39 protein-coding genes, 1 tRNA gene and 1 riboswitch (1 of these 41 only partly in view) are annotated in these 42,230 nt (G+C 40.4%); of the genes, 20 read left to right on the top strand and 20 right to left on the bottom strand.

The features are described from left to right. Window positions 1-53: 53 nt before the first annotated feature. Window positions 54-506, bottom strand: coding sequence for a hypothetical protein (locus VK159_RS23465; RefSeq protein ID WP_324232612.1), 453 nt, complete (start codon window positions 504-506; stop codon window positions 54-56). Window positions 507-565: 59 nt separating this feature from the next. Between VK159_RS23465 and VK159_RS23460 the strand changes: the two genes are divergently transcribed. Then, window positions 566-1,108, top strand: coding sequence for a hypothetical protein (locus tag VK159_RS23460; RefSeq protein ID WP_324232611.1), 543 nt, complete (start codon window positions 566-568; stop codon window positions 1,106-1,108). Between the two features lie 70 nt (window positions 1,109-1,178). On the opposite strand, the gene VK159_RS23455 is transcribed toward VK159_RS23460, so the two are convergent. The 5 genes from VK159_RS23455 to thrS all read right to left on the bottom strand — a co-directional run bounded on the left by VK159_RS23455 (window position 1,179) and on the right by thrS (window position 6,256). Then, a complete protein-coding gene (locus tag VK159_RS23455) occupies window positions 1,179-2,609 on the bottom strand; it encodes an arginine decarboxylase (RefSeq protein WP_324232610.1) in 1,431 nt (476 codons plus the stop codon). A 167-nt stretch (window positions 2,610-2,776) separates the two neighbouring features. After that, complete coding sequence (gene rplT, locus VK159_RS23450; RefSeq protein WP_182801309.1) at window positions 2,777-3,121, bottom strand: 50S ribosomal protein L20; 345 nt, start codon at window positions 3,119-3,121, stop codon at window positions 2,777-2,779. A gap of 43 nt (window positions 3,122-3,164) precedes the next feature. Continuing rightward, window positions 3,165-3,362, bottom strand: coding sequence for a 50S ribosomal protein L35 (gene rpmI / locus VK159_RS23445; RefSeq protein ID WP_324232609.1), 198 nt, complete (start codon window positions 3,360-3,362; stop codon window positions 3,165-3,167). A gap of 300 nt (window positions 3,363-3,662) precedes the next feature. Then, window positions 3,663-4,241 carry a translation initiation factor IF-3 gene (gene infC / locus VK159_RS23440; RefSeq protein ID WP_182801311.1) on the bottom strand — a complete coding sequence of 193 codons (579 nt, stop codon included), beginning with the start codon at window positions 4,239-4,241 and terminating at the stop codon, window positions 3,663-3,665. 83 nt (window positions 4,242-4,324) lie between these two features. Then, window positions 4,325-6,256: a threonine--tRNA ligase gene (gene thrS / locus VK159_RS23435; RefSeq protein WP_324232608.1), complete on the bottom strand. Its 1,932-nt coding sequence runs from the start codon at window positions 6,254-6,256 to the stop codon at window positions 4,325-4,327. 128 nt (window positions 6,257-6,384) lie between these two features. On the opposite strand from thrS, the gene VK159_RS23430 reads away from it, so the two are divergent. Beyond that, complete coding sequence (locus VK159_RS23430; protein WP_324232607.1) at window positions 6,385-7,428, top strand: hypothetical protein; 1,044 nt, start codon at window positions 6,385-6,387, stop codon at window positions 7,426-7,428. A gap of 149 nt (window positions 7,429-7,577) precedes the next feature. Then, window positions 7,578-8,123 carry a hypothetical protein gene (locus VK159_RS23425; protein ID WP_324232606.1) on the top strand — a complete coding sequence of 182 codons (546 nt, stop codon included), beginning with the start codon at window positions 7,578-7,580 and terminating at the stop codon, window positions 8,121-8,123. Window positions 8,124-8,288: 165 nt separating this feature from the next. On the opposite strand, the gene VK159_RS23420 is transcribed toward VK159_RS23425, so the two are convergent. Both VK159_RS23420 and VK159_RS23415 read right to left on the bottom strand, forming a co-directional pair. Next, the gene (locus VK159_RS23420) at window positions 8,289-8,708 is read right to left on the bottom strand and encodes a hypothetical protein (protein ID WP_324232605.1); all 420 of its coding nucleotides are present in this window, start codon (window positions 8,706-8,708) and stop codon (window positions 8,289-8,291) included. Window positions 8,709-8,776: 68 nt separating this feature from the next. After that, window positions 8,777-9,643 (bottom strand): alpha/beta hydrolase, encoded by an 867-nt coding sequence (locus tag VK159_RS23415; protein WP_324232604.1) that lies wholly within the window; start codon window positions 9,641-9,643, stop codon window positions 8,777-8,779. 367 nt (window positions 9,644-10,010) lie between these two features. On the opposite strand from VK159_RS23415, the gene VK159_RS23410 reads away from it, so the two are divergent. From VK159_RS23410 to VK159_RS23395, 4 genes are all read left to right on the top strand, one after another. Continuing rightward, entirely contained in the window at window positions 10,011-10,430 is a 420-nt protein-coding gene (locus tag VK159_RS23410; RefSeq protein WP_324232603.1) for a hypothetical protein, read from the top strand. Between the two features lie 129 nt (window positions 10,431-10,559). Continuing rightward, window positions 10,560-11,645, top strand: a complete 1,086-nt coding sequence (locus VK159_RS23405; protein WP_324232602.1) for an efflux RND transporter periplasmic adaptor subunit — start codon at window positions 10,560-10,562, stop codon at window positions 11,643-11,645. Window positions 11,646-11,671: 26 nt separating this feature from the next. After that, window positions 11,672-14,917: an efflux RND transporter permease subunit gene (locus VK159_RS23400; RefSeq protein WP_324232601.1), complete on the top strand. Its 3,246-nt coding sequence runs from the start codon at window positions 11,672-11,674 to the stop codon at window positions 14,915-14,917. Then, window positions 14,895-16,322 (top strand): efflux transporter outer membrane subunit, encoded by a 1,428-nt coding sequence (locus tag VK159_RS23395; RefSeq protein WP_324232600.1) that lies wholly within the window; start codon window positions 14,895-14,897, stop codon window positions 16,320-16,322. The genes VK159_RS23400 and VK159_RS23395 overlap by 23 nt, the downstream gene beginning before the upstream one ends. A 69-nt stretch (window positions 16,323-16,391) precedes the next feature. Here VK159_RS23395 and VK159_RS23390 read toward each other — a convergent pair whose 3' ends face one another. From VK159_RS23390 to VK159_RS23380, 3 genes are all read right to left on the bottom strand, one after another. After that, entirely contained in the window at window positions 16,392-17,438 is a 1,047-nt protein-coding gene (locus VK159_RS23390; RefSeq protein WP_324232599.1) for a porin, read from the bottom strand. A gap of 88 nt (window positions 17,439-17,526) precedes the next feature. Continuing rightward, window positions 17,527-17,652, bottom strand: coding sequence for a hypothetical protein (locus tag VK159_RS23385; protein WP_324232598.1), 126 nt, complete (start codon window positions 17,650-17,652; stop codon window positions 17,527-17,529). Continuing rightward, window positions 17,642-19,618: a KUP/HAK/KT family potassium transporter gene (locus VK159_RS23380; protein WP_324232597.1), complete on the bottom strand. Its 1,977-nt coding sequence runs from the start codon at window positions 19,616-19,618 to the stop codon at window positions 17,642-17,644. Before VK159_RS23380 ends, VK159_RS23385 begins: the two co-directional genes overlap by 11 nt. 150 nt (window positions 19,619-19,768) lie before the next feature. Here VK159_RS23380 and VK159_RS23375 point away from each other — a divergent pair, with 150 nt between their 5' ends. From VK159_RS23375 to VK159_RS23365, 3 genes are all read left to right on the top strand, one after another. Further along, complete coding sequence (locus VK159_RS23375) at window positions 19,769-20,845, top strand: sensor histidine kinase (protein ID WP_324232596.1); 1,077 nt, start codon at window positions 19,769-19,771, stop codon at window positions 20,843-20,845. After that, entirely contained in the window at window positions 20,842-21,531 is a 690-nt protein-coding gene (locus tag VK159_RS23370; protein WP_324232595.1) for a response regulator, read from the top strand. Before VK159_RS23375 ends, VK159_RS23370 begins: the two co-directional genes overlap by 4 nt. Window positions 21,532-21,760: 229 nt before the next feature. Then, a complete protein-coding gene (locus VK159_RS23365; protein WP_324232594.1) occupies window positions 21,761-22,213 on the top strand; it encodes an Hsp20/alpha crystallin family protein in 453 nt (150 codons plus the stop codon). Window positions 22,214-22,450: 237 nt separating this feature from the next. Here the strand turns inward: VK159_RS23365 and VK159_RS23360 are convergent, their stop codons facing one another. Continuing rightward, a complete protein-coding gene (locus VK159_RS23360; RefSeq protein ID WP_324232593.1) occupies window positions 22,451-22,915 on the bottom strand; it encodes a hypothetical protein in 465 nt (154 codons plus the stop codon). A gap of 169 nt (window positions 22,916-23,084) precedes the next feature. Here VK159_RS23360 and VK159_RS23355 point away from each other — a divergent pair, with 169 nt between their 5' ends. Further along, complete coding sequence (locus tag VK159_RS23355; RefSeq protein WP_324232592.1) at window positions 23,085-24,182, top strand: D-TA family PLP-dependent enzyme; 1,098 nt, start codon at window positions 23,085-23,087, stop codon at window positions 24,180-24,182. 6 nt (window positions 24,183-24,188) lie between these two features. On the opposite strand, the gene eat is transcribed toward VK159_RS23355, so the two are convergent. After that, window positions 24,189-25,490: an ethanolamine permease gene (gene eat / locus VK159_RS23350; protein ID WP_324232591.1), complete on the bottom strand. Its 1,302-nt coding sequence runs from the start codon at window positions 25,488-25,490 to the stop codon at window positions 24,189-24,191. 148 nt (window positions 25,491-25,638) lie between these two features. Between eat and VK159_RS23345 the strand changes: the two genes are divergently transcribed. The 5 genes from VK159_RS23345 (at window position 25,639) to VK159_RS23325 (ending at window position 32,255) form a co-directional block, all read left to right on the top strand. Then, window positions 25,639-26,904, top strand: coding sequence for a divalent metal cation transporter (locus tag VK159_RS23345; protein ID WP_324232590.1), 1,266 nt, complete (start codon window positions 25,639-25,641; stop codon window positions 26,902-26,904). 112 nt (window positions 26,905-27,016) lie between these two features. Beyond that, a riboswitch (cobalamin riboswitch) is annotated at window positions 27,017-27,286 on the top strand. Between the two features lie 113 nt (window positions 27,287-27,399). Next, on the top strand, window positions 27,400-28,371 hold the full coding sequence (locus VK159_RS23340; RefSeq protein ID WP_324232589.1) for a ribonucleoside-diphosphate reductase small subunit: 972 nt from the start codon (window positions 27,400-27,402) through the stop codon (window positions 28,369-28,371). Between the two features lie 97 nt (window positions 28,372-28,468). Next, the gene (locus VK159_RS23335; protein WP_324232588.1) at window positions 28,469-30,865 is read left to right on the top strand and encodes a ribonucleoside-diphosphate reductase subunit alpha; all 2,397 of its coding nucleotides are present in this window, start codon (window positions 28,469-28,471) and stop codon (window positions 30,863-30,865) included. Between the two features lie 134 nt (window positions 30,866-30,999). Beyond that, window positions 31,000-31,488, top strand: a complete 489-nt coding sequence (locus VK159_RS23330; RefSeq protein WP_324232587.1) for a hypothetical protein — start codon at window positions 31,000-31,002, stop codon at window positions 31,486-31,488. Window positions 31,489-31,595: 107 nt separating this feature from the next. After that, complete coding sequence (locus VK159_RS23325; RefSeq protein ID WP_324232586.1) at window positions 31,596-32,255, top strand: hypothetical protein; 660 nt, start codon at window positions 31,596-31,598, stop codon at window positions 32,253-32,255. 121 nt (window positions 32,256-32,376) lie between these two features. Here VK159_RS23325 and VK159_RS23320 read toward each other — a convergent pair whose 3' ends face one another. From VK159_RS23320 to VK159_RS23310, 3 genes are all read right to left on the bottom strand, one after another. Beyond that, complete coding sequence (locus VK159_RS23320; protein WP_324232585.1) at window positions 32,377-32,769, bottom strand: GreA/GreB family elongation factor; 393 nt, start codon at window positions 32,767-32,769, stop codon at window positions 32,377-32,379. Window positions 32,770-33,057: 288 nt separating this feature from the next. Further along, on the bottom strand, window positions 33,058-35,421 hold the full coding sequence (locus VK159_RS23315) for a TonB-dependent receptor (RefSeq protein ID WP_324232584.1): 2,364 nt from the start codon (window positions 35,419-35,421) through the stop codon (window positions 33,058-33,060). A gap of 229 nt (window positions 35,422-35,650) precedes the next feature. Continuing rightward, on the bottom strand, window positions 35,651-36,229 hold the full coding sequence (locus VK159_RS23310) for a DUF3347 domain-containing protein (protein ID WP_324232583.1): 579 nt from the start codon (window positions 36,227-36,229) through the stop codon (window positions 35,651-35,653). A gap of 180 nt (window positions 36,230-36,409) precedes the next feature. Between VK159_RS23310 and VK159_RS23305 the strand changes: the two genes are divergently transcribed. Beyond that, complete coding sequence (locus VK159_RS23305) at window positions 36,410-38,389, top strand: ABC-F family ATP-binding cassette domain-containing protein (protein WP_324232582.1); 1,980 nt, start codon at window positions 36,410-36,412, stop codon at window positions 38,387-38,389. Between the two features lie 95 nt (window positions 38,390-38,484). Further along, a complete protein-coding gene (locus VK159_RS23300; RefSeq protein WP_324232581.1) occupies window positions 38,485-38,877 on the top strand; it encodes a hypothetical protein in 393 nt (130 codons plus the stop codon). Between the two features lie 73 nt (window positions 38,878-38,950). Here the strand turns inward: VK159_RS23300 and VK159_RS23295 are convergent, their stop codons facing one another. From VK159_RS23295 to VK159_RS23280, 4 genes are all read right to left on the bottom strand, one after another. Then, a complete protein-coding gene (locus VK159_RS23295) occupies window positions 38,951-39,325 on the bottom strand; it encodes a hypothetical protein (RefSeq protein ID WP_324232580.1) in 375 nt (124 codons plus the stop codon). 262 nt (window positions 39,326-39,587) lie between these two features. Continuing rightward, a complete protein-coding gene (locus VK159_RS23290) occupies window positions 39,588-40,010 on the bottom strand; it encodes a hypothetical protein (protein ID WP_324232579.1) in 423 nt (140 codons plus the stop codon). Window positions 40,011-40,387: 377 nt separating this feature from the next. Further along, window positions 40,388-40,660, bottom strand: a complete 273-nt coding sequence (locus VK159_RS23285) for a GIY-YIG nuclease family protein (protein WP_324232578.1) — start codon at window positions 40,658-40,660, stop codon at window positions 40,388-40,390. Window positions 40,661-40,678: 18 nt separating this feature from the next. After that, window positions 40,679-40,752 (bottom strand) — tRNA-Arg (locus tag VK159_RS23280). Between the two features lie 153 nt (window positions 40,753-40,905). Between VK159_RS23280 and ung the strand changes: the two genes are divergently transcribed. Both ung and VK159_RS23270 read left to right on the top strand, forming a co-directional pair. Then, window positions 40,906-41,583 carry a uracil-DNA glycosylase gene (ung, locus tag VK159_RS23275; RefSeq protein ID WP_324232577.1) on the top strand — a complete coding sequence of 226 codons (678 nt, stop codon included), beginning with the start codon at window positions 40,906-40,908 and terminating at the stop codon, window positions 41,581-41,583. Further along, window positions 41,580-42,230, top strand: partial view of a lysophospholipid acyltransferase family protein gene (locus VK159_RS23270; RefSeq protein ID WP_324232576.1) — the 5' portion only. The gene runs 93 nt beyond the window's last position; 651 of the gene's 744 nt are visible here — the first part of the coding sequence; its start codon is at window positions 41,580-41,582; its stop codon lies off the right edge, out of view. Before ung ends, VK159_RS23270 begins: the two co-directional genes overlap by 4 nt.

Raw genomic sequence — 42,230 nt, 5'->3', positions numbered from 1 at the left:
TAAAAGAAGCCGGTGAATATTCACCGGCTTCTTTTATTCGAATGATGGGGTTGTTATTGACAATCTGTCTTTCTTCTTGTATCGATCAGGTATTGCACTTTCCAAACTCCATTTATCCGTACAAGCTGAAATGAGTTTACTCCACAATGACTGAAGGTTCCTTTTAAATAAAATTCATACGGTGTCCAAACACTTGCCAATGCTCCATCAATATGCACTGCACCAAAAGTGATACGCTCATCAGCATCGCCTTTATTTGATTTGCCCACAAAGGATGCAAACTGATTGATATTGTCTGTACGTATGGTTGTTGCGCCTTCTTTTGTGCGGCTGATGGTTTGCAATACAGCCCAATCAGAGAACACATTTTTTAATGCAACTGAGTCTGCATTTTTCATGGCTGCAAATAAATTGTTAACAACAGTCTTTACAGAATCTTCTGTGCTTTGTGCAGAAGCATTTACACCCATGAGTATTGTTAAATAAAGCGTAAGAACACATTTCATACCTGTTGTTTTAAGCATTTGGCAAATAGTTTGAAATACAAGTATAAAACATACCTACTATGCTAAACTTAAAATTCTACAAATGGTCATTAGCCCTGATGATGATCGTAGCAACTACTTCAGCATCGGCTCAGATATTTCCGAGAGGAGGAGATATTTTCGGCAACCGTACAAACCGCCCGGTTGTAAGACAGGATGGTAGCCGCCAATGGCCCGACGGAACAATTCAATACCCGGATGGTACAACACGTTACCCCGATGGCGCTGTGCGTTATCCTGATGGCCGTATGAGCTATCCACGTAATCAACGTAACAGCAGCTACGGAAATAACAACAATTGCAACCACGGCAATTTGCCTCCGGGCCAGGCCAAGAAGATATATGGTGGACATGCAAAGGATTATGCAAAAGGAAGGGGCAAGGGAAATAAGAACGGCAATTGCAATCATCGTCACGATGATGACAGGGATTGGGACGACAGAAATGTAAGAACATATCCTCAGCAATACCCGCAGTATCCAAGTTATCCGCAGAGATATCCGAATAACACACCGCAAAACGGTGGCAAAAGACCAAGTCGTACGAGCAACCCTAACTTGTAAGTAGCAGAAGTTGAAATAAAAAGCCTCCTGATGTATTCATCGGGAGGCTTTTGCTTTATGTGTTGTTCGATCAATAACCAAGTATCTTCAGCATACTCTGTGCTGTTTGTTCTTTGGCATATACCCAATCTACCAGCTTTCCATTCTTATCGTGCCCGACAATGATGTGCTTGGGTGAAGGGATCATACAGTGCTTAATACCACCGTAACCGCTGATCTGATCCTGGTAAGCACCTGTATGGAAGAAGCCAACATACAAAGGCTCTGTGCTGTCTCCGTTTAATTTTGGAAGGAACACTTCATTGATATGCTCTTCTGAATCATAATAATCATGACTGTCGCAGGTAATGCCACCGAGCACCACACGTTGGTAATCGTTATCCCATTTGTTGATAGGTAACATCAGGAATTTTTCACCTATACCCCATGTATCAGGTAAGGTGGTAATGAACGATGAATCGATCATATACCAGTTCTCTCTATCATTCTGTGTTTTTTGTGCAAGCACAGAATAAATATGAGCCATGCTCTCTCCCACGGTGAAACTTCCAAACTCCGTATAAATATTTGGCATTGGAACACCGGCTTTCTTACAGGTCTTTTTAATGGTCGCTACTATTTCATTGATCATGAACTGGTAGTCGTATTCAAAACCGAGAGAGTGTTTAATCGGAAACCCACCACCGATATTAATTGAATCCAATTCAGGACATATCTTCTTCAACTGGCAATAAAGGTTCACTACTTTATTCAACTCACTCCAGTAATATATATCATCTTTAATTCCCTTGTTCAAAAAGATATGCAACATCTTCAACTGGAAACGATCTTCGTTTCCCTCGATCTTGTCAACATAAAACTCAAGAATATCTCTTGCACGAATTCCAAGACGGGATGTATAGAAAGGAAAATTTGGTTCTTCTTCTGCAGCCACACGAATACCTACTTTAAAAGGCACTTTCACTGTTTTCTTATATTGCTGTAACTCTTCTTTATTATCAAGAACAGGTGTTACATTTTTGAAACCAGTATTGAGCAATTTTGCAATACGTGTGATGTAACTTTTCTGCTTATACCCGTTGCAAATGATCTGTATATCCTTATTGATCTTTTTCTTTTGATAGAGCTTGTTGATAATTTCAATATCGTAAGCAAACGAAGTTTCCAAATGAACTTCATTCTTCAATGTTTCTTCCACCACAAAAGAGAAGTGACTGCTCTTGGTACAATAGCAATAAAAATATTTGCCCTCGTACCTGTGCTTTTTAAAAGCAGTGTCAAACATCTTCTTGGCTTTTTTGATCTGCATCCCGATCTTGGGCAGATAGGTAAGCTTCATGGGTGTACCATACTTATCGATCAGGGCTTTCAGATCAAGATGGTTAAACTGCAGGTAACCGTTTTGTAAATGAAAATCTTCTTGCGGGAAGTTGAATGTTTGATGCACCAGGTCGGTGTACGTTTGGTTGGTCAGTTGAAAATTTCGTGGGTCGTTTGTCACCTTTAATTTTTGCACAAACTTATCGTAAAAATAAATGCAGGGGCATGAAGATTTTTTTGCCGCCACGAAGACAAGGAGAAGAAGCCGTTAGCCACCAGCCGTTAGTAGTTAGCAAAAACAAATAGCCCCAACATTTCTGTCGGGGCTATATAAAAATCACGTGATGATTATTTTACTGATGCAACCAGTTGCTTAAAGCTTTCCGGTTCATTCATCGCCAAATCAGCAAGGATCTTACGGTCAAGATCAATGTTTTTTGCTTTCAGCTTGTTGATGAATACAGAATAAGTCAATCCTTCTTCTCTTACTGCTGCGTTGATACGGGCAATCCAAAGCGCACGGTATTCACGCTTTTTCAGTTTACGACCAACATAACTGTAGGTCATACCCTTTTCAACTACGTTTTTGGCAACTGTATAAACGTTTTTACGTTTGCCATAGAAGCCTTTGGCTTGCTTGAGAATTCTTTTGCGGCGTTGCTTCGATGCAACTGCGTTTACTGAACGTGGCATATCTTAATGTTTTTAAATTATAAATTGGGTTTACAGCTGCATCTTATTTAAGACGCAATAAACGTTTTACAAAGTGTACATGAGATTGTGCTACTTCTCCGTCCAGACGCATGTTACGCTTACGTTTCTTTGATTTCTTTGTGAGGATGTGACGTTTGAAACTCTTTTGATGCATGATCTTACCAGTGCCGGTTACTTTAAACCTTTTTTTGGCACTTGAGTTCGTTTTTACCTTTGGCATTTGAATGCTCTTTAAGAATGATACCCTGCTGGCGGCTCTGCACAGGCAGAACACTTAGGGGGCCGTTTGGGCAATACCGGCTGTTTCCAGCCTCCCGATTTGGGAGCGCAAATGTAGGCAATAACTCCGGAAAAGATTGGATTGGGGGTAGTTTTTTTATGCCTTTTCGCAAAGATGGCCACGGAGCAAAGTCGCCAAGGCAGCTTGTTACTTATCCTTTGGCAATTGGGTTTTGGTTTTTCACACAATTCCTTGTGCCTCAAATAAAAAAACCGCCTCTTAGGAAGGCGGTTTCTGCTATTATTCAGCGTTTTCTTTCTTCTTTTTCGCCGTTCTTGGCGCAATGATCATCAACATCCGCTTTCCTTCCAATTTAGGAAACCCTTCCACCTGACCTGCATCTTTCAGGCGCTCAGCAAATTTCAGCAACACGAGTTCTCCCCTTTCTTTAAACTGGATGGCACGACCTTTAAATTGAACATAAGCCTTTACCTTATTACCTTCTTTCAGGAAGTTTTCAGCGTGTTTGGCTTTAAAATCAAAATCGTGATCGTCCGTATTTGGTGTAAAACGAATTTCTTTCAGTTCAGCCGACTTACTTTTCGACTTCATTTCCTTTTCCTTCTTCTTCTTCTCGTAAAGGAACTTATTGTAGTCGATTGCTTTACAAACTGGCGGTACCGCTTGCGGAGAGATCTCCACCAGGTCTAAACCAAGGTCTTGTGCAATTTGTAAAGCTTTCTGAGTTGGGTAAACGCCCACCTCAATGTTGTCACCAACCAGGCGTACTTCCGGTACACGGATCATGTGGTTGATGCGATGTTCTGGCTCTTTACGGGGAATAAAACGTCCCCTCGGAGGTCTTTGTGGAAATGCCATATTAATTCTGCTTCCATACCCCTTTCAGGAAGCAACTGTTCATTTGTGTTTATAATTCTCTTCAGGGGCAGAAGAGAAATTAATTATTCTGATTTTCTTTCTTTGATCTCAAGTGTTGCAGCAGCGATGAATTCATCTGCATCAAACACGCCTGCATCACCTTTACCTTGTTTACGAACCGCTACTTTTCCCTCGTTCACTTCTTTCTCACCCACTACCAGCATATAAGGAACTCTCGCAAGCTCTGTATCCCTGATCTTCTTACCTATTTTTTCGCTGCGGTCGTCAATCTCAGCACGAATATCTGCTTTTTTCAGTTTATTCAACAGGGTTTTTGCATAATCCATGAACTTATCACTGATCGGCAGAATTTTCACCTGCAATGGTGCCAGCCATAACGGGAACTTACCGGCATAATGCTCTAATAAGAAACCGATGAAACGTTCATGGGTACCAAGCGGCGCACGGTGAATGATCAACGGCACTTCCGGTTGGTTATTCTGATTCGTAAACGAAAGTTTGAACTTGTTACCGCTGTTGAAATCCACCTGGTTGGTTGCAAGAGTAAACTCACGGCCAATAATACTCCAGATCTGTACATCAATCTTCGGGCCGTAGAAAGCCGCCTCATCCTGCACTTCAATAAACGGAATATTTGATTCGATGAGCACCCTGCGTACCATCGCTTCGGTCTCCTGCCACAGTTCCGGTTCGTTCACATATTTCTGACCAAGCTTGGCAGGATCATGTAAACTCAAACGCATCACATATTTGTCAACACCGAATATTTTGAAATACTTCAGGTACATATCATTCACCGCACGGAACTCATCAGCAAACTGATCACGGTTACAATAAATATGTGCATCGTTCATGTGCAGGCAACGTACACGCATCAAACCAAACAACTCCCCACTCTGTTCATAACGGTAACAGGTACCGTATTCTGCAATACGATATGGAAGATCTTTATAGCTCTTTGGTTCAGCATCAAATATTTTATGATGATGCGGACAGTTCATTGCCTTGAGATAATATTTCTCTCCATCCATTTCCATTGGAGGAAACATACTATCTGCATAATACGGCAAGTGACCACTGGTGAGGTACATGCTTTCTTTTGCAATATGCGGCGTAACCACACGCTTGTAGCCTGCAGCTCCTTCAGTTTCCTTTGCCAGCTTTTCCAACTCTTCAATAATGATGGTACCATTGGGCATCCATAAAGGCAAACCCTGACCCACATCATCATCCATTGTATAAATACCTAACTCTTTACCGAGTTTGCGGTGATCTCTTTTCTTTGCTTCTTCCAGCATCGCCAGGTATTCATCCAATTCCTTTTGTGAGGGGAAGGTTACACCATACACACGGGTAAGCTGTTTGTTCTTTTCATCACCTTTCCAATAAGCTCCTGCAATAGAAGTTAATTTAATTGCTTTGATAAAACCGGTGTGGGGAATATGTGGCCCACGACAGAGATCAGTAAACTCACCTTGTGAATACAAGGTAATGCCACCGTCTTCGAGGTTCTGCAACAGATCAAGTTTATATTCATCGCCTTTCTCCGAGAAATAAGCAACTGCATCCTGTTTGGAAATTTCTTTGCGCTGGTAAGGACTGTTCTTCTTAGCCAGTTCGTTCATCTTCTTTTCCAGTATCGCCAGATCTTCCTCGTTCATCTTGCGGTCGCCGAGATCCATATCGTAATAAAAACCTTTCTCCAAAGCCGGACCTACCCAGAATTTCACACCGGGGAATAAAGATTCCACAGCCTCTGCCATTAGGTGAGCACTGCTATGCCAGAACGTGTTCTTTCCTTCAGCATCATCCCACGTCAGCAGTTTCAAAGAAGAATCATCGTTAATGGGGCGTGTGAGATCCCACACCTGTCCGTTAACATTTGCGGCCAACACTTTTCTTGCTAATCCTTCGCTGATTGATTTGGCGATGTCGAGGGCTGATGCACCTTGCTCATACTCCCTTACTGCGCCATCGGGAAAACTGATCTTCATGAACTTCGTTTGATTTTTTAGGTGGACAAAGGTAACGAATCATTGCTGAAGGAAAATTAACAAAGCCTTTCGCCAACCCTTTTTTTTCAAATGTGTAATTTGCAGGAGTATTGAACAGAACTTACATCATGAAGAAGACTCTTTTACTGGCTTTCCTTTTTTGTTCGTCCATAACCTTTGCGCAAAAGTACAGCGGACAATGGAGCGGCAGCTTTGATGCCAAAGGCGATCCCGGTGGCTCACGCACCGAATATTTCCTTGAGCTTGAAGTAAACGGGAACAAAGTGGAAGGCACATCAACCACCTATTTTATTATTGAAGGGAAACGTTTTTATACCATCTGTGCCATTGAAGGCAATCTCGATCCACGCAGCAAAACCATTGTTGCCAAAGAAACAAAACGGGTAAAGGCCAATACACCGCAATGGTTTAAAGATTGTTTCCAGGTACATACGCTCACTTATTTTAAGAAAGGCGATACCGAAGAACTGGAAGGAAGCTGGAAAGGCGCACGTGATGAAGATAAATGTGGGATGGGTACAACCGTTCTTTCACGCAAGCAGTTGGTGAAAAACATCATCACTACACCACCTGCGCAAAATAACAATACGGTACGGACCAATCCCAAGCCGGCTCCAACCCAACAAAAACCAACAACAAAACCAACCACTCCGCCAAAAGAAAAACCGGAAGTTGTAAAAACACAACCGAAAAAAGAAACACCTGTTACAACAGGTCCGGCCATTACGAAAGTGGACAATCAAACAGAAACAAAAACAAACGCTGAAGTAAAAGCAAATATTCCTGCACCTAAACTGCCGAATGGTTTAGAGAAACGTGAAAGCAAAGTATTTGAAACTATTCCGATTGAAGAAGAAGATATTACGGTGAATTTATATGATAATGCAGAAATCGATGGTGATATTATTACTGTGTTATTCAACGGTGAAGTAGTTGTTTCACAAAAAACACTGAGCGATAAACCCATTGTTGTAAAACTGAAAGCAATACGTGGAAGAGATAACACACTTACCATGTACGCTGAGAACCAGGGACGCATACCTCCCAACACAGCCATCATGCGTGTGCAAAACGGTGAACAATACCACAAAGTGTTTTTAAGTGCAGATGATAAGAAGAACGGTAGTGTGGTGTTTCGGTTTAAGAGTTGATAGATGTCTGTTCTCCTGAAAGGAGACTGCACATCGTTTAATAATATTTTAAAAGCCATTGCCAATGCAGTGGCTTTTTGTTAGTTCGTGTATATATTTACTTTTATCAAAGCAAACCAACCCCGTTTCTAAATAACAAAACAACCTGTATGAAAGCAAAAGACCTTTTTATTATCATCCTAAAAGTATTTGGTATCTATCTCATTAAAGATGTTTTAACAGCTATCCCTCCTGTACTAAATAGTTTTTTTCAAATGTTTGAGGTATCAGGTGCAATGGCCTTCTTTTCTCTTATTATTTCTTTGCTATACCTTGGAATATATGTAGGAATTGTTTATCTGCTTTTATTCAAAACAAGTCTTCTTGTTTCCAAACTCAAATTAGCATCCGAATTGAGCGATGAGCCTCTGGTTGTTAATTTGCATAGATCTTCAGTTTATACTATTGCCATCATTATTACTGGCCTTCTAGTTTTGACATTTTCTATTCCCGACCTTGTTAAACAGATCTATTTCTTTTATGAATTCAATGATTCAAGAAAAAGATTATTTGCGCCATCTCCTTTCGATTATAGCAGAATGATCATAGCTATTACTGAAGTGATTATTGGATTATTATTCTTAGGCAACCAGAGAACTTTAGTAAACTACATTGAATCTAAAAGGAGGAGAGCCAAAGAAGAATCAGATGAATAATATATAAAAGCTGATTGGTTTGTTTTTGACGAGAATCAACCGGAGGTGACTGCACATCTTTATTGAGAAACAACGCTAAAATAATTAGAGAGCCTCTGCGAATGCAGAGGCTCTCTAATTATTCACACGCTTCTCAAGCTTTGAAGAGAAGTAAAAAATTACCTATTACTCCTCCTCCTTCACAAGAGGAACAGTTGAAGACTGCTCACTAAAATGCTCCCTCACTTTCACGATCATTTGCGGCTCGGTCATTTGTTCTGAACTGTCGATGGAAAACTCTTTCTGTTTAAACTGTGCATCGTCTTTCAAATGATTTTGAAATTGCTCCTGTGCATTGCCCGGACCAAAAATGTAAATCTCTTCATAGGCCTGTAATAGTGCCGCAATTGATTTATAATATTTCAAAAGATCCGTTTGCTTGGCCTGTTTTCTCGAGTCCTTATCACCGGACCGGTCGTGGATTTCTGCTTCTATTTTGTCCTGGATTATATAATCGCCTTCTTCATAATCCGGTGCCGGACGTATCACCACCGCTTTCGTACTGTCGAGATAAACTCCGGCCACTCTTTTCTGTTGCTGCTTCATGTAGTTTTTTATTTTAAAATACTGTTGTTAAGAATACTGATTGCTCACTGCGTTTTGTAAAAGAAAACTTATTTAATACTTTCCTCATTCTCCGGAAACGTTTCTTTTTGTGTAACGCTCTGAGCAGTTAAGAAATCAAGCAAATACTGATTGAATTCATCGGGCTGTTCGAGATTTGATACATGACCTGCATTGTCGATCACATGCATTGTTGACCCTTCGATCATTTGATGCATAAAATCTGATTGCGCAAGTGGCGTTACTGTATCTTCCCTTCCGCAAATGATCATAGTTGGAATACTGATGGCACCTAACGTAGAACAGGTTTCAGTCCGCTCAGCAAGAGCAGTTAACCCAGCCGTAATAATATGCTGAGAATTTTCAAACACAACTTTGCGTAGTTCTTCCACCAATTCTTTTTTATTACTCAAGCTGTCTCTATGAAAAACATTTTCAATAAAGCCATCGTTGAAATTTTTCACTCCGTTCGCAGAAATATCATCAATCGTTTTATAGCGCTTTTCTTTTACTGCAGGCGTATCGGCAATACATTGTGTATCGCAAAGGATCAATGCTTCAAAGCGTTCCGGAAAACGTTTATGTGCATTGAGTGCAATAAAACCACCCATAGATAACCCACAAACAATTGCTTTTTCAATTTTCAAACTGTCCATGAACTGCAGCAGATCTTCTGCAAACAGATCAATGCTGAGGATCGACGATTCATCTTCTGAATCTCCAAACCCACGAATATCGCAAGCAATCACACGATTGGTTGTTTGTAAAAATTCAAGCTGCTTCCTCCACATTGCTTTGCTGAAGGGATAGCCATGTAAGAAGATGACCGGTGTGTCACCTTCACCCAAATCATCATACGATAAATTAAAGTTGCTTACCGGAATACTTAGATCGTATCCTTTCATTTCTGTTTGCATGGCGTTCGTTTTTAAACTGTTTCGTTGTTGCTTCTGTCAGTCGCAAACACAAGCGTATTCAATCCTTTCACTTTAAGCTTACCACTTGTAAACATACTGATTGATAGCCCCTGACCTCTTACATGTTTTGTAAAAAGAGTTGCAGAATTCACACGTTGATATTGCAGGGTATTGAGTTATTGCCCAAAATATACCAATGAAAAACCAGCTGTTTACCGAACAGTTGTTATTTTTAAACAGTCGGTTGATTGTTTCAACCGTTCTGCTAAAAATCCACAACTTTTTTAAGATATAGCAATCTGTTTGTACTTTCGTCCACTGAATGCAGGGAAAAAGCAGAAACATAAAATTCACCAACCAACTCTATTTGTCAGTTAAGGCAGCTTTTAAATACAGCCTGTTCCTGATTTTTGTGTTTGCGTTTTCGTTGCAACAGTTTTCAGCATTTGCTTATACGCAGCTGGCAGAAAACACAAAACAAGAAAACGGTTCCCGGCTTCATTCGCAGCAAATCTTTTCTAACCCACAGATTTCTTATCATCTCCCCATCCAGCCTAACCCTTTAGAGTGGGAAATGGAATTTCTTGAAGAGGAAGATGACTACAATAACAGAAAGACCTCGGCTGATGATTGCAGGAATCATTTTAGCAAGACGCATTCATCAGATGAATTAGAATATACGACCGGTTTAAAAAGCCGGTACTTGCAACTGACATCCTCTGTCAGCAATCGCCCCTCTATTCCTTTTTTTATTCTCTATCATTCCTGGAAGAGCCACCTCTCTTAATTTTTCGGTAACAATCTAACGTTTGCAGTATATGGACCATTCCATATAGCCATCATTGCATTAGAGCATTCATACAAAGCTTAATGGATGTTCTGTTTTATTTATTCACCACCTTAAATCGATATTTTAATGAAGAGGATATTTATTCTCGCCATTGTGGCAACCGCATTTATTTTTTCATCCTGCAAACACAAAACAGAAGAAAAAGAAGCAGACACAAAATTCTTAGTAACCAGTCCCGTTGAACAGGATACGATCGTTTATAAAGAATACGTTGGACAGGTACAGTCTGCCAGTCATATTGAAATAAGATCGCAGGAGAAAGGTTACCTCGAAAAAATCTTTGTAGATGAAGGACAGTTTGTAAAGAAAGGAACGCTGCTATTCAAGATCATGCCCGTTATTTACCAGGCCGAGGTAGCAAAAGCAAAAGCCGAAATGGAGTTTGCTGAAATTGAATACAAAAATACTAAAAGTCTTTCCGACAATAATGTTGTATCGCCCAACGAACTGGCGCTTGCAAAAGCAAAGCTCGACAAAGCAAAAGCCGAGCTTTCATTAGCGCAGGCTCATTTAGGCTTTACAGAAATACGTGCACCATTCGATGGTATCATGGATCGTTTTCAGAAACGTTTAGGAAGCCTGATTGATGAGGGTGAATTGCTCACCACGCTTTCAGATAACAGCAGAATGTGGGTGTACTTTAACGTACCTGAAGCCGAATACCTCGACTATATCCGGAAAGCAAAAACGAAAAACGCACAAAGGGTGCTGTTGCAAATGGCCAACAAAGAGTTGTTTGATGTACCCGGTGTTGTTGAAACCATTGAAGCCGATTTCAATAATGAAACAGGCAATATCGCTTTCAGGGCAACATTCCAAAATCCAAAAGGAATTCTTCGTCACGGAGAAACAGGGAATATCATGATGCCGGTTACGCTGAAGAACGCCGTACTCATTCCGCAAAAAGCAACCTTCGATGTGCTCGATAAAAAGTTTGTGTACATCGTTGATGAAAATAATGTGCTGAAGGCAAAACAAATCACCATTGCACAGGAACTGCCACACTTATATATTGTTGCAACAGGTCTTAGTGCAAAAGACAAAATTCTTGCAGAAGGTTTAGGCAAGGTGAAGAACAACGAGAAGATCACCTATGAGTTTGTTCCTTTTGCAAAAGAATTAGCTGAGTTAAACAATTTACACGCCGAGTAAGGCAGGAACCAAAAAACAAAAGCACAATGTTTAATAAGTTTATTAAAAGACCGGTTCTTGCTATTGCCTTATCCATCGTGATCGTTTTCATGGGACTATTGGCAATAAACACATCACCGGTGGCACAGTTTCCTGAAATAGCTCCACCAAGGGTAAACATCTTTATTGAATTCCCCGGTTCCAATGCAGATGTATTGGTGAAATCAACACTTACCATCCTTGAACGTGCCATCAATGGCGTGCAGGGCATGCAATATATTTTGAGTGATGCTACCAGTGCAAGTGAAGCAACGATTGAAGTGATCTTTGAACCAGGCACCGATCCCACACTTGCTGCGGTACGTGTAAAATCAAGAGTTGACCAGGTGATGACCAACTTACCTCCGTTGGTGCAACGTGAAGGTGTGATCATCTCGCCGTTGCAACCAAGTATGTTGATGTACCTGAACCTTTACAGTAAGGAAAAAAATGTTGATGAAAAATTTTTATTCAACTATGCAAATACTTACATCTTACCTGAACTGCAACGGATAAAAGGGATGGGCTTTGCACAGGCAATCGGCAGCCGATCATTTGCTATACGTGTTTGGTTAAATCCTGAACGGATGAGAGCCTACAGCATTTCTGCTGATGAAGTATTGAAAGCAATTGATGAGCAAAGTGTATTGGCAAGGCCGGGAAGAGTTGGTCTCAGTTCCGGAAAAACCGCACAATCGCAGGAATACGTGTTTACATATAAAGGATGGTACAATACACCGGAGCAATACCAGGATATTATTATCAAGGCAAATGCTAATGGTGAACTACTGAAGCTGAAAGATATTGCTGAAGTGGAAGTAGGAAGTGAGTTTGTTGATATCTACTCAAACAAAGATGGCCATCCTTCCGCATCGCTTGTACTGAAACAAAATCCCGGCAGTAATGCCAGTATCGTGATCGATGAAGTAAAAGCAAAACTGCAGGAGTTGAAAAAAGATTTTCCACCGGGTATTGATTACGAGATCAATTACGATGTATCAAAATTTGTGGATGCATCCATTGAAAAAGTATTGCACACATTGGTGGAAGCGTTTATTCTTGTGGCCATTGTTGTATTTATTTTCCTTGGCGATTGGCGCTCTACATTCATTCCCATTCTTGCTGTACCTGTATCGCTTATTGGTGCATTTACATTGATGAAATTCTTTGGGTTAAGTATTAACCTCATTACGTTATTTGCATTGGTGCTCGCCATTGGTGTGGTGGTGGATGATGCTATTGTGGTGGTGGAAGCTGTGCATGTGAAGATGGAAGAAGAAAACCTCTCTCCTTTTGCTGCGGTGAAGAAAGTAATCCGGGAGATCAGTGGCGCCATCATTGCCATCACATTAGTTATGATCTCGGTATTTGTACCGGTTGCATTTATGAGCGGACCTGTTGGTGTACTCTACCGTCAATTTTCATTAACGATGGCCAGCGCCATTTTTATTTCCGGTTTTGTGGCGCTTACGCTTACGCCGGTGTTATGTGCCATCTTACTCAAGAACACGCATGGCAAACCAAAAAGGAAAACACCAATCAGTATGTTTCTCGATTGGTTTAACAGAAGCTTCGAACGTGTTACAGGTAAGTACACCAAATTCCTGACGCTGATCGTAAACAGAAGAGTGGTTACGTTCGGAGTTTTAATTGCATTTGCGTTTGGTATTGCCGGCGTCAATAAAGTGTTACCTGCAGGATTTATTCCCAGTGAAGACCAGGGACAGATCTATGCCATCATTCAAACTCCTCCCGGTACTACACTTGAACGTACCAATGAAATATCCAGAAAGCTTCAGTTCATTGCAAGGAAAATTGAAGGTGTTGCATCGGTTACTTCATTGGCAGGTTATGAAATTCTTACCGAAGGTCGTGGATCAAATGCAGGTACATGTTTGATCAACTTGAAAGATTGGTCGGAACGAAAACAATCGGTGAAAGAAGTAATTGAAGAGTTGGAAAAAGAATCAAAAGATCTTCCGGCTAATATCGAATACTTTGAACCACCGGCAGTTCCGGGCTATGGTACGTCGGATGGTTTCTCCCTGCGTTTATTAGACAAAGGCAGTGATGTAGATTACCAGGAATTCGACAAAGTGAATGCAGAGTTTTTGACAGAACTGAAAAAAAGAAAAGAGTTGAATGGCTTATTTTCTTTTTACTCAGCCAAGTATCCGCAATATGAAATTATTGTAGATAATGAATTGGCCATGCAAAAAGGAGTTTCTGTTGGTGATGCCATGGAAAACCTCAACATCATGATCGGCAGTACCTACGAGCAAGGCTTTATCCGTTTCAATAACTATTATAAAGTTTATACGCAAGCCGGTCCTGAATTCAGAAAACAACCATCCGACATTCTGAATATGTTTATTAAGAACGATCATGGTGAAATGGTTCCCTACTCAGCTTTCATGAAAATAAAAAAGACACAGGGACCAAATGAAATTGCACGTTACAACTTGTACATTTCATCACTCATTAATGGTATACCGGCGAAGGGTTATTCATCAGGCGATGCGATCAGAGCAATTAAAGAAGTAGCTGCACAAAAACTACCACGTGGTTATGATATTGCATGGGAAGGCCTTTCATACGATGAAGCAAGAAGAGGAAACGAAGCATTGTATTTATTCCTTGTGGTACTCTTCTTTGTGTATTTAATTCTTGCTGCACAATATGAAAGCTTTCTGTTGCCCTTTGCAGTGTTACTTTCACTTCCGCCGGGTATATTCGGTTCGTTCCTGTTATTAAAAAGTATGGGATTAGCGAATGATGTATATGCGCAAGTGGGACTGATTATGTTGGTTGGTTTACTTGGAAAGAATGCAGTACTGATCGTTGAGTTTGCTGTGCAGAAACACAACAAAGGCGCTACTGTTCTTGATGCAGCCATTGAAGGTGCAAGAGCCCGTTTCCGTCCCATCTTAATGACATCGTTTGCATTTATTGCGGGTTTGATTCCATTGGTACTTGCTACCGGACCGGGCGCTGTTGGCAACCATACCATAGGTGCATCTGCATTAGGTGGTATGTTATTCGGAACCATTTTCGGTGTCATCATTGTCCCGGGACTTTATTTCATATTCGGCAAACTGTCGGAAGGCAAACATCTCATCAGGGACGAAGATGAAAATCCGTTGAGTGAAGACTTTGTTGAAAGCCGTTCCGAGGCTGCACTGACGAAGAAAATCAAAAAATTAATCAAACGAATCAGAAACACAAATACAAATGAAAATGAAAATAACAGCTAAATACATTGCACTTGTTATCTGCATAGTATGGTTGGGTGCCTGTAAAGTACCTGCTGTTAGCAGTAAACAGGAAAACAAATCTACTCCCGTTGCTTACGCAAATTCGAAGGATACAACCAACTCGGTACAAATAAAATGGAAAAACTATTTTACCGATCCCAATCTTCTTGCATTGATCGATACAGCGCTCAACAATAACCAGGAGTTGAATATTACCTTACGTGAAATCGAAATGAGTAAGAATGAGATCATGGCACGTAAAGGTGAATACATGCCGTTCCTACATTTGAAAGCCGGTGCTGCTGCCGACAGAGCAGGTAAATACACATGGGATGGTATTTCGGAAGAAGATTGGAAATCAAGTCCGGATAAAGGCCATCCATACATTGGCGAATTCATGGTAGGTACCTACTTTACCTGGGAGCTGGATGTGTGGAAGAAACTACGTACTGCAAAAAAATCAGCGGTGCTGAGGTATTTATCAACCATTGAAGGAAAAAACTTTATGGTTACAACGATCATTGCAGAAATAGCCGAATTATATTATGAGTTGATGGCACTTGATAATCTGTTAGCGATTATTCAACAGAATATTGAACTGCAAAGCAACGCCTTGCAGGTAGTGAAACTGGAGAAAGATGCAGCGAAGGTTACGCAGTTAGCTGTTAACCGCTTTGAAGCGCAATTACTCAACACAAAAAACCTGCAATACGACATACAGCAGAAGATTGTTGAAACAGAAAACAAGATCAATTTTTTGGCAGGGCGTTTTCCTCAACCTGTTGTACGCAACTCGGCTGCGTTCAACAACCTGGTGCTTGATCCGATCTTTGCAGGTGTCCCTTCTCAACTGTTGTCTTATCGTCCGGATATTCGACAAGCTGAGTTAGAACTTGCAGCAATGAAATTAGATGTGCAGGTAGCGAAGGCGAATTTCTATCCATCGTTCAGTCTTACGGCCGGTGTTGGTTTGCAGGCGTTCAATCCGGTGTATCTGATCAGACCCGAATCGATCCTTTATAATTTAGCAGGTGACCTGGTTGCACCATTAATCAATAAGAATGCAATTAAAACCACTTACTTCAATGCCAATGAAAAACAGATACAGGCTGTCTATAATTATGAGCGTTCCATTTTGAATGCGCATATCGAAGTGGTGAATCAACTTTCAAGAATGGACAACTTCACAAAGAGTTATGAAACGAAGGCAAAAGAAGTGGACATTCTCACACAGTCGATCACTATTTCAAACAACCTGTTCCGTTCTGCAAGAGCAGATTATATTGAAGTGCTGTTAACGCAACGGGAAGCATTAGAATCAAAAATTGATCTGATTGAAATCAAGCTGAAACAACTCGATGCCAAAGTAAATATTTATAAAGCGTTGGGTGGCGGTTGGAATTAAGAGAAAAAATAGCAAACAAAGAATGCCCATGAAAAACGGGGCGTTCTTTTCTTAGTACAAAAACTCTGATTAAAATCCTGCAGCTAATGATAGCAAAAATGACATATTCTTCTTTACCGGCTTTCCGCTGCGATCAAAACTATCAGCAGCGCTATTCATATATTTCATTTCTGTTCGCACACTTAACCAAGTTGAAGCAATAAAGTCGAAATTGAATGAATAACCACTCACTTGTATACCCGTGGCGGGAAATGCCGTGATAACAACAGAATGTGGATCACTGTAATATTCTCCACGTGCACCCGCATTCATTTTTTTATTGATCTTATATTGCAGCAGTGCCGCACTTCCCCACCATGTTTGTCCGCCTTCCACACCTGCATCAAGCAGGAAAGCCATATTCATTTTTTTGTCGAGTTCATAGGTAATGTACAGGTTATGAAACACACGAACAAGAGCAGCAACTGAATCAGGTTGCTCATTACCTATAAAGGAAGATGAATTAAATAACCACTTTTCGTTAGGCTTAAATACCAATTGCGTACCAATGGCTTTACTCTTATTATTTTCTTTGATATTCTGCCAACCGTTGAGCAGCAATACAGATGCCGACCACCTGGAATTGAATGCATAATTTAACTTCAAACCTGTTTCAAAATAAGGCGAGTTCTCTGCAAGCAGACTACGGCTCAGGTTCCAGCAATCTTTACTGATAGCTGATTCTATTCCAATGTGAGAGGGAAAAATCCCTGCTTCAGCACTAAATTTATCTGTAAACCTGTAGCCGGCATTTGCTTCATATACATATTGTAACCAATGTGGCTCTGCCGCTAAATTATACCGGGCATAATCGCCCGCCATTAATGCCAGGTTCCCCTTCCACTTCGCACCGCTGTATGATAGTTTTACCAGCGAAAGATTTACTGATGGACTATTATGCTTTTTATGATTATACACAAACGGCGGCCGCTCTTTTGATAACGGTTCATTAAAGTCATATTGATAATACAGATCAGCAAAACCGCTTAGTTGCCATTGCTTAGCGGCAACGCTATCCTGTGCATGTATCGGGCAGACAACAAACCGCAGCAGTATTGCAACAAACAATTGTTTCATTCCGAATAAATAATTAATACGTAACGTCTATGGAACCCGAATACGTTGTTATGATATCCACTTCTCTGAATAAAAGTATAAAGAAGTGTCAAGAATGATTACCCGGCATTAAATAAATAACTTTTTGGATCACTACGTATAACAGCGCCAATGCCACGATCCAGAAAAACAGCACGATCAAAACAGAAACAATATTGTTTCGTTTATCCTTCATACTCTTCTATCCGCTTTAACCGAAGATTACTTACAGGCGCAACGATTAACGGAAACTTTTCTACCGTTACATTACTCGGATCTAATCCAAACCCTCTTTCTTCTGAAAGCGAAATTTCTTTTAACCAGAAATGGAACTTCATCATAATACGTTCCCAGAAAGGCAATTCATTATCCTGGCTTAAATACTTTTCCATAACAATGAACTGCACATCACCGGCAATATGATTCCGTTCAAGGCTCACGTAACGGCTCGTTACATTCACTTCACGGTTTTTCACAAGGTCTTCCACTACTTTCCGGAACATGCTGTCAATGCGTGTCTGTACCCTGAAGCCTAAGCGGAACTCAATCCGTATAATATCGTTGGGAATGATATGCGTAACGCTATACTCCGTTGTATAAGGATCATCAACAGTATCAACGTGAATAAACCAATAGATGTCGGCCCGTTTGGGCTTTCTGTTCATGATGGAATAAATGATCTTATGTTCGATCTCCTTGGGGTTATCAGCACTGGTGAGATAAATAAGATGTGTTGCATACTTAGGTACTGTAACATCGTTACTTAATTCCTGCAGCTTTTGTATGTAGTGATCAAGACGAACAAATTCGATGTATCGGTTCTTGATCTTTCTTGCTTTGAACCAATCATACATCACAAAAAACAACAGCCCTCCTACCAATAATGTAACATAACCGCCATGTGGAAACTTCTCCAGATTTGCATAGAAGAAACTGAACTCAATGGCAAAATAAACAGCCAGGTATAAATAAATAAATGCGGGTTTTGTGCGCCTTGTAACAAGATAATTTGCAAACAATACCGACGTTGCGATCATGGTAACTGTAATGGCAAGACCGTATGCTGCTTCCATATTGGAAGCTTTCTTAAAGAACAGCACGATACCAATACAACCTGTGAACAACAAAAGATTTACGGCAGGTATATACAACTGTCCCTTTGCCTCAGTAGGATAATTGATCTTGAATTTCGGGAAAAGATTAAGCCGCATAGCCTCACTCACAAGCGTAAACGATCCGGAGATCAATGCCTGGCTGGCGATGATGGTGGCAGCAGTGGCAATGGTAATACCAAAGTAAATAAACCAATGCGGCATGATACCGTAAAATGGATTAAACCCGTCTTCGATCAATGAAGAACTGATGACCTCACCGTTATGATTCAGCAGTAACCATGCACCCTGCCCAAGGTAATTGATGATCAGACAGGTTTTTACAAATATCCACGAATAACGGATGTTCCATTTGCCGCAATGGCCAAGATCGGAATACAATGCTTCTGCACCTGTGGTACATAAAAACACACCACCCAAAATGTAAAACCCTTTCGGGTAGGCAATCAACAGTTTGATACCATAGTAGGGATTAAATGCTTTCAGTATCGACAGGTCCTGCACTAACTGGGCAAATCCAAGAGTAGCAAGCATAACAAACCATACCGCCATCACAGGCCCAAACGAACGACCGATAAAAGCTGTTCCAAACTGTTGCAAAAAGAAAAGGACTGACAGGATACAGATCACAATGATGATCACTGTCCATTGGCTGATGTCATGAAATGCAGGAATTTGTTTCAAGCCCTCAATGGCCGATGTTACAGAAATGGGTGGGGTGATCATACCATCTGCAAGCAAAGCAGCACCACCAATCATTGCCGGTATCACCAACCATTTTCTTCTTCTGCGCACAAGCGCAAACAAAGAAAAGATGCCGCCCTCACCCTTATTATCCGCACGCAATGTAAGGATAACATATTTCACCGTTGTTTGCAGTGTAAGGGTCCAGATGATCAGCGAAAGAGCACCAATGATCAGTTCTTCCGTAATGGTCTTTCCACTTGTAATGGCGTTCAAAACATAAAGCGGAGAAGTACCAATGTCACCAAAAATAATTCCTAATGCAATCAAAAGACCTGCAACACTAACCCTGTTATGCGAAGACATTTATCATTTAATTTTGAAGAACAAAATTAGTTGGGCTAATCAGCGGAAAAGAAAAACGGCCAAAATCCTTATAAAATCTTTATACCGTTTAAATGCATGTTATCTTCAATAAAATAAACTGCGGGCTACATTTGCTCTGAATGTTACAAGATGAATAAACTGCTGTTCAATAATCTCACAAAAACAAAGCAATACCTGTTAAGCATTGCTGTTATTATCGTTGTTGCAGCAATTTGTTTTTTGTTTTCTGATTTCATTGGTTACAGGGTGGCAGCACTGGTATTATTGGTAACAGTATCGTTGCTGGCAATGATCTTTGATGTGTTTCCTGTTTTATTTTCGGCTGTACTAAGTGCCCTTATCTGGGATTTCTTTTTTATACCCCCACGCTTTACAATACATGTTGATACCACGGAAGACACGATTCTGCTGCTGATGTATTTTGTGATTGCATTGATCAATGCCGTGCTTACTTATAAAATACGGCAGATCGAAAAAGATGCACGGCTGAAAGAGGAAAAAGCAAACAGCGTAAAGCTTTACAATACTATTCTCAATTCCTTATCGCATGAATTGAGAACTCCTATTGCGGCTATTATTGGCGCTACTGATAATTTGCAAACAAACCCCAATCTCACGAAAGAAAACCATGAGCAACTGATCGCAGAAATTGCAAAAGGGGCTTTCAGGTTAAACCAGCAGGTAGAAAATCTCCTGAATATCTCACGCTTAGAATCCGGGCACATACAACCTAAATACGACTGGTGCGATATAGAAGAATTAATTTACCAGGTTGTACAGTCGGTTGAAGAGAATCATAAGAACAGGAAAATAAAGATCAGCATTAAACCGGGACTTCCTTTTTGCAGTATCGACAAAGGCATGCTTGAACAGGTTTTGTACAATCTCTTAAGTAATGCGGCTATACATACCCCGGATAATTGCAGCATCACTATATCAGCAGTGTGTCATGCAGACATTCTGCAAATAATAATTGAAGACAGCGGTAATACATTCATTGACACTGAAGCTAACGATATCCTCAATAAGTTTGATCGAAACAGTAAAAGCAAAACAGCAGGTTCGGGTCTTGGTCTCTCCATTGTAAAAGGTTTTACGGAAGCATTAGCCGGCAATGTGGAATTGGAAAAATCTTCATTGGGTGGTGCAAAATTTACAATATCGCTTCCTGTGCAATCAAACAGATTTGAAACAATAAAAGCATGAACAAATCAGAAATATTAATTATCGATGATGAACCCCAAATGAGGAAGCTGCTGGAAATTACATTGCAAAGCAATGGTTATTTATCGAAAACGGCCGCTTCAGCAAAAGAAGGTTTGATCATGGCTGAGAATCATCCGCCGGAATTGATATTGCTCGATCTTGGTTTGCCTGATGACAGCGGCCACAACGTATTACAAAAACTCCGGCAGTGGTACACAAACCCCATCATTATTCTTTCGGTACAAAAAAATGAAGCGGATATTATTAAAGCATTGGACAATGGTGCAAATGATTATCTGTCGAAACCGTTCCGCACCGGTGAGTTACTTGCACGTATACGCTCTGCACTACGAACGATCAATACTGATGAAGGCGAAACAACCATCTCATTTGGCGATCTGAATGTTGATCTCTCAACAAGATCTGTCTGGAAAAATAGCCAGTTGTTAAAACTTACTGCAACAGAATATAACCTGTTAGCCCTGCTCATCCGTAACGAAGGCAAGGTTCTCACCCATCAATATTTACTGCGTGCGATCTGGGGTCCGGGGTATATCAACCAATCCCAATACTTGCGTGTGTTCATTGCGCAGATACGCAAGAAGATCGAAGACGATCCTAACAGGCCTCTTTACCTGTTAACAGAAGCAGGTGTAGGTTATCGATTTGTGAGCAGTATGAATTGATGCATCCTGTGAATGATCAGCCAATCTTTTGATTAGCACATGCAGTTGGTACAGGAAATCGGGATTGTAAATTTCTTAAAGTAATCACCGAAAAATTGGCGTTTTTCCTGACATTTTTTTAGTCAGGAAAAGACAAATTTTCTTTTTACAGGTTTGAAAATTTCAATGGCATACGGGTTGATGAATACTACCTGAAATTTATTTTATAACCATTAAAAAGGAGGTACGTATGACACTCGTAAAAAGAAATGGGAATTTATTAAATCCATTTCCCATGCTTTTTGATGATTTCTTTAACCGGGATTTGTTTAATTGGAACAGCTCCAATTTTTCAAACACCAATACGACAATTCCCGCAGTGAACATTAAAGAAACAGCCGAACATTATGAAGTTGAGGTTGCTGCACCCGGAATGGCTAAAACAGATTTCAAAATTGAACTTGACGGAAATTCTTTGACCATCAGTTCTCAAAAAAGTAATCAAAACGAGGAAAGAGAAGATGGTAAATATTTCCGTCGTGAATTTAGCTATCAATCTTTTCAACGGACGTTTACTCTACAAAAAGATGTAGTGGATATTGATAAGATTGAAGCGAAATATGAAAATGGGTTGCTGCATCTTTTGATCCCTAAAAAAGAGGAAGCAAAACAAAAACCACCAAGGCTGATTCAAATCTCCTGATTGTTTGTTTTGCATTTATTAAAACGAAGGCTCCCTCATTTTTTGGAGGCGGTACTTCGATATTCTGAAATTTAAGCATGTAAATCTTTTACGTCGATTCTATAGTTTGGCGTTAACCAGGTTTGAAGTCAGCAGACTGTGATAGGTATTTGTGTTGTTCCTCTGGTAAGCTCAAAAACAAAAAGCGGTCTTCTTTATGTTGACCGCTTTTTATTTCGCTTAAATTTTAATTGCACATTACTTAACTGTAACCGAATTTTTATTCGCATGCACAATACCTGCCAGTAAGCGACCCTGTGGTGCTTCTTTTGAACTGTAATAAAGATAGACGTTGCCGTTACCCCGTTTATCCTGGGAGTCAAGTATTTCTTTTACCGCCACAGTGATGGCAAAGTTTTTTCCCTCGCTGTTATCAAACTCCCAACGCTTTACTGTTTTTTGATCTGAATTCTTCAGTTCCAGTATGCGGCTTTTACCGGCCATGCCGCAATGATAATATTTCACCTTCAGTTCACTTTTGCTGTGTGCTCCTGTGAGCTGGATATTCTTCAACTGTTTCATCTCCTGGTTAAACTGCTGCAGCACCAGTTTATTATCAATGTAAATTTCGAACCCCTCCCCACCCATTGGTGTAACGAACGAATAAATAAAAGAGCTGGCCGCAACCAGGAGTACCATAACGAATAACTGTTTCGCTTTCATAACTATTAATTTAAAAATGATGTAATAAATAAACAGTGTAAAGTTGTGAAAGCGTTGAGGGTTCTGCTAATTAGTTTGACCAATGGGCTTTGTTGCTTGATGTAATGCTGAAACTGACTTATTTGGATGAGTTACTTCGATAAAGTAGCTTTATCTAAATTCAACATTCATGAATTGGTATAACATAAAAAATATCGACAGCATTGATTCGCCTGCATTGCTCGTCTATAAAGAACGTGTGCAACAAAACATCAACTATGCGGTAAAGATGATCGGGGATATCAACCTGCTTCGTCCGCATGTGAAGACGAACAAAACATCTGAAGTATGTGCCATGATGATGGAAGCAGGAATTACAAAATTCAAATGTGCTACCATTGCCGAAGCAGAGATTCTGGCCATGTTAAACGCAAATGATGTGTTGCTGGCTTACCAACCTGTTGGACCAAAAGCAAAACGGTTATTATCGCTGGTACAGCAATATCCAAGAACAACATTCGGTTGTGTTACAGACAATGCAGCTACAGCAAAAGCATTATCAGCATTATTTTCTTCTGCTAACGAAACCATCAATGTGTTTATTGATCTCAACACCGGTATGAACAGAAGCGGTATTAAACCATCAAACGCATTTGCATTGGCTGAACAATTGATTTCACTACCCGGCATTCAGTTCGAAGGCCTGCATGCATACGATGGGCATTTGAGAGATACTGATCTTGAACAACGTCAGCAAAAAAGTGATGCAGCATTTAGTGAAGTGCTTGCTTTGGCAACACATATTGAAAAACTTATCAGCAAATCAATAACGATTGTTGCAGGTGGCTCACCAAGTTTTCCTACGCATATCAAGCGAAACATTGAATGCAGCCCCGGCACATTTGTTTATTGGGACTGGGGTTACAAACACCAGGTGCCTGATGAACCGTTTGATTATGCAGCACTCGTTCTTACAAGAGTGATCTCCGTTGTTGATGAGCAAACCATCACCACTGATCTGGGACATAAATCAGTTGCTGCAGAAAATCCATTTCCACGTGTTCATTTTTTGAATGCAGCAGATGCAACACCCTTTTCACAAAGTGAAGAACACCTGGTGTTGAAAGTTCCAGACAGTTCAGCATTCGAGGTGGGTGATGTGTTGTATGGTGTGCCTGTTCATATTTGTCCTACAGTTGCGTTGTATGAAAAAGCAGTTGTTGTTGAAAATAATGAAGCAGTTACAACATGGAAGATAGTCGCAAGAGACCGTGCAATAAATATATAACCGGCATCAATTCCCTTTTTTATGCTTACCGGAAATTACAAACAGTATGATCAGCAATAAGAGAATAGCAAAGAAAAGCGCACTCAAAAACGGATTATAGTATATGATGGACAGCAGACAAACTGCAGCCAGCAGCAACGCAATAATTGGAAAGTATGGATAAAGCGGTGCTTTGAATGGCCGCTCAAGTGCTGGTTCTTTTTTCCGCAGCACAAATAAACTAATCATGCTGGTGATATACATCACAATTGCGCCGAGCACAGAAAAGATGATCAGCTCATTTGTCTTACCTGATACGATGGCAATGATACCGATGATGCCACCAACGATCAATGCCCTGTGCGGCGTTTGAAAACGTGGATGCAGTTTTGCTAAAGCCAAAGGCAGATAGTTTTCCCTTGCCAACGAAAACAACTGCCTGGAATAAGTGAGAATGATACTATGAAATGATGCGATCAATCCAAACAAACCGATACCGGCAAACAGTTTTGTAAACTGGTTCTCTTTTCCCAATGCAATACCAACCGCTTCAGGCAACAAATAATCGATTGTGGTTAACTTTTTCCAATCAGTAAGTCCACCTGTGAGTATCATTACACCTAATGCCAGCAACACCAATGTTGAAATACCTGCAACATATCCTTTAGGAATAGTCCGTTTGGGATCCTTTGTTTCTTCTGCCACCATCGATACTCCTTCAATAGCTAAATACAACCAGATAGCAAACGGCAAGGCTGCAAACACGCCTTTCCAGCCAAAAGGCAAACTATCGTGCATAAAATTCTTTAACTGAAAATGCGGAGCTACTATTCCCATAAAAACCAACAGTTCAATCACTGCAAGCAAGGTTACCAGCAATGTAAACAATGCCGATTCTTTTATGCCCAGCATATTGATTGCTGTAAACAGCACATAACAACCAATAGCGGTGTACATCACATTCATGGATGGAACTAAAAAATGAATATAGCTGCCCAGTGCATAGGCAATAGCCGGGGTGGCAAATAAAAATTCAATCAGCGTGGCATAGCCGGCAATCAAACCACCAAGCGGACCAAGTGCTCTGTGTGCATATGTAAACGGACCACCCGCATTAGGGATTGAAGTGGTCAGTTCCGTAAAGCTGAAGATAAACGTGATATATAACACGGTTACTGCAAGTGTGGCAATGAGCATACCCATGGTGCCTGCAACACCCCATCCATAGTTCCAGCCAAAGTATTCGCCTGAAATAACCAATCCAACAGCAATGGCCCATAAATGAACTGCCGAAAGCGCTTTCTTTAAACCGGGTTGTTTTGTTACCATAGTTTCTATAACAGTATTTTCAAAAATAACTTTTCTTATCGTTCATTGCAGAATAGTAACGAAGAACAATTTGTTGTGTGAGCATAATCAGTGATGTGCGTCTGTTCTTATCGTATCTTTTACTTGTTTATCTACAATTGTTTATTTCATGTATCATAAAAAAAGTTTTTCGCAAAAGCTGCTAAGGTTCTGGAAAAAACTTGGCCCTGGTTTAGTAACAGGCGCAAGTGATGATGATCCTTCGGGCATTGCAACCTATTCGCAGGCGGGTGCTGCTTATGGTTTAGCTACACTTTGGACGTCCATTGTTGCCTTTCCACTAATGGCTATTATTCAGCAAATGTGTGCACGCATTGGTTTGGTAACATCACAAGGCTTAACAGGCACACTAAAGAAACATTATCCCAGGCCGGTATTGTATATCATGTTGCTGTTCAGCTTTCCGGCAATTGTCATGAACATTGGTGCTGACATTGCCGGCATGGGTGCCGTTGGCAATCTTTTGTTCCCAAGTATTGATGCTACTTATTTCAGTGTTGTGTTTACTGTTATCCTGTTGGGATTAATTATTTACCTGCCCTATCAAAAAATTGCTGCTGCCTTAAAATACTTATGCATTGTAATGCTTGTGTATTTTATTGTTCCTTTTTTATACAAACAGGACTTCGGGGAAATTTTAAAAGCAACATTTATTCCTACCATCAAATTCGATAAAGATTTTATTGCCATTCTTGTAGGTATACTCGGCACCACCATTTCACCCTATTTGTTTTTTTGGCAGGCTTCTGTTGAAGTGGAAGAAATGAAACACAAGAAAAAACGCTTGGTGATTGATAAAAAAATGGTACATACTATGAATAAAGATGTAGACCTTGGCATGACCTTCTCCGGACTTGTGATGTACTTTATTATTCTTACTACAGGTACAGTTTTGTTTAAAGAAGGTATTCACCAGATCGATACGGTTGAACAAGCGGCCAGTGCATTAAAACCTTTGGCCGGAGATTTAGCCTACCTGCTTTTCTCCATTGGTGTTATTGGCACGGGGCTGATTGCTATTCCGGTATTGAGTGGCTCTATCTCTTACATCATTACCGAAACATTTGGATGGGAAGAAGGGCTTGATAAAAAGTTTCACGAAGCAAAAGCTTTTTACATCATCATTGCTATTTCACTCATTCTCGGCTTATCACTTAATTACATTGGTATATCGCCCATCAAAGCATTAATATATACAGCCATCCTCTACGGCATTACAGCGCCTGTCCTGATTGCCATTATTCTGCATATTTCCAACAACAAAGTAATTATGGGCGATAATGTTAACAACCGCACAGAAAATATAGTTGGTTTTATTGCTTTGGCTATCATGACCATCAGTGCCGGCGTTTTATTATACCTGCAATTTGTCTGAAACGAGGCACTGTCGCTCCTCTTCGGCCAACCTGTTTCAACCCAATTTTTATTTTTATTTTTTTTCAACATCAGGTGTATAACAACTTCTCTCCGTTCCGGCGATTCGGGTTTATTTTACAGTCCGTCTCGGTTGACAATACGCTTTTCAGCGCATTGCATTAAAAGGGAATCAGGTGTAAATCCTGAACTATCCCCGTAGCTGTAAGTTCTTTAGATGAGTAATCAGTAATGAATAATGAGTAAAGCCCCGGCAACCACTCATTGCTCATCATTCATCACTCATTCTGTTGATTCTACACACCACTGTTCCGCTTCAAGCGGGATGGGAAGGTACTCAGCAGCGAACAAGTCAGAAGACCTGCCGGTTGGAAATTTTAGTCACAACGCTTTCGGGAGAAAAGCATTTGTACTGATCGTTATCGTCACCCCTAAAGTGGCTCACGCTTTCAGCACTATACTTGTCTCCAAAAGTTAACACGTAAAAGAAGCATATATGAAACAAGAAGAAGAACTCCTTTTGAAGGAAAACAAAGACCGTTTTGTTATTCTACCCATCAACTATCCTGAAATATGGAAACATTATAAGCAGCACGAAGCCAGTTTCTGGACGGCTGAAGAAATTGACCTGAGCGGTGATCTGAAAGATTGGGAAAATCTCAACAGTGGCGAACGTCATTTCATTTCGCATGTACTCGCCTTTTTTGCAGCAAGCGATGGTATCGTAAACGAAAACCTGGCTGTGAATTTTATGAGCGAAGTGCAATTACCTGAAGCAAGATGTTTTTATGGTTTCCAGATCATGATGGAAAACATCCACAGCGAAACCTATGCACTGCTGATTGATACGTACATAAAAGACCCGCAGGAAAAACATAAACTCTTTCATGCCATCGATACCGTTCCTGCTGTTAAGAAAAAAGCAGAATGGGCCTTGCGTTGGATCGAGAACGGAAGCTTTGCTGAACGCCTCGTTGCATTTGCAGCAGTGGAAGGTATTTTCTTCAGCGGCAGTTTCTGTTCTATTTTCTGGATGAAGAAACGTGGTTTGATGCCGGGTTTAACATTCAGCAATGAGTTGATCAGTCGTGATGAAGGTTTGCATTGCGAATTTGCCTGCTTACTCTATAGCATGTTGCAAAACAAACTCAGCGAAGCAGAAGTAAAAGCAATCATCACTGATGCAGTGGAAATTGAAAAAGAATTCATCACTGAAGCATTGCCTGTTGCATTGATTGGCATGAATGCAAAACTGATGCAGCAATACATTGAGTTTGTTGCTGACCGTTGGCTGGCAGAATTAGGTTGTGCTAAAGTGTACAACGCCACCAATCCATTCGACTTTATGGAAATGATCTCCCTGCAAGGCAAAACAAATTTCTTTGAGAAGCGTGTGGGCGATTACCAGAAAGCCGGTGTGATGGGCAATAAAGAATCGCAGGTGTTTTCAACGGAAGAGGACTTTTAAGATGTCGGATGTTCGATGGCTGATGTCGGATTTTAAATACATCAGACATCATACGTCAGAAATCAGACATCATTCATTATAAAACTTACACCCCATTATGTTTGTAGTTAAACGGAACGGCAAAACAGAATCGGTAAAATTCGATAAGGTTACAGCAAGGATTGAAAAGTTGAGTTACAGCCTCAGTCCGATGGTGAACCCTATTGATGTTGCCAAGAAAACAATTGAAGGTATTTACGAAGGTGTGGCTACAACCGACCTCGATAACCTTGCAGCAGAAACTGCAGCTTCACTCACCATTACCCATCCTGATTATGCAATTCTTGCATCACGCATTGCCGTGAGCAACCTGCATAAGAACACCATCAAGAGTTTTTCGCAAACCATGCGAAACCTTTACAACTATGTTGATAAAGCAACCGGTAAAAAATTACCGTTGATTGCTGATGATGTAATGAAGATCATTGAAGACAATGCGGAGCTGTTAGACAGCACCATCATTTACGACAGGGATTTTGCGTTTGATTATTTCGGTTTTAAAACACTGGAAAAATCGTATCTCTTAAAGATCGATGGAAAAATTGCTGAACGTCCTCAACACATGTACATGCGTGTGGCAGTGGGTATTCATAAAAACGATATCGACAGCGTAATTAAAACGTATCACTTAATGAGTGAACGTTGGATGACGCATGCCACTCCTACTCTGTTCAACGCAGGTACACCCAAACCACAAATGAGTTCATGTTTTCTTTTAACCATGAAGGAAGACAGCATTGATGGTATTTATGATACGCTCAAGCAAACGGCGAAAATTTCGCAGAGTGCAGGTGGGATTGGTTTGGCGATTCACAACATCCGTGCAACAGGTAGTTATATCGGCGGCACCAATGGTACCAGCAACGGTATCATCCCCATGCTGAAGGTATTTAATGACACTGCCCGTTATGTTGATCAGGGCGGTGGTAAACGTAAAGGTGCGTTTGCTATTTATCTCGAACCATGGCATGCGGATGTATTTGAATTCCTTGATCTGCGTAAGAACCACGGTAAAGAAGAAATGCGTGCAAGAGATCTCTTCTTTGCATTGTGGGTATGCGATCTGTTTATGAAACGTGTAGAAGCAAATGGCGAATGGAGTTTGTTCTGTCCAAACGAAGCACCGGGCTTAAGTGATTGCTGGGGCGAAGAATTTGAACAGCTTTATACCAGATACGAAGCAGAAGGAAGAGCAAGAAAAACCATCAAGGCACAAGACCTTTGGTTTGCTATACTGCAATCGCAAATTGAAACAGGTACACCGTACATGTTGTATAAAGATGCGGCCAACAGCAAATCAAATCAGCAGAACCTCGGTACCATCAAGAGTTCGAACCTGTGTACAGAGATCATGGAATACACAAGTCCTGATGAAGTAGCTGTGTGTAACCTTGCATCATTGGCACTCCCCCGTTTTGTGATTGACGGAAAGTTTGATCATGAGAAATTATACGAGGTAACCTACCAGGTAACCAAGAACCTCAACAAGATTATTGATAACAACTATTATCCTGTTGAAGAAGCAAGAACATCGAACATGAAACACCGTCCGGTTGGATTAGGTGTACAGGGTTTGGCAGATGTGTTCATCTTATTGCGTTTGCCGTTTGAAAGCGACCTCGCAAAAATGCTGAACAAAAACATTTTTGAAACCATCTACTTTGCGGCCATGACTGCAAGTAAAGACCTGGCAAAAGAACAAGGTGCGTATGAAACCTTTGCAGGTTCACCGGTTTCAAAAGGAATTTTCCAGTTCGATATGTGGGGTGTTACTCCAACCGATCGTTGGGATTGGGCCACACTGAAAGAAGAAGTAAAACAATACGGTGTACGTAACTCGTTGTTGGTTGCGCCAATGCCGACTGCTTCTACTTCGCAGATCTTTGGTAACAACGAATGTTTTGAACCATATACGTCCAACATTTATACACGCCGTGTATTAAGTGGTGAGTTTATTATTGTGAACAAACATTTGCTGAAAGACCTGGTGAATCTTGGTTTATGGAACAACAGCATGAAAAATAAGATCATTGCTGCCAATGGTTCTATCCAGAACATTGATGAGATACCTGCTGATGTGAAAGAACTATACAAAACAGTTTGGGAGATCAAGCAACGGAACATCATTGATATGGCTGCCGATCGTGGAGCGTATATCTGTCAGTCGCAATCGTTGAACCTGTTTGTAGATAATCCGACTGCTTCTAAACTTACTTCAATGCATTTCCACGCATGGAAGAAAGGTTTGAAGACCGGTATGTATTACTTGCGTACACAAGCGGCAACGCAAGCGGTGCAGTTTACGGTAGAGAAACAGGCGAGCGCTGATATCAGCCCGGTGATTCCTTCAACTGAAAAAACAAACAACGCACAAACCACAACCGACATTGAACCTACACAAGTAGATGGCCCAACCTGCAGCATGGAAGATGGCTGTATCAGTTGTGGTTCGTAAATGATAAAGAAGCAAATTAGAAATCCCCTTGTTGATGAAGCAAGGGTTTTTTTTGTTGTAAGTGTAGTGCTGAAAATTATAAAAAAAAGCTGTGTATATTTATTCGTTATGGGCCATTTTTTAGAATAAAGCATATGCAAAAGCAAACAATCATTGGTATCAGAAGAGGCAATATGTTTTCAGTTTATTCTATTGGATTGCTCGGAATTATATTAATTTTTGGCCTATTACATTTTTTCGTAAAATTCCCTTTGGAGAAGTTAATTAACCCATTTTCTCTAATTCCAATTTCAATCTTATTGATTGGTTTTTTGTTATCCTTTTTAAAATTCCTTGATAAAAAACAGATGATCATTATTGATAGCAAAGGAGTTTCAATGAGAAAATCTCGCTTCCCGTTCTCTGGTTTAGAACAAATAGACTGGAACGATATTCAGAGTTACAATGCAAAAGTTGAGCAGTTCAGGAATGGAGCTACAAATTTTCTTGTCATTAAAAGAAAATCAAGGAACAAAAAATATTATGTTGACCTCTTTGACATAGAAACAAATAATGGCGATATACTAGCTGCATTAAGAAATAATTCTCTCGCAGGCAACTCTGGCGAAACCGACTCGCCGTAAAATGGAAAAGAAATGAAGTAATCACGTCGAGCTCTTTTCAGATAATCGCCTACAAAGAAGGGGTATCAATTAAAGTCATAAATTAGATTTTTTATAAGCAACATTCTATGAGAATTTTCATCATTATTTCAGCATTGTTTGTTTTCAGTTTAAGAAGTCAATCCCAAGTTATGATTAACATTGACTCTCTTACAGAAAAAATGTGTACCACATTCAAAACAGAAAAACTTGATAACGATTCATTAAGAGTTATGAATATGTTTAGTAAACACTTGACATCTTATGCATCGAAACTTACTGAGCAGGAATTGGATAGCATTTTCAGTAAATGCTTTTTTAGATTACAACTTTCCTGTAATGAATTCAAGATAGCTCTTGAACAACAAGATATTAATAAGGGCGATTTTAGCGCTGTTGATACGTTACTACAATCTCTTGCAACACAAAACGAATGCTCAGCTTTTTTCAAAACTCAAAAATTCATGTATTTAGAACCCACTGGCGACACTACTCATGTTTTAATGACGAAAAACAGCTGGACAGATCATTTTAAAGATGGAACGATTTCAAGATTATCATTAGTAAGAACAAATGACTATGATTTTGAGTTAACATTTATTGAAAGCACAAATTTTACAAGAAAAAACCTTAGTAATGCTGGCGACAAGTATCATTATAGAATTCTTGAAAAGAAAGAAAACTACTATATAATGCTTCTGTCAATTCCCGGTAATTCAAGAAGATATAAATTCAAAATGTACTTTTAAAACCCCTTCTGTCCACTCTGCTCTTCACAAGCTCAACAACTTATCAAAGAACATCATTGCAATCCGCTCGCTGTTGTTGCATCACACAAGGGCGTTTGACGCTTATTGAACACCCGCCTGCTTACACAGGCAAAGGTGTTTGTACTTCTTTTATCAGTATGCGCTTTAAACCCGATGGCATTTTCCAAACCACTTCTTCGCCCTGCCGAAAACCAATAATAGCAGCGGCTATCGGCGAAAGAACAGATACAAACTTTCGTTTAATATCAGCAGCCGAAGGCAGTACAATGGTAAACTCATGAATCTTTTTTGTTTCTGCATCTTCTATACTTACTTTCGATCCGATACGGATGGTATTCGGTGGAAACGATTCATTCTTCACGATGATAGCCCTTGCAATTTCATGGGCAAGACTCATTTCATCCTGTTTAACAGAACCGGGCATTGATACGAGTTGTTTCAGCTTAGAAAAATCTTCTTCGCAAAGAACCACAGGGTTCAATTCGTTGTTCATAATTGCTGTATTTAAAAATGAAAAAATAAAAACCTCCCTATCGGTTAACTACCAACAGGGCTAAACGGGAGAAAGATGAACATGTATCTATTGCAGTAATGCATAAACGGCAAAGCTAACCGAAAGAACTTGCTCTAAGTGTTATCAACTTGTGAAGGGTTGTAAGAGCTTACTAAGTTTGAGAGAGTCGCAGATTACGCAGATAAATGCGAATCAACACTGATCAGATCCGATTCAATCAGCTATAATCTGTGTTTATCAGTGTTTCTGTTTTTTTAGTACTAAAGGTTACAATTTAAAATTCAACGTAACACTTGGTATTACAGGGAACAACGACACCTGTCTTGCTTCCACTTCCAATGTTCCCTGCAAGGGGTTTCCTTTTTGATCGTAGTAAATGAAGTATGGATTTTGACGGCTGTATGCATTGTACACGCTGAACACCCACTCCATTTTCAACTTGCGTTCTCTCTTCGGTTGTGGTGTAAAAGTAGCCGACATATCCAGGCGATGATAAGAAGGCAAACGGTATTGATTAATGCGGCTGTACTGCTGCGTTAGTACACCATCCACTAAAAAGAAACGTTCAGGCAGTGTGAATGCATTACCGGTGCCGAATACAAACACTGCTGAGTATTTCCATTTTTTGTTTTGCTGGTAGTTGGTCACAACGCTCAGATCATGCCTGCGATCGTACCGGCCGGGATATTTATCACCATCATTCAACTGAGGAAACCTTCGCCATGTCCAAGATAAAGTATAACCGATCCAACCCGTGAACTTACCCCTTGCTTTGTTTACATAGAACTCAGCGCCATAACTCCATCCTTTACCGAACACAAAACTTTCTTCGGGATCACCAATACCCGGTGTATACCCTTCTTTGTATTCGATCTGGTTCTGCATGCTTTTGTAATACACTTCAACTGATGTCTCCCACATATTGTCTTTAAAGTTCTTAAAGAAACCTGCTGCATATTGCCAGCCGATCTGTGGTTTTACTCTGTACGTACTCGGCACCCATATATCTGTTGGCAATGTTGTACCGGAGTTACTCACCAAATGAATGAACTGCAGGTTACGTGTTACAGCAGCCTTCAACGATGTTTCATCATCTAATGCATAACGAAACGTAACACGTGGTTCAAATCCACCATAGGTTTTTATGTTGTCGTTACGGCCATACACAGTGCTGTCGAGTTTATTACCATCGGGGTCCTTGACAAACAGTTTGTATGGGCCTACCTGCTGAAAGCTGGTGTAACGGATGCCGTAATTAATTTTCAACGCATCATTCACTTCCCAATCATCCATGATGTACGCAGCCATTTCATGTGCAAACTTGTTGTTCACGGCTTGTGGTTCAAACGTGATATCACCACTTTTACCACTGGCAGTTTGCGGATTGAATTTATGATACGTATAGTTAATGCCATACTTCAACTGATGCCCGCTTACAGGATAATAATCAAAATCGATCTTGGCACTAACATCACGTATAGCAGAATTGAGATTGATCTCGAAATCACTTTGAGTGCCACCAAACGCAAACCGGTAATCGTTCCACACCAATGAGGTGTTGGCAAAGAGTTTACTGTTGAACACATGATTCCAACGCACTGTTCCTGTTGAATTACCCCAGGGAATACGTGCGCCAAAGCTGCGTTCTTTATTGTTGAATGTAAATACATCTCTTCCGAAGTAACCACTTGCATACAAGCGATCTTTCTCAGAAAATTTATAGTTGAATTTTGTATTGAGATCGTAGAAATAATAACCGCTGCCGTAAAACGCACTTTCTTTTTTAATGAAAGGCTTTGCGAGAATATCTACATACGTACGTCGTGCTGATACAATGAAGGATGCTTTCTCTTTTACAACAGGACCTTGAATGGATACACGTGAAGAAATAGTACCAATACCACCTTCCACCTGGAACTTTTTGTTGTTCCCTTCTTTCATCGCAATATCAACCACACTGCTGATACGGCCGCCGTAATTAGCAGGCATACCGCCTTTAATCAGACTCACATTCTTCAACGCATCGCTGTTAAATACCGAAAAGAAACCAAACAGGTGACCCGGATTATACACCACTGCATCATCCAGTAAAATCAAATTCTGATCGGGGCCACCACCACGCACATACAAACCACTGTTACCTTCGCCTGCATTACGTACACCCGGCAACAGTTGCAATACTTTAATGGGATCAACTTCACCTGCCAATGCAGGCACAGAACGGATCTGGTTCATGCTCAGTTCAAACTTCCCCATCTGTGCAGACTTCACATTGAGATCACGTTTTTTGGAATAGATGATTACTTCCTGTGCAATGGAAATACGTGGAGCAAGATCGAAATTGAGTTGAGTATTACTCTTCAGATCAAGCTCAATTTCTTTAGCCACAAACCCAACATGAGATACGGCAAGTGTGTAACTGCCTTTCTCAAGTGTGATAGAATAAAATCCGTATTGATTGGAGCTGATGCCTTTTGTACGGCCTTTCACGCTTACAGTAGCGCCAATGATGGTTTCGTTACTGGTGCTGTCTTTTACATATCCGCTGATTGTGAATTTCTCCTGTGCATTCAACGATTGAAGAAGCAGGAAAGAAATAAGTAACCCGGTTACGTGTTTTAAATAGTGCATTCGGAAATTTCCAGTTTTTAGAAGTATCCTTTATTACAAGTGATCGGCAGCAATTGTTTGAATGATTGTGGACCCACCCCTTTCAATCATTCACATATGTAAGAGACTGCCGCCCCTCCAGGGAGGGGATAGACAGTCTGATATTTTGAAATTGGTTGAACTAAAAACTACTAACTACCGGCTAATTACTACCGGCTACCCACTCATCATTCATCACTCATTACTCATCTCAGTATTTCAACGTCTCCTTCACTTCACCGCAAGTCAACATTTTTTTGCCGAAGTAAGGATTCATAATACTATCAGCATTGCTGAGCCAATAAGCACCTTTATTATCAAAGGCCATCGGGCAATATTGGTAATAGATGGTAGCACCTGAAGGTTTGATCACACGCACCATATCATAAAATGCATTTGATACCATTTCAAATGATTCACGTTTTTTCTCCAGTTCTTTTTCACCCAACATTCCGCTGATCTCTGCTGCAACATCACCTGCACGGCCATTGATGCTGGAGAAACCAAGCGTATCAAATTTCTGTACTTCATCCAGCTTCAAACTGTCGAGCAGGGTTTTCAAGGCTGCACCTGCTGCATTCACTTTCACTGTATCGCTCGCAACAAACGCATCTTTCAGGCTGTAATACGCATTCAACACATTGTTCATCGATTGGTTGAATGTTTCGCTGTATGCATAACCGGCTGCAGCTTTCGGTTCAGTCGTTGTTGTTTCTTCTGTTTTGTCTTCTTTGTTTTTACAGGCTACCGCTAAAAAAATTACGGAGAGGATAAGCAAAGTCTTCTTCATAAAAAAAATTTTGGCAAAGATAAGACCTACGGGGTTTGCCGGGACAGATTCCAGCGCTGTAAACCTCACAGGACTCATCCGGCAGGTTCTCATTCGTACTTCGTACCTCTTACCTCCTACTTCTTACCTCTCACCCCGCACTTAAACCTTATCTTTGCGGCTCATTTTTAAGAAAGAATTATGTTAGCTGGTTTTCAGAATGTAACGTTTGAGTTTGGTGCAAGAGCTATTATAGAAGATTCTACCTGGCATATTCATCCCAATGAGCGCATTGGTTTGATCGGGTATAATGGTACGGGGAAATCGACCCTGTTGAAACTCTTGGTGGGCGAATACCAACCTTCCAAAGGTGAGGTGATCCGCAGCCGCAATACCAGCATTGGTTACCTGCACCAGGATCTGCTTAGTTTTGATACCAGTGAATCGATTCTACAGGTGGCGTTGGGCGCATTTGAAAAAGTACTGTTACTCGAAAAAGAAATTGAAGAGCTGGGCATCCAGTTAGAAAAGAATCATGAAGATGAAGCACTGCTCCATCTTTACAGTGATAAGCTGCACGAAATGGATACGCTGGATGGTTACAACATCCATCACAAAACAGAAGAAATTCTGCAGGGGCTTGGTTTTGCCAATGCCGATCTGCAACGTCCTTATAAAGAATTCAGTGGTGGTTGGCGTATGCGTGTGCTGCTGGCGAAAATGATCTTGCAACAACCCGATCTGTTGTTGCTCGATGAACCGACGAACCACTTGGATCTTCCCAGTATTGAATGGTTGGAAAAATATCTGTTGCATTACCAAGGTTCGGTAGTGATCGTATCGCATGACCGTTGGTTCCTTGATCGTATGGTCACCAAGATTGTGGAAGTGTTTCAACAGGGTTTGCATATTTACGGTGGCAACTATTCTTTCTACCAACAGGAGAAAGAGATAAGGATGGAGTTGCAGATGAAGGCGTTTGAAAATCAGCAGGACTTTATCCGTCAGCAGGAACGCTTTATTGAACGTTTCCGTGCAAAAGCAAGTAAAGCTGCTGCTGCACAAACTGCTATTAAGAAATTAGAAAAGCTGGATGTGATTGAAGCGCCAACGAATGACCGTCCGAATATCCGCATCAATTTTGCGATCGATAAAATGCCGGGTAAAGTATTGTGCGAATTAAAACATGTAAGCAAACATTACGGCGCCACCAAAATTGTAACGAACGCAAGTGCAGAAATTGAACGTGGTGATAAAATTGCATTGATCGGTGCGAATGGTAAAGGTAAATCTACCCTGCTCCGCATTATTGCCGGTGTTGAAACATTTGAAGGCGAACGAAAATGGGGACATAACGTTGATGAGAGTTTTTATGCACAGCATCAGTTGGAATCATTAGGTCTTAATCATACACTGCTTGATGAATTAAAAACCTGCGGCACTCAGAAAACCGACCAGGAATTACGCACCCTGCTTGGTTGCTTTTTATTTGGTGGCGATGATATAGATAAAAAAATCAAAGTATTGAGTGGTGGTGAAAAAGCAAGAATTGCGTTGGCAAAAACGATCATCAGCAAGGCCAACTTCCTGATGCTCGATGAACCGACGAACCATCTTGACATGCATTCGGTTGAATTACTGATCGAAGCATTGAACAAATACCAGGGCAGTATTATTTTGGTGAGCCACGATCGTTTCTTTGTTTCACAAACAGCCAATAAGATCTGGGAAATTGTGGATGAAGAGATCAAGGAATTCAAAGGAACGTATAACGAATACTTAGAGTGGAAAGAACGTATGGCGAAAAGAGCAGCCGATAGTAAAGAGCTTGCTGCCAGTGAAAAAAAAACGGAAGTAAAAAAAACAGTTGAGGAAAAACCGGTAGTACAACAACAGGCACCTGTTGCTGATACCAAACAGGTGATCAATAAAGAAGCGAAGAAAGAATTACAGAAGCAGCAGCGCATTTTGCAACAACTGGAAGAAAAGATCAATGCTACTACGATTGAAAAAAATAAAATGGAAGCACAACTATCCGACCCTTCTACGTATTCTGATAAAGACAAGTTCAAACAAACGGAGACTTCTTATCAAAAGCTGAGCAACGATCTTAAACAGTTGAATGCAGAATATGAAGCGGCATTTGAGAAGGTGATGGAGTTGGAGAGTAAGGCGGGATGATTTGTGAGTGGGTAATTGTCAATCTGCAATAAACAAACGTTGTTGTTTGCGTTAAGTAACCAAATTACTAGTCGCTAACCCGAGAATGAAATAAAATGAAGACAATAAAATTCATTGGCTATTTATTCCATCGTTATTATTCAAAAGGGCCAAGAGCTAATATCCCCTATTTCAGTGCCATTTGTTCAATGACATTATTAGGATTCATGCATCTAATGCAAATCCTCATTCTTCTCAACAGCATTTCCGACATCACGACTGATAAGTTGGCTAAGAGGTTAATAGTTTTTTTGACAATGCTGCCCATATATTTCGTGATGACGATTCTTTTCAAAAAAAGTGATTTAGCTCCACTTAAAGAGAAATATGATCGAGATTGGGACAAAGTTTTTAAAGGTAATGTCTGGCTGGTGTTTTATGTAATCGCTTCATTTACCTTAATAATTATTCTTGCTTTGTGGAAAAAGCAATTGCATAATCCTTCCTAAAATAAAAAAGCCATCCTTAAGAATAAGGACGGCGTATTTACCTATAAGAGAACCAACAGTTCGTTGAATATATTTAGAATGATTGCTCGCTTACAATTCTGTAAGTGCCATCATTATTTATTTGTTTAATGCGGTAGAATGTTTTTGCAGCAGAAGCTTTTTTTGCTTTGTATTTGTACGTGTAGTGTTGATCATTAGCAAAACCGCCTAATACAATAGCAGATGTTTTAAATGCTTTGCCATCAGCACTGGTTTCGATCTCGTAATAAATGTCTTTGGGTTCGTTGTCTGCTTTCCATTGCAGCACAATAGAAGATCCTTGCTGTTCAAACTGAACATCATAAACTTTCGGCCAAACTTGTTTGGAAAAAGCAGTTCCGGAGGTGGCTGTGTTTACACACAACAAAAGCATGAAGGCAGCAATTACAGGTACAAATTTCGTTTTCATATACAAATTGATTAATAGACAACCTTGGGTATAGGACTGGAATCAATTTGGTTAATAGAGGAATTTTGGAAGGGGCTTCCGGATATGAGATATTAAAAAGGGAATTAAATCGGTGGAGAAAATTTGTTAGGGCCGGATTCAATTCTGACCGTAAAATTACTGTCTTCTTTTACATATGCAAGTTTTTCGCAAAATATTTTCTGTCTTTTTTCTACGGCAGCTGAGATCATCTGCTGAAACTCAATACAGGCAAGGCTTTACCTTATTTATAATTAAACTTCATGCCCACGCAGGCAAAGAAATAATTGGGTATATAGTTTGCTGAATAGTAAAAATTTCCTTTTTTGAAGCGCTTGGTATTGTATTCGATACCCCCGATCCAGGAATTTGTGTTGAGGGATTTGTGGCTGCTCGATACCTGTTTGCGCACATATCCGCCATACATTCGAACCGACTTTGATAATTTATAACCCACCTGAACATTCATTAATAAGGGCTGTGCATTATCGATCAATGCAAAATAGCCAATACCGATGGTTGTTTTTTTCTTTAATGAATAACCTACCTGCAGATCAGCACCGGCGTTACCGTTTGTTGTAACACCTCCCCCGGCTTGTAAAAAAACCTGTGAACGGACTGCAGTAAAACTCAGCATAAACACGCAAAGACCTAAAACCTTTTTCATTCATTTTCTCTTTTATATAAGCAATTGGGATGACGGCCTTTCAAAGGTTTGCTTACGGGTCTTCAGTAGAATTGGATATACGTGTAATGAATTATTACAACTAAATGAAAAGGTTGTTCGGTGAGAAACCGGGTAGCGGATGTTTATCGGAGGAAATTGGTACGGAGGGGTTTTAAGAAGTTAGCCAGCAATCTTTCAGCCATAAATATAGAGGTTAATTTAAGAAACTGGTTGTAGAATTTATGCGACAAGAAAAAGCCTCATGATATGAGACAGTGTGACGGCATAAAAAAATCCCGTCGTTCAACGGGATTTGATGTTTTTGTGATCCGGATTGGATTCGTTGCAATGCCCTCCCGATTAGAAATCGGGATGCTCTATCCAGCTGAGCTTATGAGCAATTCAATATACTTTCGGCTTTTCTTCCTTTTAATTTCCAACTCTCTTCTTCTGGCCATGGCCAGTTCTTCAAAAGGCTCCGCATACAGCAATTCCCACGGCATACCTGTACTGGTAAATTTCTCTTTACCTCTGTTGTGATCATTCAAACGTCTTTCCAAATCAGATGTAGAACCCACATAGTATTTATTAAGTTTTACACTAAAAAAGTATGTAACAATGTGATGGCATAAAAAAATCCCGTCGTTCAACGGGATTTGATGATTTTGTGATCCGGATTGGATTCGAACCAATGACCCTCAGCTTAGAAGGCTGATGCTCTATCCAGCTGAGCTACCGGACCAGCTGTTTAATTAATATGTAGTAGCGTCTTTGAACCTTTGACCCTCCCGATTTAGAAATCGGCATGCTCTATCCAGCTGAGCTACCAGACCAGCTTTTGAATAAGAGGCAGCAAAGGTAATTTTTTGTACCATTGCATCCAAACGTATTGTGCATGGATGTTCAGATAGAAGATAGTTGGAAACAGGAGCTGAAACAGGAGTTCAGCAAAGCTTATTTCCAACAGATCGTTGCCTTTCTTAAAACCGAAAAGATACAGGGCAAGACTATTTACCCGCCCGGCTCCCTCATTTTTAATGCCTTTACACAAACTCCTTTCAACAATGTAAAGGTGGTGATCATTGGCCAGGACCCTTATCATGGGCTAGGCCAGGCACATGGACTTTGCTTTTCGGTACAGGATGGAATTAACCCTCCGCCCTCACTTATTAATATCTACAAGGAAATAGAAAAAGACATGGGCGTTGGTATGTCGGCCAAGCATGGCAATCTCACGAAATGGGCACAACAGGGTGTATTATTGCTCAATGCTTTTCTAACGGTCAGGGCAAACGAACCTGCCAGTCATTCGAAAATTGGTTGGGATAATTTCACCAATGCTGTTATCAAAGCTATTTCAGATCATAAAAAAGGAGTTGTGTTTTTGCTGTGGGGAAAATTTGCACAGGAAAAGCAAAGTCTTATTGACGAAACCAAACATCATGTATTAAAAGCAGCACACCCCTCGCCTTTCAGTGCCGACAAAGGTTTCTTTGGCTGCAAACATTTTTCCAAAACAAACGAATTGTTATTGCAGGAAGGACTTGAACCTATTGATTGGAAACTGCCATGAACATTTTAAAAAACATACTCGGACGCATATTCGCTGTGTGGGCAATGATTACATTCATTGCTACCATGCTGATTATTTTAATACCTACCTGGGCAATGGGATTGTTGCCTGAACCAAAACGCACACGCTGGTTTATTGCCATGTCAAGAATTTGGATGGGAGTATGGTTACCATTAGCCGGTATTCGTTTAGTGATAAAGGGAAAAGAAAAGTTTAAGAAGGGCGAGAACTATGTTGTGGTGTGCAATCACAATTCTTTTATGGATGTGCCTGTTACATCGCCGGGCATACCCGGCGCCAATAAAACAATTGCAAAAATTGAAATGGCAAAGATCCCTTTGTTTGGAATCATCTATCGCAGAGGAAGTGTGTTGGTTGATCGCAAGAGTGAAGAAAGCAGGTTGAAAAGTTATGCTTACATGCGACGTGTGCTGGATATGGGTTTGCATATGTGCATTTATCCGGAAGGAACAAGAAACAAAACCAATCAGCCGTTAAAAGACTTTAAAGATGGAGCTTTCCGTTTAGCCATTGAAACAAAAAAAGCCATTGTACCTGCTGTATTATTCAATACAAAAAAAGTATTACCCCAACACAAAGGCTTCTACTTCTGGCCTTCAAAAATTGAAATGCATTTTCTCGATCCT

This window comes from Lacibacter sp., from assembly GCF_035299325.1.
Taxonomy (GTDB): Bacteria; Bacteroidota; Bacteroidia; order Chitinophagales; family Chitinophagaceae; genus Lacibacter.
This window is presented reverse-complemented; position numbering and strand designations above follow the sequence as displayed.

Excerpts from the sequence above, each read along its gene's own strand:
- VK159_RS23375 (WP_324232596.1), top strand. The coding sequence starts at position 19,769 with ATGAATAAACTGCTGTTCAATAATCTCACAAAAACAAAGCAATACCTG.
- VK159_RS23370 (WP_324232595.1), top strand. The coding sequence starts at position 20,842 with ATGAACAAATCAGAAATATTAATTATCGATGATGAACCCCAAATGAGG.
- VK159_RS23330 (WP_324232587.1), top strand. The coding sequence starts at position 31,000 with ATGCAAAAGCAAACAATCATTGGTATCAGAAGAGGCAATATGTTTTCA.
- rplT (WP_182801309.1), bottom strand. The coding sequence starts at position 3,121 with ATGCCACGTTCAGTAAACGCAGTTGCATCGAAGCAACGCCGCAAAAGA.
- VK159_RS23420 (WP_324232605.1), bottom strand. The coding sequence starts at position 8,708 with ATGAAGCAGCAACAGAAAAGAGTGGCCGGAGTTTATCTCGACAGTACG.
- VK159_RS23465 (WP_324232612.1), bottom strand. The coding sequence starts at position 506 with ATGAAATGTGTTCTTACGCTTTATTTAACAATACTCATGGGTGTAAAT.
- VK159_RS23310 (WP_324232583.1), bottom strand. The coding sequence starts at position 36,229 with ATGAAGAAGACTTTGCTTATCCTCTCCGTAATTTTTTTAGCGGTAGCC.
- VK159_RS23315 (WP_324232584.1), bottom strand. The coding sequence starts at position 35,421 with ATGCACTATTTAAAACACGTAACCGGGTTACTTATTTCTTTCCTGCTT.
- VK159_RS23365 (WP_324232594.1), top strand. The coding sequence starts at position 21,761 with ATGACACTCGTAAAAAGAAATGGGAATTTATTAAATCCATTTCCCATG.
- VK159_RS23380 (WP_324232597.1), bottom strand. The coding sequence starts at position 19,618 with ATGTCTTCGCATAACAGGGTTAGTGTTGCAGGTCTTTTGATTGCATTA.
- VK159_RS23295 (WP_324232580.1), bottom strand. The coding sequence starts at position 39,325 with ATGAAAACGAAATTTGTACCTGTAATTGCTGCCTTCATGCTTTTGTTG.
- VK159_RS23335 (WP_324232588.1), top strand. The coding sequence starts at position 28,469 with ATGTTTGTAGTTAAACGGAACGGCAAAACAGAATCGGTAAAATTCGAT.
- VK159_RS23405 (WP_324232602.1), top strand. The coding sequence starts at position 10,560 with ATGAAGAGGATATTTATTCTCGCCATTGTGGCAACCGCATTTATTTTT.
- VK159_RS23290 (WP_324232579.1), bottom strand. The coding sequence starts at position 40,010 with ATGAAAAAGGTTTTAGGTCTTTGCGTGTTTATGCTGAGTTTTACTGCA.
- VK159_RS23305 (WP_324232582.1), top strand. The coding sequence starts at position 36,410 with ATGTTAGCTGGTTTTCAGAATGTAACGTTTGAGTTTGGTGCAAGAGCT.
- VK159_RS23340 (WP_324232589.1), top strand. The coding sequence starts at position 27,400 with ATGAAACAAGAAGAAGAACTCCTTTTGAAGGAAAACAAAGACCGTTTT.
- VK159_RS23355 (WP_324232592.1), top strand. The coding sequence starts at position 23,085 with ATGAATTGGTATAACATAAAAAATATCGACAGCATTGATTCGCCTGCA.
- VK159_RS23430 (WP_324232607.1), top strand. The coding sequence starts at position 6,385 with ATGAAGAAGACTCTTTTACTGGCTTTCCTTTTTTGTTCGTCCATAACC.
- thrS (WP_324232608.1), bottom strand. The coding sequence starts at position 6,256 with ATGAAGATCAGTTTTCCCGATGGCGCAGTAAGGGAGTATGAGCAAGGT.
- VK159_RS23325 (WP_324232586.1), top strand. The coding sequence starts at position 31,596 with ATGAGAATTTTCATCATTATTTCAGCATTGTTTGTTTTCAGTTTAAGA.
- VK159_RS23345 (WP_324232590.1), top strand. The coding sequence starts at position 25,639 with ATGTATCATAAAAAAAGTTTTTCGCAAAAGCTGCTAAGGTTCTGGAAA.
- rpmI (WP_324232609.1), bottom strand. The coding sequence starts at position 3,362 with ATGCCAAAGGTAAAAACGAACTCAAGTGCCAAAAAAAGGTTTAAAGTA.
- VK159_RS23300 (WP_324232581.1), top strand. The coding sequence starts at position 38,485 with ATGAAGACAATAAAATTCATTGGCTATTTATTCCATCGTTATTATTCA.
- VK159_RS23320 (WP_324232585.1), bottom strand. The coding sequence starts at position 32,769 with ATGAACAACGAATTGAACCCTGTGGTTCTTTGCGAAGAAGATTTTTCT.
- VK159_RS23360 (WP_324232593.1), bottom strand. The coding sequence starts at position 22,915 with ATGAAAGCGAAACAGTTATTCGTTATGGTACTCCTGGTTGCGGCCAGC.
- VK159_RS23390 (WP_324232599.1), bottom strand. The coding sequence starts at position 17,438 with ATGAAACAATTGTTTGTTGCAATACTGCTGCGGTTTGTTGTCTGCCCG.
- VK159_RS23395 (WP_324232600.1), top strand. The coding sequence starts at position 14,895 with ATGAAAATGAAAATAACAGCTAAATACATTGCACTTGTTATCTGCATA.
- VK159_RS23400 (WP_324232601.1), top strand. The coding sequence starts at position 11,672 with ATGTTTAATAAGTTTATTAAAAGACCGGTTCTTGCTATTGCCTTATCC.
- eat (WP_324232591.1), bottom strand. The coding sequence starts at position 25,490 with ATGGTAACAAAACAACCCGGTTTAAAGAAAGCGCTTTCGGCAGTTCAT.
- ung (WP_324232577.1), top strand. The coding sequence starts at position 40,906 with ATGGATGTTCAGATAGAAGATAGTTGGAAACAGGAGCTGAAACAGGAG.
- infC (WP_182801311.1), bottom strand. The coding sequence starts at position 4,241 with ATGGCATTTCCACAAAGACCTCCGAGGGGACGTTTTATTCCCCGTAAA.
- VK159_RS23415 (WP_324232604.1), bottom strand. The coding sequence starts at position 9,643 with ATGCAAACAGAAATGAAAGGATACGATCTAAGTATTCCGGTAAGCAAC.
- VK159_RS23425 (WP_324232606.1), top strand. The coding sequence starts at position 7,578 with ATGAAAGCAAAAGACCTTTTTATTATCATCCTAAAAGTATTTGGTATC.
- VK159_RS23385 (WP_324232598.1), bottom strand. The coding sequence starts at position 17,652 with ATGAAGGATAAACGAAACAATATTGTTTCTGTTTTGATCGTGCTGTTT.
- VK159_RS23460 (WP_324232611.1), top strand. The coding sequence starts at position 566 with ATGCTAAACTTAAAATTCTACAAATGGTCATTAGCCCTGATGATGATC.